General features: G+C 65.8%; 52 protein-coding genes and 1 riboswitch (2 of these 53 running past the window's edge). Of the genes, 37 read left to right on the top strand and 15 right to left on the bottom strand.

Annotated elements, in window-relative coordinates; all coding sequences use genetic code 11:
* Positions 1–863: the 3' portion of a 23S rRNA (adenine(2503)-C(2))-methyltransferase RlmN gene (gene rlmN, locus LOC56_RS05025; RefSeq protein WP_229951057.1), read on the top strand. Its footprint begins 394 nt before the window's first position; 863 of the gene's 1,257 nt are visible here — the last part of the coding sequence; the start codon falls outside the window, past its left edge; it ends in the stop codon at positions 861–863.
* 99 nt (positions 864–962) lie between these two features.
* Here rlmN and purB read toward each other — a convergent pair whose 3' ends face one another.
* Positions 963–2,378 carry an adenylosuccinate lyase gene (purB, locus tag LOC56_RS05020; RefSeq protein ID WP_229951056.1) on the bottom strand — a complete coding sequence of 472 codons (1,416 nt, stop codon included), beginning with the start codon at positions 2,376–2,378 and terminating at the stop codon, positions 963–965.
* A 298-nt stretch (positions 2,379–2,676) separates the two neighbouring features.
* On the opposite strand from purB, the gene LOC56_RS05015 reads away from it, so the two are divergent.
* Positions 2,677–2,928, top strand: a complete 252-nt coding sequence (locus tag LOC56_RS05015; RefSeq protein WP_229951055.1) for a hypothetical protein — start codon at positions 2,677–2,679, stop codon at positions 2,926–2,928.
* Positions 2,929–2,930: 2 nt separating this feature from the next.
* Positions 2,931–4,295, top strand: a complete 1,365-nt coding sequence (locus LOC56_RS05010) for a WXG100 family type VII secretion target (protein ID WP_229951053.1) — start codon at positions 2,931–2,933, stop codon at positions 4,293–4,295.
* Here LOC56_RS05010 and LOC56_RS05005 read toward each other — a convergent pair.
* The gene (locus LOC56_RS05005; RefSeq protein WP_229951051.1) at positions 4,292–4,717 is read right to left on the bottom strand and encodes a phage holin family protein; all 426 of its coding nucleotides are present in this window, start codon (positions 4,715–4,717) and stop codon (positions 4,292–4,294) included. The two genes, LOC56_RS05010 and LOC56_RS05005, sit on opposite strands and share 4 nt — an antisense overlap.
* A 41-nt stretch (positions 4,718–4,758) precedes the next feature.
* Here LOC56_RS05005 and LOC56_RS05000 point away from each other — a divergent pair, with 41 nt between their 5' ends.
* From LOC56_RS05000 to LOC56_RS04985, 4 genes are all read left to right on the top strand, one after another.
* Positions 4,759–5,898, top strand: a complete 1,140-nt coding sequence (locus tag LOC56_RS05000; protein WP_229951050.1) for a histidinol-phosphate transaminase — start codon at positions 4,759–4,761, stop codon at positions 5,896–5,898.
* Between the two features lie 143 nt (positions 5,899–6,041).
* On the top strand, positions 6,042–7,265 hold the full coding sequence (gene pdhA, locus LOC56_RS04995) for a pyruvate dehydrogenase (acetyl-transferring) E1 component subunit alpha (RefSeq protein ID WP_442860064.1): 1,224 nt from the start codon (positions 6,042–6,044) through the stop codon (positions 7,263–7,265).
* The gene (locus LOC56_RS04990; protein WP_229951049.1) at positions 7,262–8,239 is read left to right on the top strand and encodes an alpha-ketoacid dehydrogenase subunit beta; all 978 of its coding nucleotides are present in this window, start codon (positions 7,262–7,264) and stop codon (positions 8,237–8,239) included. The genes pdhA and LOC56_RS04990 overlap by 4 nt, the downstream gene beginning before the upstream one ends.
* A gap of 46 nt (positions 8,240–8,285) precedes the next feature.
* On the top strand, positions 8,286–9,743 hold the full coding sequence (locus LOC56_RS04985; RefSeq protein ID WP_229951047.1) for a dihydrolipoamide acetyltransferase family protein: 1,458 nt from the start codon (positions 8,286–8,288) through the stop codon (positions 9,741–9,743).
* Between the two features lie 23 nt (positions 9,744–9,766).
* Here LOC56_RS04985 and LOC56_RS04980 read toward each other — a convergent pair whose 3' ends face one another.
* Positions 9,767–11,062, bottom strand: coding sequence for an aminotransferase-like domain-containing protein (locus LOC56_RS04980; RefSeq protein WP_229951044.1), 1,296 nt, complete (start codon positions 11,060–11,062; stop codon positions 9,767–9,769).
* 74 nt (positions 11,063–11,136) lie between these two features.
* Positions 11,137–12,105, bottom strand: a complete 969-nt coding sequence (locus LOC56_RS04975; RefSeq protein WP_229951043.1) for a helix-turn-helix transcriptional regulator — start codon at positions 12,103–12,105, stop codon at positions 11,137–11,139.
* 475 nt (positions 12,106–12,580) lie between these two features.
* Here LOC56_RS04975 and LOC56_RS04970 point away from each other — a divergent pair, with 475 nt between their 5' ends.
* The gene (locus tag LOC56_RS04970; RefSeq protein ID WP_229951041.1) at positions 12,581–13,540 is read left to right on the top strand and encodes a lantibiotic dehydratase C-terminal domain-containing protein; all 960 of its coding nucleotides are present in this window, start codon (positions 12,581–12,583) and stop codon (positions 13,538–13,540) included.
* A 31-nt stretch (positions 13,541–13,571) separates the two neighbouring features.
* Complete coding sequence (locus LOC56_RS04965; RefSeq protein WP_229951040.1) at positions 13,572–13,760, top strand: hypothetical protein; 189 nt, start codon at positions 13,572–13,574, stop codon at positions 13,758–13,760.
* Positions 13,761–13,821: 61 nt separating this feature from the next.
* Here LOC56_RS04965 and LOC56_RS04960 read toward each other — a convergent pair whose 3' ends face one another.
* Entirely contained in the window at positions 13,822–14,382 is a 561-nt protein-coding gene (locus LOC56_RS04960) for an NAD(P)H-dependent oxidoreductase (protein ID WP_229951511.1), read from the bottom strand.
* A 112-nt stretch (positions 14,383–14,494) separates the two neighbouring features.
* Here LOC56_RS04960 and LOC56_RS04955 point away from each other — a divergent pair, with 112 nt between their 5' ends.
* Positions 14,495–15,142: a TetR/AcrR family transcriptional regulator gene (locus LOC56_RS04955; RefSeq protein ID WP_229951038.1), complete on the top strand. Its 648-nt coding sequence runs from the start codon at positions 14,495–14,497 to the stop codon at positions 15,140–15,142.
* Here the strand turns inward: LOC56_RS04955 and LOC56_RS04950 are convergent.
* Positions 15,087–15,578, bottom strand: a complete 492-nt coding sequence (locus LOC56_RS04950) for a hypothetical protein (protein ID WP_229951037.1) — start codon at positions 15,576–15,578, stop codon at positions 15,087–15,089. The two genes, LOC56_RS04955 and LOC56_RS04950, sit on opposite strands and share 56 nt — an antisense overlap.
* Before the next feature lie 317 nt (positions 15,579–15,895).
* Between LOC56_RS04950 and LOC56_RS04945 the strand changes: the two genes are divergently transcribed.
* Positions 15,896–17,233: an MFS transporter gene (locus tag LOC56_RS04945; RefSeq protein WP_229951035.1), complete on the top strand. Its 1,338-nt coding sequence runs from the start codon at positions 15,896–15,898 to the stop codon at positions 17,231–17,233.
* Positions 17,234–17,281: 48 nt separating this feature from the next.
* Here the strand turns inward: LOC56_RS04945 and ald are convergent, their stop codons facing one another.
* Complete coding sequence (gene ald, locus LOC56_RS04940) at positions 17,282–18,400, bottom strand: alanine dehydrogenase (protein ID WP_229951033.1); 1,119 nt, start codon at positions 18,398–18,400, stop codon at positions 17,282–17,284.
* Between the two features lie 128 nt (positions 18,401–18,528).
* Positions 18,529–18,984, bottom strand: a complete 456-nt coding sequence (locus LOC56_RS04935) for a helix-turn-helix domain-containing protein (RefSeq protein ID WP_229951031.1) — start codon at positions 18,982–18,984, stop codon at positions 18,529–18,531.
* A 166-nt stretch (positions 18,985–19,150) separates the two neighbouring features.
* On the opposite strand from LOC56_RS04935, the gene LOC56_RS04930 reads away from it, so the two are divergent.
* Both LOC56_RS04930 and LOC56_RS04925 read left to right on the top strand, forming a co-directional pair.
* A complete protein-coding gene (locus LOC56_RS04930; protein ID WP_229951029.1) occupies positions 19,151–20,290 on the top strand; it encodes an alcohol dehydrogenase catalytic domain-containing protein in 1,140 nt (379 codons plus the stop codon).
* A complete protein-coding gene (locus LOC56_RS04925; RefSeq protein ID WP_229951027.1) occupies positions 20,287–21,321 on the top strand; it encodes an alpha/beta hydrolase in 1,035 nt (344 codons plus the stop codon). The genes LOC56_RS04930 and LOC56_RS04925 overlap by 4 nt, the downstream gene beginning before the upstream one ends.
* Here the strand turns inward: LOC56_RS04925 and aceB are convergent.
* Together aceB and LOC56_RS04915 are read right to left on the bottom strand one after the other, a co-directional pair.
* Complete coding sequence (gene aceB / locus LOC56_RS04920; RefSeq protein ID WP_229951025.1) at positions 21,318–22,916, bottom strand: malate synthase A; 1,599 nt, start codon at positions 22,914–22,916, stop codon at positions 21,318–21,320. The two genes, LOC56_RS04925 and aceB, sit on opposite strands and share 4 nt — an antisense overlap.
* A gap of 102 nt (positions 22,917–23,018) precedes the next feature.
* A complete protein-coding gene (locus LOC56_RS04915; RefSeq protein WP_229951015.1) occupies positions 23,019–23,660 on the bottom strand; it encodes an RNA polymerase sigma factor in 642 nt (213 codons plus the stop codon).
* 201 nt (positions 23,661–23,861) lie between these two features.
* Between LOC56_RS04915 and LOC56_RS04910 the strand changes: the two genes are divergently transcribed.
* From LOC56_RS04910 to LOC56_RS04890, 5 genes are read left to right on the top strand one after another with little or no spacing between them, the layout of a single operon-like run.
* Positions 23,862–24,422 (top strand): Asp23/Gls24 family envelope stress response protein, encoded by a 561-nt coding sequence (locus tag LOC56_RS04910; protein ID WP_229951014.1) that lies wholly within the window; start codon positions 23,862–23,864, stop codon positions 24,420–24,422.
* A gap of 30 nt (positions 24,423–24,452) precedes the next feature.
* A complete protein-coding gene (locus LOC56_RS04905) occupies positions 24,453–24,632 on the top strand; it encodes a hypothetical protein (protein WP_227919989.1) in 180 nt (59 codons plus the stop codon).
* Positions 24,629–25,036, top strand: a complete 408-nt coding sequence (locus LOC56_RS04900; protein WP_229951013.1) for an Asp23/Gls24 family envelope stress response protein — start codon at positions 24,629–24,631, stop codon at positions 25,034–25,036. Before LOC56_RS04905 ends, LOC56_RS04900 begins: the two co-directional genes overlap by 4 nt.
* On the top strand, positions 25,033–25,647 hold the full coding sequence (locus LOC56_RS04895; RefSeq protein ID WP_229951011.1) for a DUF6286 domain-containing protein: 615 nt from the start codon (positions 25,033–25,035) through the stop codon (positions 25,645–25,647). Before LOC56_RS04900 ends, LOC56_RS04895 begins: the two co-directional genes overlap by 4 nt.
* A 30-nt stretch (positions 25,648–25,677) precedes the next feature.
* Positions 25,678–26,307, top strand: a complete 630-nt coding sequence (locus tag LOC56_RS04890; protein ID WP_229951009.1) for a hypothetical protein — start codon at positions 25,678–25,680, stop codon at positions 26,305–26,307.
* An 8-nt stretch (positions 26,308–26,315) separates the two neighbouring features.
* On the opposite strand, the gene cycA is transcribed toward LOC56_RS04890, so the two are convergent.
* On the bottom strand, positions 26,316–27,806 hold the full coding sequence (gene cycA / locus LOC56_RS04885) for a D-serine/D-alanine/glycine transporter (RefSeq protein WP_229951008.1): 1,491 nt from the start codon (positions 27,804–27,806) through the stop codon (positions 26,316–26,318).
* A gap of 290 nt (positions 27,807–28,096) precedes the next feature.
* Positions 28,097–28,202, top strand: a riboswitch (glycine riboswitch).
* A gap of 148 nt (positions 28,203–28,350) precedes the next feature.
* On the opposite strand from cycA, the gene gcvP reads away from it, so the two are divergent.
* The 8 genes from gcvP to LOC56_RS04845 all read left to right on the top strand — a co-directional run bounded on the left by gcvP (position 28,351) and on the right by LOC56_RS04845 (position 38,177).
* Entirely contained in the window at positions 28,351–31,200 is a 2,850-nt protein-coding gene (gene gcvP, locus LOC56_RS04880) for an aminomethyl-transferring glycine dehydrogenase (protein WP_229951007.1), read from the top strand.
* Positions 31,201–31,212: 12 nt separating this feature from the next.
* Positions 31,213–32,343, top strand: a complete 1,131-nt coding sequence (gene gcvT / locus LOC56_RS04875; RefSeq protein ID WP_229951006.1) for a glycine cleavage system aminomethyltransferase GcvT — start codon at positions 31,213–31,215, stop codon at positions 32,341–32,343.
* A 260-nt stretch (positions 32,344–32,603) separates the two neighbouring features.
* Positions 32,604–32,981 (top strand): glycine cleavage system protein GcvH, encoded by a 378-nt coding sequence (gcvH, locus tag LOC56_RS04870; protein ID WP_227919961.1) that lies wholly within the window; start codon positions 32,604–32,606, stop codon positions 32,979–32,981.
* On the top strand, positions 32,978–34,285 hold the full coding sequence (gene glyA, locus LOC56_RS04865; RefSeq protein ID WP_229951005.1) for a serine hydroxymethyltransferase: 1,308 nt from the start codon (positions 32,978–32,980) through the stop codon (positions 34,283–34,285). The genes gcvH and glyA overlap by 4 nt, the downstream gene beginning before the upstream one ends.
* Positions 34,286–34,296: 11 nt before the next feature.
* The gene (locus LOC56_RS04860; RefSeq protein ID WP_229951004.1) at positions 34,297–35,712 is read left to right on the top strand and encodes an L-serine ammonia-lyase; all 1,416 of its coding nucleotides are present in this window, start codon (positions 34,297–34,299) and stop codon (positions 35,710–35,712) included.
* A 130-nt stretch (positions 35,713–35,842) separates the two neighbouring features.
* Positions 35,843–37,393, top strand: coding sequence for an alanine/glycine:cation symporter family protein (locus LOC56_RS04855; protein ID WP_229951003.1), 1,551 nt, complete (start codon positions 35,843–35,845; stop codon positions 37,391–37,393).
* A 153-nt stretch (positions 37,394–37,546) separates the two neighbouring features.
* On the top strand, positions 37,547–37,762 hold the full coding sequence (locus LOC56_RS04850) for a hypothetical protein (RefSeq protein WP_229951002.1): 216 nt from the start codon (positions 37,547–37,549) through the stop codon (positions 37,760–37,762).
* Entirely contained in the window at positions 37,755–38,177 is a 423-nt protein-coding gene (locus LOC56_RS04845) for a ChaB family protein (RefSeq protein WP_229951001.1), read from the top strand. Before LOC56_RS04850 ends, LOC56_RS04845 begins: the two co-directional genes overlap by 8 nt.
* Before the next feature lie 10 nt (positions 38,178–38,187).
* Here LOC56_RS04845 and LOC56_RS04840 read toward each other — a convergent pair whose 3' ends face one another.
* Entirely contained in the window at positions 38,188–38,964 is a 777-nt protein-coding gene (locus tag LOC56_RS04840) for an SDR family oxidoreductase (RefSeq protein WP_229950999.1), read from the bottom strand.
* Positions 38,965–39,144: 180 nt separating this feature from the next.
* On the opposite strand from LOC56_RS04840, the gene ctaD reads away from it, so the two are divergent.
* The 7 genes from ctaD (at position 39,145) to LOC56_RS04805 (ending at position 49,692) form a co-directional block, all read left to right on the top strand.
* The gene (gene ctaD, locus LOC56_RS04835) at positions 39,145–40,899 is read left to right on the top strand and encodes an aa3-type cytochrome oxidase subunit I (RefSeq protein WP_229950997.1); all 1,755 of its coding nucleotides are present in this window, start codon (positions 39,145–39,147) and stop codon (positions 40,897–40,899) included.
* A gap of 215 nt (positions 40,900–41,114) precedes the next feature.
* Positions 41,115–42,950, top strand: coding sequence for an L-lactate permease (locus LOC56_RS04830; protein WP_229950995.1), 1,836 nt, complete (start codon positions 41,115–41,117; stop codon positions 42,948–42,950).
* Between the two features lie 41 nt (positions 42,951–42,991).
* Entirely contained in the window at positions 42,992–44,380 is a 1,389-nt protein-coding gene (locus tag LOC56_RS04825; protein WP_229950994.1) for an FAD-binding oxidoreductase, read from the top strand.
* A 139-nt stretch (positions 44,381–44,519) separates the two neighbouring features.
* Positions 44,520–45,398: a Rieske (2Fe-2S) protein gene (locus LOC56_RS04820; protein WP_229950993.1), complete on the top strand. Its 879-nt coding sequence runs from the start codon at positions 44,520–44,522 to the stop codon at positions 45,396–45,398.
* Positions 45,399–45,430: 32 nt separating this feature from the next.
* Complete coding sequence (locus LOC56_RS04815) at positions 45,431–46,408, top strand: aldo/keto reductase (RefSeq protein ID WP_229950991.1); 978 nt, start codon at positions 45,431–45,433, stop codon at positions 46,406–46,408.
* Positions 46,409–46,469: 61 nt separating this feature from the next.
* Positions 46,470–47,180 (top strand): TetR/AcrR family transcriptional regulator, encoded by a 711-nt coding sequence (locus tag LOC56_RS04810; protein ID WP_229950989.1) that lies wholly within the window; start codon positions 46,470–46,472, stop codon positions 47,178–47,180.
* The gene (locus LOC56_RS04805) at positions 47,173–49,692 is read left to right on the top strand and encodes an MMPL family transporter (RefSeq protein WP_229950987.1); all 2,520 of its coding nucleotides are present in this window, start codon (positions 47,173–47,175) and stop codon (positions 49,690–49,692) included. Before LOC56_RS04810 ends, LOC56_RS04805 begins: the two co-directional genes overlap by 8 nt.
* A gap of 82 nt (positions 49,693–49,774) precedes the next feature.
* On the opposite strand, the gene LOC56_RS04800 is transcribed toward LOC56_RS04805, so the two are convergent.
* Positions 49,775–51,022 carry a multidrug effflux MFS transporter gene (locus LOC56_RS04800; RefSeq protein WP_229950985.1) on the bottom strand — a complete coding sequence of 416 codons (1,248 nt, stop codon included), beginning with the start codon at positions 51,020–51,022 and terminating at the stop codon, positions 49,775–49,777.
* Positions 51,023–51,112: 90 nt separating this feature from the next.
* Here LOC56_RS04800 and LOC56_RS04795 point away from each other — a divergent pair, with 90 nt between their 5' ends.
* From LOC56_RS04795 to LOC56_RS04785, 3 genes are all read left to right on the top strand, one after another.
* On the top strand, positions 51,113–51,568 hold the full coding sequence (locus LOC56_RS04795) for a MarR family winged helix-turn-helix transcriptional regulator (protein WP_229950984.1): 456 nt from the start codon (positions 51,113–51,115) through the stop codon (positions 51,566–51,568).
* Positions 51,569–51,662: 94 nt separating this feature from the next.
* Positions 51,663–52,034, top strand: coding sequence for a VOC family protein (locus LOC56_RS04790; protein WP_229950983.1), 372 nt, complete (start codon positions 51,663–51,665; stop codon positions 52,032–52,034).
* A 76-nt stretch (positions 52,035–52,110) separates the two neighbouring features.
* Positions 52,111–52,476, top strand: coding sequence for a VOC family protein (locus LOC56_RS04785; protein ID WP_229950981.1), 366 nt, complete (start codon positions 52,111–52,113; stop codon positions 52,474–52,476).
* Between the two features lie 31 nt (positions 52,477–52,507).
* On the opposite strand, the gene LOC56_RS04780 is transcribed toward LOC56_RS04785, so the two are convergent.
* A complete protein-coding gene (locus tag LOC56_RS04780) occupies positions 52,508–54,370 on the bottom strand; it encodes an ABC transporter ATP-binding protein (RefSeq protein WP_229950980.1) in 1,863 nt (620 codons plus the stop codon).
* 93 nt (positions 54,371–54,463) lie between these two features.
* On the opposite strand from LOC56_RS04780, the gene LOC56_RS04775 reads away from it, so the two are divergent.
* Positions 54,464–54,967 carry a MarR family winged helix-turn-helix transcriptional regulator gene (locus LOC56_RS04775; protein ID WP_229950977.1) on the top strand — a complete coding sequence of 168 codons (504 nt, stop codon included), beginning with the start codon at positions 54,464–54,466 and terminating at the stop codon, positions 54,965–54,967.
* Between the two features lie 683 nt (positions 54,968–55,650).
* Here LOC56_RS04775 and LOC56_RS04770 read toward each other — a convergent pair.
* A protein-coding gene (locus tag LOC56_RS04770) for a hypothetical protein (protein WP_229950976.1) crosses the window boundary here: on the bottom strand, positions 55,651–56,238 show its 3' portion. Its footprint extends 387 nt past the window's final position; 588 of the gene's 975 nt are visible here — the last part of the coding sequence; its start codon lies off the right edge, out of view — the gene reads right to left on this strand; the stop codon is at positions 55,651–55,653.

Here is a 56,238-nt window from a genome sequence, read left to right as displayed (position 1 = left end):
ACAACGGCGACACAATCAAGTTCCTGTGGCGGCTCTTCGACGGCTCCCTAGTCGAGTCCGTGCTGATGCGCTACCCGGGCCGTATCACCCTGTGCGTCTCCAGCCAGTGCGGTTGCGGCATGAACTGCCCGTTCTGCGCCACCGGCCAGGCCGGCCTGACCCGCAACATGTCCACCGCGGAAATCCTGGACCAGATTGTCCAGGCCAACCGGGTGATCAAGGAAGGCGGGCTCGGCGGCAAGCGGCGCGACGGCGGCCACGACGCCGAGCGCGTGACCAACATTGTCTTTATGGGCATGGGTGAGCCGCTCGCTAACTACAAGCGCGTGATGAACGCCGTGCACCGGATGGCCGCCGAGGTTCCCGAAGGCCTGGGCATGAGTGCCCGCAACATCACCGTCTCCACCGTGGGCCTGGTGCCGGCTATCAAGAAGCTCGCCGAGGAGAACATCCCGGTCACCTTCGCGCTGAGCCTGCACGCGCCGGACGACGAGCTGCGCGACGAGCTGATCCCGGTCAACAGCCGGTGGAAGGTGGACGAGGCCCTGGACGCCGCGTACAACTACTACCGCGTCACCGGCCGCCGCGTCTCCATCGAATACGCGCTGATCAAGGACATGAACGACCACGCCTGGCGTGCGGACCTGCTGGCCAAGAAGCTCAACGCCCGCGGCCGCGGCTGGGTGCACGTGAACCCGATTCCGCTGAACCCCACGCCCGGTTCCATCTGGACGTCGCCGGAGCCCGACGTCATCCAGGAGTTCATCAACCACCTGATCGACGCCGGCATCCCCACCACCATCCGGGATACCCGCGGCAAGGAAATCGACGGCGCCTGCGGCCAGCTCGCCGCGGCGGACTAGCCGCGGGATTTCGGTAACTTAACTACTTAACGACGACGGCGGGAGGTCGGGCTGCGAGCCCGGCTCCCGCCGTCGTCGTTTTGGTTTTAAGCGGGCAGCCTACCTGAGGTGGTCCACCAGGGTGTCCGCAATACCCGTGTACTTTGCCGGGGTGAGGGCCTGCAGACGGGCTTCGGCCTCCGCGGGAAGGCCAAGGCCGGCAATGAATTCCTTCATCCGCTCGGCATCCACGCGGTGGCCGCGGGTGAGGTCCTTGAGCCGTTCGTAGGGGTTTTCCATGCCCTCAACGCCGGCTACGGCTTCGGCGCGCATCACCATCTGGATCGCTTCCCCGAGCACCTCCCAGTTGGAGTCCAGGTCTTCGGCCAGGACCTGCTCGGCGACGTGCAGCCGCTGGAGCCCCTTGGCGACGTTGGAAACGGCGAGCACCGAGTGTCCGAAGGCCACACCGATGTTGCGCTGCGAGGAGGAGTCGGTGAGGTCGCGCTGCCAGCGGGAGGTGACCAGGGTGGAAGCCAGGGTGTCCAGCAGGCCGTTGGAGATTTCGAGGTTTGCTTCGGCGTTCTCGAAGCGGATCGGATTGACCTTGTGCGGCATGGTGGAGGAGCCGGTGGCACCTTCCACCGGGACCTGCGCGAAGTAGCCAATGGAGATGTAGCTCCAGACGTCCGTGCAGAAGTTGTGCAGGATCCGGTTGAAGCGGGCGATGTCTGCGTAAAGCTCGGCCTGCCAGTCGTGGGATTCGATCTGCGTGGTCAGCGGATTCCAGGCCAGGCCCAGGCCTTCCACGAAGCTGCGCGCCACCTGCTGCCAGTCGGTCTGCGGAGCCGCGGCATAGTGTGCTGCGTAGGTGCCGGTGGCGCCGTTGATCTTGCCCAGGAACTCAGTGTTGCGGATCCGGCGCAGCTGGCGTGTGAGGCGGTGGACGGTGACGGCCAGTTCCTTGCCCAGGGTGGTGGGAGTGGCCGGCTGTCCGTGCGTCCGGGACAGCATGGGTACGGTGCGGGTGTCCTCCGCCATCGCGGCGATCTGGTCCACCAGGTCCTGCGCGGCCGGCAGCCAGACGTTCTCGACGGCGCCCTTGATGCCGAGCGCGTAGGAAAGGTTGTTGATGTCTTCGGACGTGCAGCCGAAATGCACGAGGCTCTTCAGGTTCTCGAGGCCGAGGGCCGGAAGCCGATCGGCGATGTAGTACTCGACGGCCTTGACGTCGTGGACGGTGCGCTTTTCAATTTCGCCCAGCTCGTCCACGGAGTTGCCGTCGAAGCTCGTGACGATTTCGCGCAGCCGGCTCTGCTGGTCTTCCGTAAGCGGCGCAGTGCCCGGCAGGACGGCGTTGGAAGTCAGGTGAATCAGCCATTCCACTTCCACATGGGTCCGGTCCCGGTTCAGGGCGGCTTCGGACAGGTAGTCCACCAGCGGCGCGGTGGCGCTGCGGTAGCGGCCGTCCAGCGGGCCCAAGGCGATAGCGGGAGTTACGGAAGCGAGGGAGACACGGGGTTCGGATTCGGCCATGCGGTAATTCTTTCATGCCGGTGCAGCGACGTTGGTGTGTGACTCATCGCTGCTCGGCATGTTCGCCTGGGCGGACCACTGTCCCTCAACAGCCAGGGGTCGAAGGGAACGGGTCCTCCGTGTTTCCACCGGGGGTGCCCGGGACGCATCGGTCAGGTGACAGGCCCGGCACCCTTGACGGACCGGCGTCGTTCTTGTGGGTTGCCGTCCGGACCCCTGCTGACCCGGCCCTGTATCCGGAAACCCCGGCCAGGGGCCACACCGGATGGAGACAATCCGTCACCCGAGGGAGGAATTGATGGACCAAATGGCTGCTGCAGCGTTCGCCGCGGAGACGCAGCGGTTGCTTCTGGCGTTTGCCGTGGAAACCGACGAGCTCGAGCGCGAGGTTGCTGACTCCGCAGTTGTCCAGTGGGAGTCCCCCGCGGCAGACGCGTTCCGGCATGAGCTCCTTGCAGTAGCGCAGGGGGTCCCCGACATTTCATTGCAGCTTCGGTCAGCTGCGGGCGAGCTGCAGCAGGACCCGCTCATGTTGGCTGTGGGGAGCTGACCATGGCGGAGATAGGAACCTGCGACGGGCGGATGTACGAGGTGCGGGGAGGGGCCGCAGGCCTTCTGGTCCAGTACGAGGACCTGGTCCGGATTGCCGGCAGGCTGGAATCGACGACGGATCGCCTGCGGCTGCTTGGGCAGAGGGTGACGGAGCTTTGGCTGGAGGTCGGGGCCGTAAGCGGCGGCTCGGCGTCGGCTGACCGGGTGCGGTTGCGGATGCAGGAGGCCGCGCACGCCTTGAGGAGTTCCGCTTCCGCCGTCGATGCCCTTACGGACGGGGTCCGGGAGAGCGCCCGTGCCTATGCTGAAGCCGAAGGGCAAATCAAGGCGCGGCTGCCTTATTTCTTACTTCTTCCCCCGTATCCCTGGGTCGAGGGGTTCCCTCCTCTGCGTCAGGCGGAAACGGTCCTTGCCGATCCTGCCGCCGAAAACTTGATGCGCGCTGCCCTGCTCCTGCTTTACGGCGCGGGGAGGGGGAAGCTGCGGCCAGTGGAGGTATCGGAGCTGCCAGGCGAACAAGGCCACGTACGCCTGGACGGAACTGCTGCCGGCCTGCTGGAGCGGTCGGAGGCACTGTTGCGGGAAAACAGGCCAGGCGTGATCGAAGTCCTGCCGATCACGGTGAGCGACGGAAAGAAGACATTCGTTGTCACTCTTCCCGGTACGCAGAGCCCCGGGATTTCCCCCGGAAGCGAGAATCCGTTCGATGCCATGGGCGTCTTCGAACCGACCCTGAAAGACAGTTCCTACGTTGCGGCGGGGGTGCAGGAAGCCCTGCGGCTGGCCGGGGCTGAAGCGGAGGACGCCGTCATTCTTTGCGGCTACAGTCAGGGCGGCGACCACGCCACCCGCGTTGCCGCGCACCTGGCGGAGGAAAGCGACTACAACGTGGCGTTCCTGCTGACCGCAGGCAGCCACACGGGAGCTGCCGATCTACCCCCGGGTATCCCCGCACTGCACCTGGAGCATGTGCAGGACTGGGTGCCCGCGATCGATGGCATCCCCAATCCTGATACACCGGACCGGGTCACCATGACCCTGACAAATCCGGTGGCCACGCCGGAGGGGGAGGACGCCGGTTTGGGTCCCGGGCACCGGCTGGACAATTACCGTCGGGGTGCCGCGCTCGCAGACGCCAGTGATGATGCTTCGCTGCGGGCGTCGGTGGCATCCCTCGGTGCCGCTGTTGCAGCCGGAACCGTTGCAACCAGGCACCTGTACCGTCTCTCCCGGGAAGAACTGCCGCAGCGGGAAGTGAGGGTTGTGCCGAGACCTTCGCCGGGTCCGAGGGAGGGCTACCGGCCCCCGGTCGGCCCTGGCTTCCAGCGGACCGAAGCCGATTCACGTCCTGTTTCGAGCGGCTAGTTATGGCTCCCGCTCCGGCTTCGCTTGCGGCTCCCGGTGACCGTGTCCAGAACCAGCGACACGAGGCTGATGACAACAGCGCCCAGAATGGCGGTCCAGAAGAAGGAATCAACCTCGAAGCGGATGGGTGTGTAGCTGCTGAGCCAGGAGGTGAGCTCGAGCATGGCGGCATTGATGACTATGCGGAACAACCCAAGGGTCAGGATGGCCAGCGGCAAGGTCAGCCCCTGTGCGATGGGGCGGACCAGGGCGTTCACCACGCCGAAAATCAGGCCCACGAAAAGATACGCGAGCACCGTATCGATAACCGGATCGCCGCTGAGGCTCCCCGTCGGCGCGCTCACTGTGAGGCCAGGCAAAAGCCAACCGGCCACCCAGAGGGCGACAGCGTTCAAGACTATCCGCAGCAACAGAGAGAACATGCCCCCATGCTGGCAGAAAATGGACCATTACTGTTAACGCCATGACCACTACCGAGAATGACACCGACGCAGCTGAAGTTCCCGCACCCGGCATCGCCCCACGGCCCGTTATCGGGAAGCTGCCCCAATACGCCGCGGGCAAGCCGCCGGTGGTTGTAGAAGGACTCCAGAGCTACAAACTTTCTTCCAATGAGAACCCGTTTCCGCCGCTGCCGGCCGTGCTGGATGCGATAAACGAGGCCGCAACGGTGAACCGCTATCCGGATCCGCTTTCCACTGCGCTGCGCAATGAACTCTCCACCTTCCTGGACGTTCCCGCGGAAGACATCGTTACCGGCGGCGGCAGCTTGGGAGCACTAAACCAGCTGCTCGCCACCTTTGCCGGACAGAACCCGGACGGAGCAGCGGACGAGGTTATCTACCCCTGGCGCTCCTTTGAGGCATACCCCATCAGCGTCGGCCTGGCCGGCGCCCGGAGCGTCCAGGTGCCGCTGAACCCCGACGGCACGCACAACCTGGCGGCCATGGCCGACGCAGTCACTGAACGGACCAAGGTGATTCTGCTGTGCACCCCCAACAACCCGACCGGTCCGGTCCTGACGACAGCACAGGTAGAGGACTTCCTCCGGCGGATCCCCACCCACATCATTGTGGTCATCGATGAAGCCTATGAGGATTTCGTGCGGGACGAGGATGCCGTCGACGGCGTCGAAATGTACCGCAGGCACCCCAACGTAGTGGTGCTGAGGACCTTCTCCAAGGGTGCAGGACTGGCCGGACTGCGCGTGGGCTACTCCATTGCGCACGCGCCGATCACTCAGCACCTCCGGGTGGCGGCTGTCCCGTTTGCGGTGTCCACCATCGCCGAACAGGCTGCCGTGGCCTCTCTCCGGCACCACGACCAAATTGTGGAGAGAATACAAGGACTCGTTGCCGAACGGACCCGTGTTGTGGAGGGGCTGGAAGCGCTGGGATGGTCCATTCCGGCTGCGCAGGGGAACTTCGTATGGCTGGCCCTGGGAGAGCACACCCCCGAGTTTGCAGCTCTGGCAGGGCAGCAGGCACTGGCGGTTAGGGCCTTCGGCAACGAAGGTGTGAGGGTGACCATCGGTGAAGAGGAAGCAAACACGCGGTTCCTGGCGTTATGTGCGACTTATACAAAAGGCCCACGCGTTTCCTAGCGTGTCTTAGGTAGGGACGGAAGCCGCGCCGTCGTTAGGCTTTGGAAGGTAACTTCCACTTATATGCGACGCCGGGAATGTATTCCCTGCGAAGTATATTTCCAGCGCGGTGCGGCTTTCGGCTGTCCAGGCAAGGAGAAGGCATGGACGTAGGACATTTGCCGGCCAGTGAGTTCGACTCGGCCGGACTCGAGCAATCCCTCATGGGCGCTCCGGAGGAAAACCCTGTCCCGGACATGGTCCAGCTGCTCAGCATCGACGGCGAGCTTCTGCAGGACGACACCTACGGCAGCTACATCCAGGGCCTGACTTCCGAGGAACTCCGCGGTTTCTACCGGGACATGTTCCTGGTCCGCCGGTTCGATGAAGAAGCCACTGCGCTTCAGCGCCAGGGCGAACTGGTGATGTGGGTTCCGCTCACCGGCCAGGAAGGCGCGCAGATCGGTTCCGGCAGGGCCCTGAAGCCGCAGGATTACGTATTCCCCACCTACCGGGAACACGGCGTCGCCTACACCCGGGGCCTGGAACTCGCCCAGCTGCTCCGGCGCTTCCGCGGCATCTCCCACGGAGGCTGGGACCCCCGCGAGGCCAACTTCCACCTCTACACGCTGGTGCTGGCCGCCCAGGTGCCGCACGCCGTCGGCTATGCGATGGGAATGGCCCGCGACCGGCTGGTCGACCCCAAGCTGCCCGAAGCAGCCACTGTGGCGTACTTCGGCGACGGGGCGAGCTCCGAAGGCGACGTGCATGAAGGCATGGTCTTTGCCGCGTCCTACAACGCACCGGTGGTCTTCTTCTGCCAGAACAACCACTGGGCCATCTCCGTGCCCACCGAAGTCCAGTCACGGATCCCCCTGGCCAACCGGGCACAGGGCTACGGCTTCCCGGGAGTGCGCGTTGACGGCAACGACGTCCTGGCCGTCCACGCGGTGACGCGCTGGGCGCTGGAACACGCCCGTTCGGGCGGCGGACCGGTGCTCATCGAGGCCTTCACCTACCGGATGAGTGCGCATACGACGGCGGACGATCCCACCAAATACCGTCTTAGCGCCGACGAAGAAGCCTGGCTGGACCGGGACCCGCTGCTGCGGATGGAAAAGTACCTGCGCGGCCAGGGCCTGGCCGATGATGCGTTCTTTGAGGAACTCCGCGAGGAAGGCCGCAACATGGCCGTCCGGCTCCGCGAGAACGTCCAGCAGATGGAGGCGCCGGGCTTTGAAGACGCCTTCGCCGACGTCTACGCAGAGGCCCATCCGTTGATCCGCGAAGAGCTGGATGAACATCGCCGGTACGAAGCCGGATTTGCCGGCGCCGACGACGCCGACCCCGCCACCACCAACCCCGCTGCCCGGGAGCACACCGCATGAGCACCACCATGACCATGGCCAAGGCCATCAACGCCGGTCTGCGCGCAGCCCTCGAAAACCACCCGAACTCCCTGCTGATGGGCGAGGACATCGGCTCCCTCGGCGGCGTCTACCGGGTCACCGAGGGCCTGAAGGCCGACTTCGGTGCGGACCGCGTTATGGACACGCCGCTGGCCGAATCCGGAATCATCGGCACCGCCATCGGCCTGGCCCTGCGCGGCTATCTGCCCGTCTGTGAAATCCAGTTCGACGGGTTCGTCTTCCCCGGCTTCAACCAGATCACCACCCAGCTGGCGAAAATGCATTCCCGCAGCGAGGGCGCGCTCAGCGCCCCCGTGGTCATCCGGATCCCGTACGGCGGCGGCATCGGCTCCATTGAGCACCATTCGGAATCACCCGAAGCGCTCTTTGCCCACACTGCAGGGCTGCGCATCATCACGCCGTCGAACCCGCAGGACGCCTACTGGATGATCCAGCAGGCCGTGGCCTGCAAGGACCCGGTCATCGTCTTTGAACCCAAGCGCCGTTACTGGCTCAAGGGCGACGTCGACACCACCGCACCGACGTCGGATCCGTTCTCTGCCCATATTGTCCGCGAAGGAACCGACGCGACCATCGTTGCCTACGGGCCGCTGGTCCCCGTCGCCCTGGCTGCAGCAGCGGCGGCCGAGGAGGACGGACGGTCCGTCGAGGTGGTGGACCTGCGGTCCATTTCGCCGATCGACTTCGACACCGTGACCGAGTCCGTGCGCAAGACGGGACGGCTGATTGTCACCCACGAGGCACCCACCTTCGGCGGGATCGGCGGCGAGATTGCCGCACGCGTGGCCGAACGCGCCTTCCTGTCCCTGGAAGCTCCGGTGCTTCGCGTAGGTGGCTTCCACATGCCCTACCCGGTAGCGAAGGTCGAGGAACATTACCTGCCGGACATCGACCGCCTGCTCGAGGCGCTGGACCGCTCCTTCGCCTACTGATGAGCCTGCCCGCCCGCCTACACCCCATGACGAAGAACGAGTTGCAATGACTGAAAAGACATTCCGCCTGCCGGACGTGGGCGAAGGCCTGACCGAAGCCGATATCGTGCAGTGGAAGGTTTCGCCGGGGGACACGGTTGCCGTCAATGACGTGATCGTGGAAATCGAAACTGCGAAGTCCCTGGTGGAACTTCCCTCCCCGTACGCCGGCACGGTTTCTTCCCTGATGGTTGCGGAAGGCGAAACGGTCGACGTCGGCACGCCCATCATCAGCGTGACGGTCGACGACGGCGCCGGGGCGAAGGTGCCGGCGTCGGCAGGCGGGCCTGCAGCCGCCGTGCCGGAAGAGGTTCCCGCGGCACCGGATTCCACACTGTCCGCAGCGGCAGGGGAAGCTCCGGCGGCCTCGCTGACCGGCACCGGTCCCAAGCCGGACGCGGTGCGGCGCCGCCCGCGTCGCCCCGTGTCGCCGGGTGCGGCAGCGGCCCCGGAACCAGCCGCAGCACCGGCGCCGGCAGCGCCGGCACCCGCTGCTCCACCGGCACCCGCTGCTCCCGCAGCACCGGCTCCGGCTCCTGCCCCGGCGTCGTCCGGAACCGCTGCAGTCCAGGACCGGGTCAACCGGCTGATCCAGCGCGTGCTGGCCAAACCGCCGGTACGCAAGGCGGCCAAGGACCTGGGCATCAACCTGGCGGACGTCACCGCCACCGGAGCGAGCGGCGAGGTGACCAAGCAGGACCTGATCAGCTACCAGGCCCAGCGTGAAGCAGAGCGCGAGTCGGCCGGGGATTTCTGGTCCCCGGGTGCCGCGGATGCGCGGATCGAGCGGATCCCCGTCAGGGGAGTGCGCCGTGCCACCGCAAAGGCCATGGTGGAAAGTGCCTTCAGTGCACCCCACGTCAGCATCTTCGTCGACGTGGATGCGTCCCGGACCATGGAGTTCGTGAAGCGGCTGAAGGCGGCCAAGGACTTTGAAGGCATCCGGGTTTCACCGCTGCTGATCCTGGCGAAGGCCGTGATCTGGGCGGCCGCACGGAACCCGTCCGTGAACGCCACCTGGGCCGGCGACGAGATCCTGGTGAAGCACTTCATGAATCTCGGTATTGCGGCGGCCACCCCGCGGGGCCTGATGGTGCCCAACATCAAGGATGCGCAGGAACTCTCCCTGAAAGAGCTCGCCATCGCCCTCAACACCCTGGCGTCGACGGCCCGCGAGGGCCGGACTCCGCCGGCCGATATGCGCGGCGGCACGCTGACCGTCACCAACATCGGTTCGCTGGGCATCGACACGGGCACCCCGATCATCAATCCCGGCGAGGTGGCGATCGTGGCATTCGGCACCATCAAGCAGAAGCCCTGGGTGGTCGACGGCGAGGTGGTACCGCGCTGGATCACCACCCTGGGCGGTTCCTTTGACCACCGCGTGGTCGACGGCGACCTGTCGGCCCGCTTCATGGCGGACGTCGCTTCAATCCTGGAAGAGCCGGCCCTGCTCCTGGATTAGGCTTTGCGCACTGACACGGGTGCTTAGCGGACCTTTACGGCGGCGACGGCGGCACTCAGGATCGGTGCGAGCCGACGCACGCCCTCGGCAATGTCCTCGGAGGAGACAGCGCTGAAGGCCAGCCGGAGCTTGTTCGAGGCGCCCTCGCCGGGCGTGAACGCGGCGCCCGGGATGAAGACCGTCCCGGCGTCGATCGCTTCATAGAGCAGGGGATAGGTGTCCACACCCTCGGGCAGCGTCACCCAGATGAAGAATCCGCCGTCCGGCCGGGTCCACGTGACGCCTTCGGGCATGTGTTCATCCAGTGCGGCCAGCATCGAGGAACAACGCTCGGCGTAGAGGCTGCGGGAACTGCGCACGTGGCCCATCCAGTCGTACTCGCGCAGGTATGCGGAGACCAGCATCTGGGTCAACGGCGAGGGGCAGAGGACCACTGCCTCGCAGGCGAGGTAGAACCGCCGGTAAAGGTGGCGGGGGACCAGCGCCCAGCCGAGCCGGACTCCGGGGGCGAAGATCTTGGAGAACGAGCCCAGATACAGCACGTCCTGGGCGTTCCCTGCCCGCATCGGGGCCAGGGGTTCGCCGTCGAACCGGAGAAGGCCGTAGGGGTTGTCCTCCAGGATCAGGATGTTGTTCCGCCGGCAGATTTCCACTACCGCCTGCCGGCGCCCGGCGGTCAGGGTGACGCCGCTGGGATTGTTGAAGCTCGGGATCGTGTAAAGCAGCTTGATGGTTTTACCTTCGGCGCGCACCTCGCGGATCCGCTGCTCGAGGGCCTCCGGGACGAGGCCGCCGTCGTCCATTGGAACGGTGCGTACGTCCACCTCGTAGGCCTCAAAGGCATTCAGCGCCCCTACGTAAGTGGGGTCCTCGCAGAGGATGACATCGCCCGGATCGCAGAAGACCTTGGCTGCAACGTCCTGCGCGGACTGCGAACCGGTGGTGATGACGATGTCCGCCGGATCGGCGTCGAGGATGCCCTCCGCGGCCATGACTTCGCATGCCTGCGTGCGCAGCTCTTCCATGCCCTGCCCGCCGCCGTACTGCAGCGCCTCCAGCCCGTGCTCGGCAATAATGCGCTGGGCGGTCCGGCCAAGTTCTTCCAGGGGGAGTGACCGCAGATAGGGACTCCCGCCTGCCAGGGAAATCAGGCCCGGACGGATGGAAATGTCGAAGACATCCCGTACCGCGGACTGCTTGATGTGGAAGGCGCGGTTGGAGAACAGCACCTCGTGGCGGTGGGAGCCGGCGGCACGTTCCAAAGCAGCCATGGTGTCAACGGGCAGTTCTACGGCATCGGAGAATTCCTCGCGGGTCATGCCTCTAATGCTAACCCCGATAGTTGACCGTCAGGCAACGGCTGTTTAGTACACCAAGCCCGCCCGCGGAGCCTTTAGATCCAGCCGGCCTTGTGGGCCTTGATCCCGGCCTGGAACCGGCTCTCGGCGCCCAACTCCTCCAGCATCCAGGCAATGTGGCGGCGGCAGGTCCGCACACTGATGCCAACCCGTCGGGCAATGGCTTCATCCGAGTAACCGGAGGCCAGCGCCGTGAGGACGGACCGCTGCGTGCTGGTGAGTCCCTCCCTGCCGGGATTGTCAGTCAGGAACGGCTCCGCCAGGCCCCACGCAAACTCGAAGAGCAACCCGAAAATGCGGATCAGGTTGGTATCCCGCACCACCAGCCCGGCAACGTCGCCGGGGTGCAGATCGCGGGCCACAACCGCCACTTTGTCATCGAAAATCAGGGTTCTCAGCGGCATGTAGGGAAGGGTGCGGAACTCCCCTCCTGCCTGGGTAATAACTTCCACGGCCTTGCGGGTGGGTACATGGTCCCGCGTGCTTGCGTGGTACAGCGTTTGCCTACGAACGCCGCCGCGCAGGAGATCCAGATCCTTCTGCACGCTTTCCTCATGGATGTCTGCGTTGGCGCCCTGCCCCGGCCGGGCGATCAGGACACGGTCGGTGGCGCTGCGCCCATACTCGATCAGTACCCGCTGGACTTTCTCCTGGTCCTCGACCACCTCCACCGACGAATCGGCGGCCAGCCGCTTGCGTGCCTCGACGTAGGCAGGGGTCAATGCGGCCATTTCCCGGCGGCGGTTGCTGATTCTTCCGCGCAGTTCCAGCAGCGCCCTTTCATCCGGGTCCACCAGTTCTGCGAGGGCAACATCAGGGGAAACCGCGGTGTAGCTTGGGCAGCCCGTGTTCTGCTGCAGCAGGAGGCAGCTTGCAGTCAGTTCGGATATGGCACCATCGATCACCTTGCTGGTGTACCCCAATGCCTCGGAAGCCTCCTTCGCCGTCCACCCCGGACGACTTACGGCAAAGCGGTAAACGTCGAGCGAAACCTGAGACAGCACGGCGAATCCTTTCAAAGCATCAGCTGTAGCCCCCACCGCTACCCTACCCAGCCGGCGCGGTTTCCGGGCCGCACGTGACAAAAGTGTTTTGTGTCCGCAACACACTTTGGAATTCAGGACATGGCCGGTTAATGCCAGCGACGGCGGCCCGGAGCTCCTGCCGCGGAAAACCCTCAGGTCGTGGCGCATTCCGAGGCGGCTGCAGCCGGGGGTCAGAAACCGGGAGGGTCCACATCCGGACATGTCAGGAACCGGGCATCGGAGGCTATTTACAGGCCGTGCAACGGCGGGGGAAGCTTTCGGAGTCAAATCAAGGCGCCGGCTGAGCATCAGCCCAAAGACCCAAGGGGGATAGCGATCATGAAGAGCTGGGATTGGTTCTAACTGAGGGCCCCCAAGGGGCCAAAGGCAAGTAACTAGAACACTGCAAAGGCCGCCCAGTGGCGGTAACCGCACCCCGAGGGGAAAGAAACATATGAGCCAGCTAGCTGCAGTTCGACCAGCCTCACGGACGCAACCGAGCACTCATTGGTGGTCGCTCTCCATTCATACCGGGGGCTTTGATGTAGCGGACGGCATCATCGGAGAACTGGTTACCCCGCTGGCGGCTCAGGCCCAGGTTCTGGGCTCGCAGCGCTGGTATTTCACGCGGTGCTCGGATCCGGCTAACGCACACGTAAAACTCCGGGTGCTCGCACCTACGAGTACATTGGACCGGCTGCAGTCTCTGTTGGTGGCCCTGCAGGACCAGTCAAGCGGTGTCATCGGGCACCTGGAAACCAGCCAGCAGTTCAGCGAGCCGGCTACGGACCGGCTCAGCCCGGGCGGCGGTGAGCCGCAGGACCCCCGTATTGAAGCGGACCTCGCGAAATACGGCGGCGTGGAGGGGCTTTCCCTCGCGGAAGAGGTTTTTGAGCTTTCTTCGGATCTGGCGAGTTGGGCCACGGCGCGCTTCCCCAAGGTCCAGAACCGCTGGGCGCTTGGATCGCTCCTGCTGTTCGATGCGGCCCGGAGCATGATGAAAGGTCCCCGGGCATCAGCGTGGCCGGACCGGCGCCGTCTCTCCTGGGACTACTACTGGGACAGCCACCTGCGCAGCTGCACGGCAGGGTTCGGTCCCCGGGCCGCCGGTGTGCGGCAGGCCATGATGGTCCAGGTTGGCGCGAAGGTCATGCCGACCCATCGGCTGATGGCAGCAACGGCAGCGGAATCCGCCGTCGAAAACTGGCGGCGGCGCTGGTTCCGGGGCATTGACACGTATTTGTACCGGGCGGACAAGGCCCGGCTGAGCCGAAGCGCCCAGCACCTGACGGTCTACCAGGCACACATGCTTCTGAACCGCCTGGGCCTGAGCCTCCGCGAGGAAGCGGCCATGGGATTGTACGCACGGACCTGGAGTCCGGAACGGGAATCAGTTCTGCTCGATAAGCGCTGAACCTGCGCACTATGGGAAGGGGGCCCATCCGGTGGCCGATCATGAAGAAGTAGTGGTAGCGGACGCGCAGGAACTCGGCTCGGTCCTTGGTTGCTCGGAAGACGTCTTGGCTGATCTGCAGAACAGCGGGGTCCTCGCGCCCTACGGTGAAGCCTGGAACGTCGGCCCGGCGCGTGAATACCTGAGGGACGCGGCCTGGGCGGACGAGGTCTGGTACTAGAAGGACACTGAACGCAGAAGAGGGACGGACCAGTGACGGTCCGTCCCTCTTTTCTGTCTGCCTAGGCTACGGAGACAGAGGCCTCCGCGAGAACGCGGACGGCCTCGCCGAGCTGGGCAACGGTGTCCGGATCATCCTGCGGGTGGATACCGTCGTAGCGCGTCACGGATCCGCCGATGGCGAGGCGAACTTCCTCGACCACGCGGGCGCCGGCGATGCCGACCGACTTGCGTGCGTCGTCCTGCGCCCAAACACCGCCGTACTGGCCGAAGGCAGAGCCGATGACGGCGGTGGGCATGCCGGAGATGGCGCCGGCGCCGAAGGGGCGGGACAGCCAGTCAATGGCGTTCTTCAGCACGGCGGGCATGGTGCCGTTGTATTCGGGGCTGATCAGCAGCAGGCCGTCGGAAGCAGCGGCCGCGTTACGCAGGGCCTGTGCTGCTTCGGGGACGAGCCCCTCTACATCGATGTCCTCGTTGTAGAACGGAATGTCGCCCAACCCCTCAAAGAGCTTCACCTCGACGCCTTCCGGAGCGCCGGCGGCGGCGGCTTCAGCGAGCTGGCGGTTGATGGAACCGGCGCGGAGGCTGCCGACGAGGGTCAGGATGGTGGTGCTCAAAATTGGAACTCCTGTCTTGGCCGTGCCGCTTATGGGGCACGGGCACGGATTCTTCTTCACGACTTTAAGCGGACTACAGTCCGATTTTATTCCCCACGGCGCTACACTGGCCCGCATGAGCGGGAGAGGACCATCACAAGCCGGTATCCGGGTGGATGCCGCCCGGAACCACCACCGCCTGCTCGAAGCAGCTTTGGAACTCGTTGCAGCCGGCGGTGCCGACGCCCTGACGATGGATGATCTTGCCGAGCGCGCACACGTGGGCAAGGGGACGGTATTCCGGCGATTCGGCTCCCGCGCCGGCTTGATGCAGGCGCTTCTGGACCATGCCGAGCAGGGTTTCCGGACCGCCTACCTGTTCGGTCCGCCCCCGTTGGGGCCAGGGGCGCCGCCCAGGGACCGGCTGCTTGCCTTCGGCCTGGCACGGTTGGCATCGCTGAACGTGACTGGCGAGCTGGCCCGGGCGGCCGACGTCGATCCCCGGACCCGCTACCAGCATCCGTCCCGGAGCTTTGCACGCCGGCACCTCGACGGGCTGCTCCGCCTGACCGGCACGGTTTCGGACCCGGAACTTGCCGCCTACCAGTTGATGGCCTTCCTGGATGCAGGCCTGCTTCTCCACCTGCGCGGTGAGGAAGGTATGGGCCTGCCCCGCCTGGAGAAGGGCTGGGAGGAGTTGGTGGGCGCGTTCGCCCCGCCCAGCAAGCTCAGGGTTTCTTCTGCGTCCCGCCCTCGGGCTGCTCGAGCCCAAGCGAGGAGATGAGGGAGCTCAGCGCCTGCCGGAGTTCCTGGCTGTCATCTACGTCCAGGGTCGCTTCCGCCTGGGCGAGATCTGCGCACTCCATGGCCTTGAGGCCTGCGTCGGTAACCGACCAGATCCCGGACTCGTCCCGGGCGGAGTATCCGGAGGACTGGAGCTGCAGCAGGTGGACTCTTGTAGCCGTTGAGGACTGGCCGGTCGCCTTGGCCAGCTCAGCTTCCGTAGCTGCCGCTGAGGCAAGGCATCCAAGCAGGTGAAAGCTGCCCTGGTTCAGGCCGAACCGGTCCAGTGCGCTGTCTGAGGCGATGTGTTTTACATGGGCAGCTGCCGAGAGGAGACGGGGGAAATAGCCCGGTGTCGTGGCGGCCTCGGAACCGGATGCCGGGGTGGGGCCGGCGGGGACGTGCGAAGCTGCTTCTTCGTCGCGGGCGGTAGTCACGCTGCCGCCCCCAATCCGCGGGAGCTGACGGAAAAGCCTGTAACCGTGGTCTTGGGGGCGCTTAGGAAAAAGGTGTCGCGGGGGCAGACGTGGCGAAACGGCACTGGTTCCTCGGAGGTGATAAAGGTTGGGTGCGGCTGGCAGACAGCCTGTGGCCACGTCTTGACCAATCGTCATCTTATTGTGAAGTATCCATGCCGGACAAACGGGATCGGGAGTTCACCGGGGGTTGTCCGGCCGGTGCCGGGTCCGTAACGATTTCGACGTCCCGCGACATGGAATCCTTTAGTGACGCAGTTCTCAGTTAGCTTTGTTTGGTGCAAATCAAGGAACGGATCGAAGATTCGCGGATGAGCCCGCGGCAGGTGGCTATTATCGCCATTTGCACCACCCTTTACATGATCGACGGCTTCGATGTCCTGGTCATGGCCTTCAGCGCCAGCCATGTGGCCGAAGAGTGGGGGTTGAACGGCGCGCAGCTGGGCTACCTGCTCAGCGCCGCACTGGTGGGCATGGCGGTCGGATCCATCTTCGTCTCGACGGTCTCGGACATTATCGGTCGGCAGAAGACGCTGCTGATCGGAGTCTGCATTGTCGCCGCAGGCATGCTGGCCTCCTACTTTGCCCCGAACTATGCGGTGCTGCTGATTCTCCGCCTCCTGACGGGCGTGGCCATTGGAACGCTCCAGTCCACCATCAGTGTCTTCGCCTCCGAGTTCTCCAATGCCAAGCGCCGATCCACCGCCCTGTCCCTCGTCAGCATCGGGCAGCCAATCGGCGGCGTCCTCGGCGGCCTGATCAGCGGCGTTTTGATCAGCCAATACGGCTGGCGTTCGGCCTTCCTGTTCGGCGCCGTCGTCACCATCCTGATGATTCCGCTGGTGATGAAGGTATTCCCGGAATCGGTCGACTACCTGTTGACCCGCCGGCCGGCAGGCGCACTGGAACGTGTCAACCGGAGCCTGCGGGCCATCCGGCAGCCCGCCGTGGATGTGCTGCCGGAATCCGTGTTCGCGGAGGAGCAGGCCAAATCCCGTTTTGCGGACGTCCTTACCGGCTACAACGCCCGCCGAACCATCCTGCTGGCCCTGGCCTACTTTGTCCTTATGGCGAGCTTCTACTTCGCGAACTCCTGGACCCCCCGGCTGATTGCGGAAAGCGGTTTCACCGCCCAGGACGGCATCAACGCAGGAGTGCTTTTCAGCGTCGGGGCAATTGTCGGCGGCGTCCTGCTGGGCCTGCTAGGCGCACGCTTCCCCATGCGCAAGGTCCTGGCCGTGTTCTTCGTGATCGGTGCCGCCACGTTCGTCGTGTTCGCCAACTCGACCAACGGTTCGCTTGGCTGGGCCCTGTTCGCGGCGGCGCTGGTAGGGTTCGGCTCCAATGCGCCCATCGCCGGCATGTTGGCGATCAGCCCCACCTACTACACGAGTGAGGTCCGCGGCACGGCACTGGGGCTGGTGATCGGCATGGGCCGCATCGGCGCCATCATCTCGCCGATCCTGGCCGGTACCCTGATGGACGGCGGCTGGACGCCCGGTGACCTGTACTTCCTGTTCGTTATCCCGATGGCACTGGGTGCCGTCATCATTTCCATGCTCGGCCAGCCGGTCCTTCGCGAACCCAGCCCCAAGGCTGCCGCACCGGTTCACTGACTGCCGCCGTCCGGTCCGCTGCCGCCGCGGACCGGACGGTCTGAAACGCTAGGAAGTCACCAGATCCGGCCATTCCGAGGCCAGCTCCAGCCCGTGGGCCGCAGAGACCGATGCGTGGGTGACCCGGCCTCCGGCGACATTGAGCCCGTGGGCGAGGTCCGGGTACTTCTCAAAGGCGCCGGCCACTCCGAGGCCGGCCAGCGCCACTGCGTACGGCAGCGTCACGTTGGTCAACGCGTAGGTGGACGTATTCGGAACCGCACCGGGCATGTTGGCCACGCAGTAAAACAGGGAGCCGTGCACGCGGAAGGTCGGATCTTCGTGCGTGGTGGGATGGCTGTCTTCAAAGCAGCCACCCTGGTCCACCGCGATGTCCACCAGCACGCTTCCCGGTTTCATCCGCGAAACCATGTCATTGGTGACCAGCTTCGGGGCGCGGGCCCCGGGGATCAGTACCGAGCCGATGACCAGATCCGCGTCCACGATGGCCCGTTCGATCTCGAAGGAATTGGAGGCCACGGTCTTGATCCGGCCTGCGTACAGCTCATCGAGTTCCCGCAGCCGGTCAATATTGATGTCCAGGACCGTGACGTCGGCATGGGCGCCGACGGCCGCCGCTGCCGCGTTGGTCCCGGCCACGCCGGCCCCCAACACCACTACCTTGGCCGGCCGGACGCCCGGCACGCCTCCGAGCAGCAGCCCGGGGCCGCCGGCGGGAGCCATCAGGGACTGCGCCCCCACCTGGACCGAAAGCCGTCCGGCCACTTCGGACATGGGGGCCAGCAGGGGGAGGGTGCGGCCGCGCTGCACGGTCTCGTAGGCAATGGCGGTGACGCCGCTGTCCAGCAGGGCGGCGGTCAGTTCCGGCTCCGCGGCCAGGTGCAGGTACGTGAAGAGAATCAGGCCAGGCCGGAAATGCCGGTATTCGGAGGCAACGGGCTCCTTGACCTTGAGGATCATAGCGGCCCGGGACCAGACGTCGTCGGCTGAGTCCAGGATCTGCGCTCCGGCAGCGGTATATTCCGCGTCGGTAATATTTGAGCCGGTGCCGGCACCGCTCTGTACCAGCACCTGGTGTCCGTGGGCGCGCAGTTCGTGCACGCCCGAAGCTGTAATTGCTACGCGGAATTCATTGTTCTTGATTTCCTTGGGGATACCGATGATCACAGTATTGCTCCGTCAGTAGGGTCAGCCGGCGGGGTGTCCGCCGACACATCCCCAGCATAGGTCCCCTGCCGCGCGGCCGGGCAGGGGGCACCGGGAGCCGGTTTTCCTCCGCCGGCTGGCTGCCGAAATCAGGAGCCGGTGTTGTCCGCGCCGCTCCCCGCTTCCCCCGCAGCTTTGGCTGCTCTCGCGGCCTGCTGCGATTCGAGCCAGGCCTGGACGTCTTCCATCCGGATCCGGCGGTGTGAGCCGCGGTATTGGACCGGGATAATCCCGGCATCCGTCAGGTTGCGCAGGTAGGTGTGGGAGATGCCCGCCGCGGCGGCCGCCTGGGAAGTGGTCAGCAGGGGCACCGGTCCGGCCGGAAGCGGTGGATCCACCGGCGCGGCAGGCTCCGAGGACACCGTCACGGGGGCGCCCGCGGCAAGTCGGGACAGCAGGTCCAGCACAGCGTCCCGGGCGGCGTCGGGCAGCCGCAGCGCCGTGCCGTCCACGAAGACGGTGACGTCGCCGGCAGCCAGCGCGCGCTTCAGCGCAAGGGTGTCTTTGTCCGGCAGCGCCGGTACGGTCCTGGAACTCTTACTCATGGCCCTAATCTTGCCAAAGGAATGGCGGCCGGGCGGGCACCGATGCCGTGTTGAAGCGGTTCGGGCGGCGGAAACAGCGGGACGGCCCGGGTTCGTCGTGGTGGAATAGGGCTGGCGTATCGAAAGGGACCGGAAGCCGGTTCGAAATTTACTCGAGGGAGAGTTCATGGGCACCGAAAGCACCAGGTCCATCCGGGGCGCGGTCCTGCAGACCATCGGCGCCCCGCGCCCCTACGCTCAGTCCCGGCCGGTGGTGGTCCAGGATCTCCAGCTGCAGCCGCCCGGGCCGGGTGAAATCATGGTGCGCATCGAGGCGGCGAGCCTGTGCCATTCGGACCTGTCGGTGGTGAACGGCAGCCGGGTTCGGCCGCTGCCCATGCTGCTCGGCCACGAGGCCGCGGGAAAGGTGGAGGAGCTGGGCGAGGGCGTGGAGGACCTAGCCGTCGGACAGCGCGTGGTGATGGCCTTCCTGCCCCGCTGCGGCGAATGTGCAGGCTGCCGGACCGAGGGCAAGATGCCCTGCATCCCGGGATCGGCAGCGAATAATGCCGGCACGCTGCTCGACGGCGGGATGCGCTTGACTGCCGCGGACGGCGGGGAGGTGCGCCACCATCTCGGCGTCTCCGGCTTCGCCACGCACGCCGTGGTCAACCGGAAATCGGTGGTACCCGTGGATGATGACATTCCGCCGCACGTGGCGGCCCTGCTGGGGTGCGCCGTCCTCACCGGAGGCGGCGCGGTGCTGAACCCGGCCCGTCCGGGCAAGGACGACGACGTCGCGATCGTCGGGCTCGGCGGCGTCGGCATGGCGGCGCTGCTGACGGCACTGTCGCTGGACGTGCACAGTGTGATCGGCATTGACTCGTTGCCGGAGAAACTGGCACGCGCCCGGGAGCTCGGCGCCGACGCGGTGTACACGCCGCAGGAGGCGCTCGACGCCGGCATCCGCCCCGCGCTGGTGATCGAGGCTGCCGGCCATCCCCGCGCCTTTGAAACGGCCGTACGGATCACCGCCCCCGGGGGTACCACCGTCACGGTAGGGCTGCCGGCCCCGGACCAGACCTCCGAAATCACGCCGCTCACGCTGACCGCCGAAGCCCGGACCATCATCGGCAGCTATCTCGGTTCCGCCGTTCCCGCCCGGGACATCCCGGTTTACGCGCAGCTGTGGCGGGAGGGAAAACTGCCGGTGGAGGAACTGGTTTCCTCCACCATTGCGCTGGAAGACATCAACTCGGCCATGGACACCCTGGCGGACGGCCTCGCCATCCGCCAGGTCATCCGCTTCGACGGCGGTTCTGCATGAGTAAACCGCACCCCCGGCGCGGGTGGGAGCCGGACTTCCTGGGCGAGGGATTCGACCAGCTGACCCTGGACCTGCCCGGCGGCAAGATCGCCACCCTGGTCCGCTACACGCCGCCGGATCCGCCGTCAGGCACGACGGCGGATGTTCCGACGGCGGATGTTCCGACGGCGGATGTTCTCTACGTGCACGGCTGGTCGGACTACTTCTTCCAGACCGAACTGGCGAGCTACTGGGCCGGGCAGGGAGCGCGGTTCTTCGCCGTTGACCTGCACAACTACGGGCGGAGCCTGCGCCCGGGGGAGGAGCCCGGATACGTCCAGGACCTCAGCGACTATGACGCGGATGTGGGAGCAGCCATGGAAGCCATGGGGCAGAACGCTGCAGACGCCAGGCCGCTGATCCTGCTCGGGCATTCCACCGGCGGCCTGACGCTGGCGCTCTGGGCGCAGCGCCACCCCGGCCGGGCCGCAGCCCTGATCCTGAACAGCCCCTGGCTGGAATTCCAGGCCACGGAACTGGCGCGCCGGGTTATTTCACCGCTGGTCAGCCTGGAGGCACAGCACCACCCGCGCCGGCCGTTGCCGCCGGTTGACCCCGGGATCTACACCCGGACGGTGTCCGCCGCGTTCGGCGGGGAATGGCATTACGACACCGAATGGCGTCCGGTGCGGGGGTTCCCGGTCACGGTCGCCTTCCTGCATGCAGTGTTCTCCGCCCAGGCAACGGTCGCCGCAGGCCTCCAACTGCAGCTGCCCGTGCTGGTGCTGCTGTCAGACAACAGCTACCTGCACCCGCGCTGGTCGGAAGATGCGGCACGCTCCGACGTCGTGCTGGACGTCAACGTAGTGGCCCACCGCGCGCTCTCCCTTGGCTCCACCGTGAGCGTGGACCGGATCCCCAATGCGATGCATGACGTGTTCCTGTCCGCACCGGCGGTCCGCGCACAGGCGTACAACGCAATCACCCGCTGGGGGAGCGGCTATCTGCGGGCCCTGCCGCCCTCCGGCAAGGCCCGCGTGCCGGAGGACTAGTCGATCAGCTCGTACGCCGGCAGGGTCAGGAAGTCCGTGTAGTCCTTGGACAGGCTGATCTCCCCGATGATCCGGCTGGCCGGCTCGAAATAACCCGTGAACATCTCATCCGATACTTCCCCGCGCAGCCGTTCCGTTTCTTCGGCCAGCAGCCGGCTGACCAGCTCCTCGGTGACGGTCTCGCCGGTATCCTCAAGCACCACGCTGTTGCGCACCTGCTGCCAGACCTGGGAGCGGGAAATCTCCGCGGTGGCCGCATCCTCCATCAGGTTCCGGATGGCGACGGCACCGTTGCCGGAAAGCCAGATGGCAACGTAGTTGATGGCCACATAGAGGTTGGACCGCAGCCCTGCCTCCGTGATGGAGCCGTCGGCGGTGCTGACATCGAGCAGGTCGGTGGCCGTCACGGACACGTCCTCGCGCTGGCGCTCCACCTGGTTCGGCTTCTCGCCCAGGACCTCGTCGAAGACGTCGCGGCAGACGGGCACCAGATCCGGATGGGCCACCCAGGAACCGTCAAAGCCGTCACCGGCCTCACGGGTTTTGTCCGCTTTCACTTTCTCCAGCGCGCTCGCCGTGATTTCCGGTTCGCGGCGGTTGGGAATGAAGGCGGCCATACCGCCCATGGCAAAGGCACCGCGGCGGTGGCAGGTCTTCACGAGCAGTTCGGTGTAGGCGCGCATAAAGGGTGCCGTCATGGAGACATCGGCGCGGTCCGGCAGCAGATAGGCCTTTCCGGCATCGCGGAAGACCTTGATCATGCTGAAAAGGTAATCCCAGCGTCCGGCGTTCAGCCCGGAGGCGTGATCACGCAGTTCGTAGAGGATCTCGTCCATTTCGAAGGCTGCCGGAATGGTTTCGATCAGGACGGTGGCGCGCACGGTGCCCTGCGGCACGCCGACATACTCCTCCGAGAAGGTGAAGATGTCGTTCCAGAGACGCGCCTCCAGATGGCTTTCCATCTTGGGAAGGTAGTAATACGGCCCCTGTCCGTTGTCCAGCAGGTGCCGGGCATTGGAGAAGAAGTGGAGTCCGAAATCCACCAGTGCGCCAACGGCGGGTTCGCTGTCGATCAGCACGTGCTTTTCGGGCAGGTGCCATCCGCGCGGGCGCATTACGACGACGGCGAGCGGCGCATCGGTGCGCAGTGCGTACTCCTTGCCCTCGGGCGAGGTGAAGGAGAGGTCGTTGCGCGCAGCACGGTAGAGGTTCACCTGCGAATCCACCACGTTGTGCCAGGTGGGGGTGCAGGCATCTTCAAGGTCGGCCAGCCACACCTTGGCACCTGAGTTCAGGGCGTTGATGGCCATTTTGGCGGGGGACGCGGGGCCGGTCATTTCCACCCGGCGGTCCTGCAGCGCGGCGGGTGCCTCTGCCACCTTCCAGTCCCCGCTGCGGATGTCCGCGGTCTCGGGCAGGAAGTCCAGCCGGCCGGTGGAGGCGGCTTCCTGGCGGCGGACCGAGCGGGCGGCAAGGCGCTCGTCGCGGGTGCTGCGGAAGCGGCGGTGGAGTTCCTCGATGAATTCCAGCGCTTCGGGGGTCAGGATGTGTTCCGCTCCTTCGGTGGGCGAGGAGTCGGTTACTTCAATGGCCATAATGATTCTCCCTGTGGCAATCCGGTGGACAGCAGTAAAGTGATGCCGGTTACTTCTTCCGTATCGTGGATATTATTGTCTGACAAGTGGAATTACAAGGGATTACCTCCACTGCGTCATGGCTGCTGACAGGTGTTCGCGGGCCCGGAACAACCGTCCGCGTACGGCCTGCGGGCTGATGCGCAGCGCAGCGCCGATCTCCGCATAGCTCTGCCCATGGACCTCGCGCAGCAGCCAGCAGGCCCGCTGATCCGCAGGAAGCAGGGAGAGGGCCCGCCGCAGGGACTCCAATTCCGCCGCCACCTCCGCCGTGCGGTGCGGATCCGCTTCCCGGTCCGAGTCGCGTGCGGTGGCAACGGCCGCCGCGTCAGCCAGCGGATCGGCGCCGGGCAGGTCCTGGGGGTGGGAGGTGCGGTGCCGAAGCACATCCAGGCAGCGGTTGGTCGCCGTCCGGTAGACCCAGCCGCCGAAGGCTTCCTCCCGGGTCAAGGTCGGGAGCATCCGCCAGCCGGCCGTCAGCGTGTCCTGGACGACGTCCTCTGCATCACCGCGGTCCCGAAGCATGCGGTAGGCGAGCCGGAACAACCTGCGCTGGTAAATGGCCACAAGGTACTCGAAGGCGGGCAGGTCTCCTCCGCGGGCCAGTGCGACCAGGGCCGCCTCGTCCGCGGGTCCGTTCCCTGGCCCGGCGCGCGGGGAACTCACACCGTTATACGCCGCATGCGGCAGCTCGGATCCTGCCATGGTGTCCCTGTCCCGTCCGGCAGCGGCCGGACGTCGGTTGAGTTTCCCAGAACGGGGGCCATAACGGAATAACCGCAGGACGGACTGGGCCAAAGGCAGTCGAAATTCCGGGTTTGCCGTGACGATCCCGGTCCGGGCACGTCATTAACTCTGTAAGGGACGCGCGCGGTGCATCCGCAATGAACGCAGGAGATGATTCTCATGGCAGATCCATCAAAGACAGCGGGGGCAACGTCCGCTACGGCCAATCCGCAGGGTGCCCAGAGTATGCAGACCGGGCAGGGCTCGCCCCAGGGTCAGGGCGGCTCCCCGGCGTCGTCGTCGGTTGACGCCGAGCGCCGGACGGGGCCGCTGCACACACCCCGGGGCGACACCACCATCGAGGAAACCGTGGTGCAGAAGCTGGCCGGCATGGCCACCCGCGAGGTGCCGGGCGTTTATGCCATGGGCAATGCCGCCCGGCGGGCTTTCAGTTCCATGACCGAAAGGATCCCGGGTTCGCAGACCAACGTCAGCAACGGCGTCACTGTGGAAAAGGGTGAACGCCAGGCGGCCATCGACGTCAGCATCGTGGTGGAGTACGGCTTTTCCGTGGTGGAGGTGAGCCAGGGCATCCGTCGCAACGTCATCCGGTCCGTGGAAAACGCCACCGGCCTGGAAGTGCTGGAGGTGAACGTGAATGTCACCGATGTCCACCTCCCGGACGAGAACGAGGACCAGGACGACCAGCAGCCCTCCAGCCAGTCCAAGAGCCTGGAGTAAGGGCCGTACAACAACCAGAAGGAGGACTCCATGTCCGCAACGCGGTGGTGTCTGTTAATCGGGCTGGTGCTGGGAATCGTGCTGGCCTTCGGCGGTTGGCTGGCCTTCCTCATTACGCTGCTGTTCGGCCTGATCGGGCTGCTGGTGGGGTTGGTGGCGGATGGGAAGGTGGACGTCGCGGGGATGCTCGGTAAAGCGTCAAGCCGATGAGCATTCCCACGGCGCCGCCATCGCTGCCTTCGGGGCGGGATGTCGATGACCGCGGGGAAACCGTTCTGGCCCGGCGGGTGCTGGAGAAAACGGCCAGCCAGGTAGCCCGGGATGAGACTTTTGCAGGCGGAAGTTCCGGGGGGTTCCTCGGTATCGGCAGCCGCGCGGATCTTTCCGCACGGCCGGATGCCAGCGTGGAGTTGGCCGGAAATGTCGCCAGCCTCAAGGTCACCGTGGGGCTGCCGTATCCGATGCCGCTGCGCCAGACAACCGAACAACTGCGCCGCCGGATCACGGAGCGGGTCACCGAGCTGACCGGAGTCCAGGTGCGGCAGGTGGACATTACGGTTTCCTGGCTGAAGCCGCCGCAGCGGGACACGCGCGGTCGAAGGAAACTGCAATGAACGCGAAGATCCCGCCGCCGGTGTCCATGCGGCGCAGGCCCAGCCGTTCCGTCCCCGCAACAATTTCGGCCATCGTGATGCTGGCGCTCGGTGTGGGCCTGGTTTGGGCCGCCGTCGCGCGCCTCATCCAGGGGAGTTGGCCGGCGTTCGTGACGGAACCGCTGCGTTGGCTTTCTGAGACCGGATGGGACAGCACCAGGGGTTGGACCGGTGCCGTAGTGCTGCTCCTGATCGGATTGATCCTGTTGCTGTGCGGGATGGTCCCCGGAGACTTCTCCGCACTGCCGCTGCAGGCAAAGCCGGTGAATATGCCCGGTCTGCCCGGAGCCGTGGAATCGGGAGGCGTTCCGTCGGTCCGGGGCGGGGAAACCGCGGTGATGAGCCGGCGCGCAGTCGCGCGATTGGCGGCATCCACCTGCGACCACATTGACGGGGTCGCCTCCGCCTCCGCGACGGCGTCCTCACGCAAAGTCCATCTGGACGTGACGACGGCGCTGCACGGCACCACCGATTTGCAGCACTGGGTGGTGGACGGGGTGCGCTCACGCCTAGCCGCCACCGGCCTGGATCCGGTGCCGGAAGTTACGGCAACTATCCGGACGCGGGACTGACAGCCGGGACCGGCAGAGGAAGGCAGCGCAATGAGGCACCATTCAGGAAAAGCCAACCGGACGTGGCTGATAATCCTTGGGGTCCTTTTCCTTGCTGCCGGAGTGCTGGCAGCACTTATTGCCGGCGGAGGCCTGGAGCGCTTCGTCGGCGGCAGTCCGGGCCGTTCGGACCGGGTGCTGTCCGAAACCGACGGCCAGGGGTTCCTGGCCGGGGAGTACGTGCCGTGGGGCATGCTGCTTGCCGGAGTGATCCTCGGCGTCCTGGGTCTGTGGTGGCTTCTGGCCCAGATTCCCCGGTCCCGGCCGGCAGGGACATTTCGGCTGCAGGAAGACCCGGCGCACGGCGTCACCGTGTGTGATCCGCAGGTGCTGGCCGCCGCCGTCAGCCACGAGACGGAACAGCTGCCCGGAGTGGTGGGCTCAACCGTCCGCCTGCGGGGCAGTGCTGACGAGCCGGACCTGGCCATGAAGGTGACGGTGAATTCCGATGCGGACGTGCAGGGCGTGATCGCACGGATCCAGCAGGAAGTGGTGCCGCACCTGGTCTCAGCACTGGAGGTGCCGCTGAATACCTTCGGACTGGAGATAGACGCCAGCAGCAAAGCCGGTGCCCCGGGAGGCGGCGCAACGGTCAGCTCCCGGGGGACGGTGGTGTACTAGGAGCCCGGTTACGGCTTCGCGGCCGTGAGCGCCGCGCGTTCGCGGGCGACGTCGTCGTGGTGTGCCGCTACCCGCGCCTGATGCACGGGGGTCCGGCGCAGCACGGCGTAGGCGAGGCCCAGCAGGACGAACCACACGGGGGTCACGAGGAGCGCCTGCAGGGTGTCTGTCTGGGTGGTGAGCGTCCACAGGATAAACGCGAAGAACGCCAGCACCAGGTAGGCCATCACGACGCCGCCGGGCATCTTGAACTTCGACGCCTCATGCAGCTGCGGCCGGCGCTTCCGGTACACCAGGTAGCTGATCAGGATGATGGACCAGACGAACATAAAGCACAGGGCCGAAATGGTGCTCACCAGGGTGAACGCGGCGCTGACGGATTCTCCCGCGTACAGCAGGGCGACGCCGGCCAGCAGGAAGGTGCAGGAGAAGAACAGGGCGTTCTGGGGCACCTTCCGCCGGGAGAGGCGGCCGAACTGCCGGGGGGCATCGCCTTCCTGCGCCAGGCCGAAAACCATACGTGAAGTGGAATATATCCCGGAATTCGCTGAAGATGCCGCGGATGTCAGCACTACGAAGTTCACGATAGCCGCGGCGGTGCCGAGCCCGGCCAAGGTGAACATACCCACGAACGGGCTTTCATCGGCGCTGAATTCGTCCCACGGGATCACGGCCATCAGCACCACCAGGGCGCCTACGTAGAAGAGCAGGATGCGGATCGGAATGGAGTTTACGGCCCGGGGCAGGTTCTTTTCCGGATCCTTGGTTTCCGCCGCGGTGGTGCCCACCAGTTCAATGCCGACAAACGCGAATACCGCAATCTGGAAGCCGGCGACAAAGCCCATGGGGCCGGTGGGGAAGAAGCCGCCGTGTTCCCAGAGGTTGCCGAAGCCGGCGGTAACCCCGTCGCCGTGCGTGAAGCCGGTAAGGATCATGACCAGTCCCACCACGATGAGCGTCAGGATGGCGACGATCTTGATCAGTGCAAACCAGAATTCGGTTTCACCGAACGCCTTGACGGTCGGCAGGTTCAAGGCCAGCAGCAGCAGGATGCAGGCCAGGGCCGGTATCCACAGGGGAGCGTTGCCCCACCAGAAGGTGACGTAATGGGCAATCGCCACCACGTCTGCAATGCCGGTGACCACCCAGCAGAACCAGTAGGTCCAGCCGGTGAAGAAGCCGGCCCAGGGGCCCAGCAGGTCCGCCGAGAAGTCGGTGAAGGACTTGTAATGAAGGTTGGAGAGCAGCAGTTCGCCCATGGCCCGCATAACGAAGAAAAGCATGAAGCCGATGATCGCGTAGACGAAGATCACTGACGGGCCGGCCGCGGAGATGGTCTTGCCCGATCCCATAAACAAACCGGTACCGATGGCACCGCCGATGGCCAGCAGCTGGATGTGCCGGCTGGACAGGGAACGCGCTAGATGGGGTTCCTCTGCCCTGTTTTGCGGCGCGGGAACAGCGCTGTCGCTTGGTGGGCGGGTTCTGTGCTCAGACATTGAAATCTCTCTTTTAGGCACCCGCCGGCAGCTCATCCGCCGTAATCGCCTATGCCGCCCAAAAAGGCAAACCTGGATGTTGGCGCTGCCGCCGACATTTCAGTTTGGAAGCCGTAAACATGCCCCGTCAAATTCAGGCAGCTGTGACGTTGCAGGTCACACGGGGGTTGGGGGCCTTCCCGGACGGCATCGGGCACCCGCGCCCGGGCGTGTCTGAGGGTTGAGGCGGTGCCGGGGGCAGGCTAAAGTTGGCCCTGTCACATCAGCAGTTCCAACTGAATATGCCTTTATCAGCCGTGGCGGGAGAGCCCCGCCGGATGCGCATCAGCATCGGCGGGCGCCGTAGGAGCAAACCCTCCCCGGGAATCTCTCAGGCCCCCGTACCGCCACAGCGAGGCAACTCTGGAAAGCAGTTCCCGGCCGTGCCGGAAACTCACCGACGGTGCAAGCGGAAGTACACCCGCGGAATCTCTCAGGTCCAATACAGAGCGGGGAGGAGCCGTCGCCGTCGACGTACCCCCGTCTGCCTTTCCTGGAGCCTCAAATGCCTGTAGAACCGTCATCCTCGACTCTTGCCGCCGCGTTCGTGGACCGGCACATCGGCGCCCGTGCCGACGCCGTTGAAACCATGCTCAAGGCTGTCGGCTACGACTCCCTTGACGGTCTGGTGGACATGGCCGTCCCCGCCGCGATCCGGCAGAATTTCCCGTTGGTCCTGGACCCGGCGAAGAGCGAAGAGGAAACCCTCGCGGCCCTGCGGAGGATTGCAGGGAAGAACAAGACGGCCGTCCAGATGATCGGCCAGGGCTACTATGGCACCCATACCCCGCCGGTGATCCTGCGCAACGTGGTGGAGGACCCGGCCTGGTACACGGCCTACACCCCTTACCAGCCCGAAATCTCCCAGGGCAGGCTCGAAGCGCTGCTGAACTTCCAGACCATGGTCCAGGATCTCACCGCCCTGCCCATCGCGAACGCGTCCCTGCTGGACGAAGCCACTGCCGTGGCTGAGGCGGTGCTGCTGATGCGCCGGTCCAACAAGGCCCACAGCAACGGCGCCATTGTCCTGGACTCGGAGCTCTTCCCGCAGACCGTCGCCGTGGTGAAGGGCCGGGCCAAGGCGCTCGGCTTCGACGTTATTGTTGCGGACCTTGCCGACGGACTGCCCGAAGGCGAGCTGGCCGGCGTCGTGCTCCAGCAGCCCGGCGCATCCGGCGTGGTGGGCGACTCCTCAGCCCTGATCGCCGAGGCGAAGGAGCGCGGCGCGCTCGTCACCGTGGCCGCTGACCTGCTGGCCCTGACCCTCATCACCCCTCCCGGCGAGCAGGGCGCGGACATTGCCGTCGGCTCCGTGCAGCGCTTCGGCGTTCCGCTGTTCTACGGCGGCCCGCACGCCGCCTACATGGCCGTCCGCAAGGGCTTGGAGCGGTCCCTGCCCGGCCGCCTGGTGGGCGTCTCCAAGGATTCGGCGGGCACCCCCGCCTACCGCCTCGCGCTGCAGACCCGCGAGCAGCACATCCGCCGGGAGAAGGCGACCTCCAATATCTGCACGGCGCAGGCGCTGCTGGCCATTGTTGCCTCCATGTACGCCGTCTACCACGGCCCCGAGGGCCTGACCGCGATCGCCCGCCGCGCCCACGACTCCGCCCGGACGCTGGCCACGGCGCTGAAGGCCGCCGGCGTCGAACTGCTGCACGAGTCCTTCTTCGACACCGTCACTGCCCGCGTCCCCGGCCGCGCTGCCGAGGTTATTGCCGCCGCGGAAGCGAAGGGCATCAACCTGCGCCGGATCGATGCGGACACCGTGGGTATCTCCGCCGATGAAACGACGACGCCGGCCGTGATTGCCGACGTCGCCGCCGCCTTCGGTGCCGCACCCGTGGAATCCGCGGAAGGCTTCGACCTGCCGGCGGGGCTGCTGCGCGCCTCGGAGTTCATGACGCACCCGGTGTTCTCCTCCTACCGCTCCGAAACCCAGATGCTGCGCTACCTGCGCCGCCTCTCGGACCGCGACCTGGCCCTGGACCGCACCATGATCCCGCTGGGCTCCTGCACCATGAAGCTCAACGCCACCGCGGAAATGCAGGCCATGACCTGGCCGGAGTTCGCCTCCATCCACCCGTTCGCGCCGGACTCCCAGACCGAGGGTTGGCGCGAACTGATCGCGGACCTGGAAGAGAAGCTCGCGGTCATCACCGGCTACGACACCGTTTCCATCCAGCCCAACGCCGGCTCCCAGGGTGAACTGGCCGGCCTGCTTGCCATCCGCGGCTACCACCACTCCCGCGGCGACGAACAGCGCAACGTCTGCCTCATTCCGGCGTCCGCCCACGGCACCAACGCCGCCTCTGCGGTCCTGGCCGGCATGAAGGTGGTGGTCGTGGCCACCGCCGACGACGGCGCCATCGACCACGCGGACCTGCGCGCCAAGATCGACGCGAACCGCGAAAACCTTGCCGCCATCATGATCACCTACCCCTCCACCCACGGTGTGTTCGACGACGACGTCCGCGACGTCTGCGAAGCGGTCCACGAGGCCGGCGGCCAGGTCTACATTGACGGCGCCAACCTCAACGCGCTGGTCGGCCTGGCGCAGCCGGGCGAATTCGGCGGCGACGTGTCCCACCTGAACCTGCACAAGACTTTCTGCATCCCGCACGGCGGCGGCGGTCCCGGCGTCGGCCCCGTGGCGGCCAAGGCGCACCTCGCGCCCTTTATGCCCGGCGACGCCGCCACCTGGACCGGCGGCGAGGACATCCCCGTCTCGGCGTCCCGCTTCGGCTCCGCCGGCGTGCTGCCTATCTCCTGGGCGTACGTCAGCCTGATGGGCGGCGAAGGCCTGACCAGCGCCACCAAGCACGCCCTGCTCGCGGCGAACTACGTCGCCGCCCGCCTGAACGAGTACTACCCCGTGCTTTACACGGGCAAGGGTGGACTGGTGGCGCACGAGTGCATCCTGGACCTGCGTGAACTGACCGCCAAGACCGGCGTCACCGCCGAGGATGTGGCCAAGCGGCTGGTGGACTACGGCTTCCATGCCCCCACGCTGTCCTTCCCAGTGGCAGGCACCCTGATGGTGGAACCCACCGAGTCCGAGGACCTGGGCGAGATGGACCGCTTCATCGACGCCATGATCGCCATCCGTGCCGAAATCGACCAGGTGGCCGCCGGGGACTTCACCCTCGAGGGAAGCCCGCTGCGCAATGCCCCGCACACCGCCGTCGTCGTGGCCGCCAACGAATGGGACCGTGCCTACCCGCGCGAACAGGCCGCATTCCCGCTGCGCAGCCTGCGCATGGACAAGTACTTCCCGCCGGTGGGCCGGATTGACGGCGCCGCAGGGGACCGGAACCTGATCTGCTCCTGCCCGCCCATCGAAGACTTCGAAAACTAAAAGGAACATTCCATGACTGAGAAGTACACGGCGCTGTATGAAGCGCACAAACAGCTGGGCGCTTCCTTCACCGACTTCGGCGGCTGGCAGATGCCCCTCAAATACAGCTCCGAGCTGGCCGAACATAAGGCAGTGCGCAGCGCAGCCGGATTGTTCGACCTCTCCCACATGGGCGAAGTGGAGGTCTCCGGGCCCGACGCCGGGGCGTTCCTGGACTACGCACTGGCCGGCAGGCTCTCCGCAGTGAAGGTGGGACGCGCCAAGTACTCGCTGATCACCACCAACGACGGCGGGATCATCGATGACCTGATCAGCTACCGCCTCGCCGACGACTCCTATCTGGTGGTGCCCAACGCCGGCAACGCGGACACCGTGGCCGCCGAACTGGCGTCGCGCGCCGAGGGCTTCGACGTCGCGGTGAACAATGTCTCGGCGGAAACTTCGCTGGTGGCCGTGCAGGGGCCGGTTGCCGAAGCCATCCTGCTGGACCTGGTCCCCGCCGATCAGGCTGAAGCTGTCACCGGGATGAAGTACTACGCAGCGGCCACCGTGGGTATCCGGGCGGGGGAGCGGACCCTGGACCTGCTCGTGGCCCGCACCGGGTACACCGGCGAAGACGGGTTCGAGATCTACGTCCCCAACGACGACGCCGCGGACCTCTGGTCTGCGCTGCTGGCCGCTGGTGAGGGCCGGGGACTGATTCCGGCGGGTCTGGCCTGCCGCGATTCGCTCCGCCTGGAGGCCGGGATGCCGCTCTACGGCAACGAACTCACCCTGGACACGGACCCGTACGCCGCCGGCCTGGGACCCGTCGTCGCCCTCTCCAAGGAGGGGAACTTTGTGGGCCGTTCAGCCCTCGAAGCCCGTAAAGCCGCCGGACCTGCCCGCCGCCTCGTGGGCCTGAAGGGCTCCGGCCGTCGGTCGGCCCGCTCCCACTACCCGGTGCTCAGCAGCGACGGTGAAACGGTCATCGGTGAAGTCACCTCCGGTGCTCCCAGCCCGACCCTCGGCTTCCCTATCGCCCTGGCCTACGTGGATGCGGCATTCACGGAGCCCGGCACGGAACTTAAGGTCGACCTCCGCGGCAAGCCTGAATCCTTCACGGTTGTCGAGCTTCCGTTCTATAAGCGCAGCAAGCAGTAACGCCAAAGACAAAGAGATTCTTCTGACGGCGGCGCGAGGGTGATGCGGTGTGGCAGTGCCCAGCGCCGCTCACGTAAGCAGGTGGAGGCGTTGGCGAGGCGAAGGAACGCGTCGGACGCGGGGCATTCTGTGTAGCCCGCATCGCCGAGCGAGGAACGAGCGAGGTGTCTAAGGGCGGCAGAATGCCGCGCTTCCGGCGCCCCGACCTAGACTTTGGACTAGAGAACGACACGATCAAGCTTCTTCCGAAAGGCAAACAGATGAGCAAAGTAAACGCAGGACTCCGTTATTCCGCCGAGCACGAGTGGGTGGACTCCTCGAGCCCCGTCCGCGTCGGCATTTCCGCCGTCGCAGCGGACGCACTCGGCGACGTCGTCTATGTTGACCTTCCCGCCGTCGGCGACACGGTGACCGCCGGCGAGACCTGCGGCGAGGTTGAGTCCACCAAGTCCGTCTCGGACCTCTACGCCCCCGTTTCCGGCGAGATCGTGGAGATCAATCAGGAGGCCATCGACAATCCGGCCCTGTTGAACGAGGACCCGTACGGCGCCGGCTGGCTGTTCACCGTGAACGCCACGAGTGAGGGCGCGCTCCTCTCCGCCGAGGAATACGCGGAAAAGAACGGCGGCGACCTGTGAGCGATTACCTCAACGATTCCCTCGCGGTAGTCGACCCCGAGGTCGCAGCGCAGATCGACAACGAGCTCCGCCGGCAGCAGCAGGGCCTGGAGATGATCGCCTCGGAGAACCACACCGCCGTTTCCGTCATGGAAGCCCAGGGTTCGGTGCTCACCAACAAGTACGCCGAAGGCTACCCGGGACGCCGCTACTACGGCGGCTGCGAATTCGTGGATGTCATTGAGCAGCTGGCCATCGACCGCGCCAAGTCCCTCTTCGGAGCGAACTTCGCCAACGTGCAGCCGCACTCCGGCGCGCAGGCCAACGCCTCCGTCATGCACGCCCTGATCCGGCCCGGAGACACCATCCTGGGCCTGTCCCTGGCACACGGCGGGCACCTGACCCACGGCATGAAGATCAACTTCTCCGGCCGGCTCTACAACGTGGTGCCCTACAACGTGTCCGAAGAGGACCACCGCGTGGACATGGCCGAAGTAGAGGCCCTTGCCAAGGAACACCAGCCCAAGCTGATCGTGGCCGGCTGGTCCGCCTACGCACGCCAGCTGGACTTCGCCGAATTCCGCCGCATCGCGGACGAGGTGGGTGCCTACCTGATGGTGGACATGGCCCACTTCGCCGGTCTGGTGGCTGCAGGACTGCACCCCAGCCCCGTCCCCCACGCCCACGTGGTCACCACCACCACGCACAAGACCCTTGCCGGTCCCCGCGGCGGCATTATCCTGTCCAACGACGCCGATATTGCCAAGAAGATCAACTCCGCGGTCTTCCCCGGACAGCAGGGCGGCCCGCTGGAACACGTGATTGCCGGCAAGGCGACCGCCTTCAAGATTGCCGCCACCCCCGAGTTCAAGGAGCGGCAGGAGCGCACGCTCGCCGGGGCACGTATCCTTGCCGATCGCCTGCTGGCCGACGACGTCGCTGCCGCCGGCATCTCCGTGGTGTCCGGCGGAACGGACGTGCACCTGGTGCTGGTGGACCTGCGCAATGCGGCCCTCAACGGCCAGGAGGCCGAAGACCGGCTCGCGCAGATCGACATCACCGTGAACCGCAACGCCGTACCGTTCGATCCACGGCCGCCCATGGTGACCTCGGGCCTGCGCATCGGCACCCCGGCCCTGGCCACTCGCGGCTTCGGCGAAGATGCGTTCCGGGAAGTCGCGGACATCATTGCCCAGGCTCTCATCGCCGGTTCGGACACCGACCTGGCACCCCTGCGCGAACGCGTTACCGCTCTCGCGCAGGCCCACCCGCTGTACCCGGAGGTGGCGGATCTCGCCGCTGCCCCCGCTGCGGCAAACCGTTAGGAAGCACTACCTTGGCTGTCGGCGTTTTTGACCTGTTTACCGTGGGCATCGGCCCATCGAGCTCCCACACGGTGGGCCCGATGCGTGCCGCTGCCGTATTCGCGGCGGAGCTGGTCGACGCCGGCAGCCTGGCCGCCGTCGCCGGCCTGAGGGTGGACCTGTACGGTTCCCTCGCGGCAACCGGCCGGGGCCACGGCACCATGACTGCAGTACTGCTGGGGCTGGAAGGCTTCGCCCCCGAACTGATCCTGCCCGAGCAGGTGGAGCAGCGGCTGGCCGACATTGAGGCGACCCGGAAACTGCAGCTGTGCGCTCAGGTTCCCGGCGCCGTGGCCTGCCCGCTGGAATACGGCGAGGCGGACATTGTGCTGCACCCGCTCACGGTGCTGCCGCGGCACACCAACGGCATGAAGTTCGCCGCCCTGGCCGCCGACGGCTCGGCAATACACGAGGCCACGTTCTTCTCCGTAGGCGGCGGCTTCATTGTCCGCGAGGGTGAAGAACGGGCGGATGCCCTGGAACTGGAGGCCAGCAAGTCCGACCTCCCCTACCCCTTCCGCACCGCCGTCGAGCTGCTGCAGCACTGCACCGGCAGCGGACTGAGCATCAGCGAAGTGATGCTGGCCAACGAAAAAGCCTCCCGTACCGAAGCGGACATCCGCTCCGGCCTGCTGCACATCCGCGACGTGATGGAGGAGTGCAAAAACTCCGCCATCCGCCGCACCGGGCTGCTGCCCGGCGGGTTGAAGGTCCGCCGTCGTGCTCCGGCCTGGCACACCCGGCTGCGCGCCGAGGACCCGAACCGGGACCCGAAATTCTGGCAGGAATGGGTGAACCTCGTGGCCCTGGCCGTCAATGAGGAAAACGCGTCCGGCGGACGGGTGGTCACTGCGCCCACCAACGGCGCCGCGGGCATCATCCCCGCGGTGATGTTCTACGCCACCCATTACGGCCCCGGGATGGAGAACGCGACACCGGAGCAGCGCGACGACGTCGTGGTCCGCTTCCTCCTTGCCGCCGCCGCCGTGGGGGTGCTCTACAAGGAACAGGCCTCCATCTCGGGCGCAGAGGTGGGCTGCCAGGGCGAGGTCGGTTCGGCGTCGTCCATGGCCGCCGCCGGTCTGGCCGAGATCCTGGGCGGCACCCCGGAGCAGGTGGAAAACGCTGCCGAGATCGCCATGGAACACAATCTGGGCCTGACCTGCGATCCGATCGGCGGGCTGGTGCAGGTGCCCTGTATCGAACGCAATGCCATCGGTGCCGCGAAGGCCGTCAATGCCGCGAAAATGGCGCTCTGGGGCGACGGCGAGCACCGGGTCTCGCTGGATGAAGTCATTGTGACGATGCGGGAAACCGGGCGCGATATGAGCTCCAAGTACAAGGAAACCGCGCTCGGCGGCCTGGCCGTCAACGTGGTGGAGTGCTGACACCCCGTCTCACGTACAGAGTGTGATTTGTGCAATACCACTGGGTTAAGCGAGGCTATGTTGTCGCATTTGACAGCACGCTTACAGAAAACAGGGGTTCAATCCAGTGAACGCAGCACGGGCAGTTTCCATGGCACCGGCATCGGAGGACGGTGGGCTGCTCGGCACCATTGACGCCGCCGTCAACTCCTTCTTTGAACCGATTACAGCTGTGTTCTCCGGGATCGTGTTCTTCCCGATCACCATCGGGGACTTCAGCTTCCCCGCGGTCGTCGCCTGGCTGATCATCGCCGGCATCGTCTTTACGTTCTACTTCGGTTTCATCCAGTTCCGCGGACTGAAGGTGGCCACCCAGGTGGTCCGCGGCAAATTCTCCTCCAAGGATGATCCGGGCGAGGTGCCGCACTTCCAGGCCCTCACCTCCGCTCTTTCCGGCACCGTCGGCCTGGGCAACATTGCCGGTGTCGGCGCGGCCATGGCCCTCGGCGGCCCCGGTGCGACCTTCTGGATGATCCTGGCCGGGCTGCTCGGCATGGCCTCGAAGTTCGCCGAATGCACGCTCGGCGTGAAGTACCGCGAGGTCCATGCGGACGGCTCGATCAGCGGCGGTCCGTTCAAGTACCTGCCGGTGGCCTTCCGGCGCCTGGGCCGCTGGCCGGCGAAGATCCTCACCGGAATCTTCGCGGTCGCGATCCTGATCTTCGGCGTGGCCGGCGGCAACATGTTCCAGGCCAACCAGACCTTCGCGCAGATCCAGAACGTCACCGGCGGCGAGGACGGCTTCCTCGGCAGCGCTGGAGCGGCCCTGATCTTCGGCCTGGTCCTGGCAGCCCTGGTCGCCGTGGTGATCCTCGGCGGCATCAAGTCGATCGGTGCCACCACCTCCAAGCTGGTGCCCGCCATGGCCGGCATCTACATTCTGGCCTGCCTGTTCGTCATCATCGTCAACTTCGAGAACGTACCGGCAGCCTTCGGCGCCATCATCGAAGGCGCCTTCCGTCCCGAGGGCTTCGCCGGCGGCATCATCGGCGTGATGATCGTCGGCTTCCAGCGGGCCTCCTTCTCGAACGAGGCCGGCGTTGGCTCCGCGGCCATCGCGCACTCCGCAGTCAAGACCCGCCGGCCGGTCAGCGAAGGCTTCGTGGCGCTCTTCGAACCGCTGGTGGACACCGTGCTCATCTGCACCATGACCGCCCTGGCCATCATCATGGCCTCCACCCCCAGCCTGCAGGCAGGGATTGACCAGGTCCAGGCCGGAGGCGACGCGCCCGACGGCGTCATCCTCACCTCCGACGCCTTCGCCACCGTCCTGCCGTGGTTCCCGATCGTGCTGTCCATTGCCGTGGCGCTCTTCGCCTACTCCACCCTGATCACCTGGTCCTACTACGGCCTGAAGTCCTGGGAATACCTCTTCGGCCGCGGCAAGCGCCGCGAGATCGCCTACAAGGTCATCTTCCTGCTCTTCACCGTGGCCGGCTGCGTCCTGTCCTTCAGCCAGGTCATCAGCTTCGCCGACGCCGCGCTCTTTGTCTGCGCGTTCGTGAACCTGCTCGGCGTGTACCTGCTGCTGCCCGTGATCAAGAAGGAAATGAAGCTGTACCTGGCGGACCGCAAGAGCGGAAAGCTGGAGATGCTCGGCATTGACGACGACGACATCGAGGCCGCCGCCGCCACCGCGTAACCGCGCGTCGGGCACGTGCCCTTGCCGCCAAACTCCTCCGCCGCTTTCCGGGTATCGCCCGGAATCGGCGGGGGAGTTTTTGGTTGATCCCGTGCCGTGAAGGGTGGTACACCGTAAGGACGCTCGCTGCCGACGGACCGGAAGGAACGCATCATGGCTGAACGCGGAAACAGCACCCACGGGCGCCGCCTCGATGAGGAACTGAAGCTCGAGACCGAGGACCTGACCAAGACCACGCGCCCGGGCCATCTCGAGGAATGGCGCCAACCGGAACCACTGCCGGACGACACCGATTCTGACGAGGTGCTGGAGGCAATGGACCCGAACGGAGTCGACGCGGACGCCAGGGACAGGGAAAACGATGCCTAAGACCGGCAAGAACGACCGCGCAGTGAAGAGCGAACTGCCTTCGACCCTGCAGCGCTCGGATTCCAAGGCGCAGGACACCTTCGCCAAAACCTACGATTCAGCGGTGGAGGAATACGGCGACGGCGAGCGGGCCGCCCGGACGGCGTACGCCTCCCTCAAGCACACCCACGAAAAAGTGGGTGACCACTGGGAGGAAAAGGCGCAGAAGGGCCCCTCCGATGCCCGTGCCGCCGAAGGGCGCAACTCCTCCAGGGACACCGCCGGGGGAGTCGACGCCAACGCCTCCAAGGACCACTTGTATGAACTCGCGTCCCGACTGGACGTTCCCGGCCGCTCGAAGATGACCAAGGACGAGCTGGTGGAGGCGCTGCAGAAGGCCAGTGAGAAGGAGACCCGGAAGGCCCGGGAAAGCTAGCGACGAGGATCTAGCCGCGGCCGCCGAAAGGCATCCCCGTCGCGGTGACCAGCAGTGAGCGGACATTGGCCGCCGCCGGGGCGGAAGCCATAAACAGCACGGCGGCAGCGGCCTCTTCCACGGGGAACGAGGGTTCCACCGCCCGGGTGCCGTTGGCCTGCAGCGCGCCCTGCCCGCCGCTGATCCCCGCAAGCAGGTCGGTGGCGGCGTTGCCGATGTCGATCTGCCCGCAGGTGATGCCGAAGGGGCGCCCGTCCAGATCTATGGCCTTGGTCAGGCCGGTAACCGCGTGCTTCGTCGCGGTATACGCTGCCGAAAGCGGACGGGGCGTGTGCGCCGAGACCGAGCCGTTGTTGATGATCCGGCCGCCCTGCGGGGACTGGGCCTTCATGTGCCGCACGGCAGCAGCGGCACACAGCATGGTGCCGGTGACGTTCACCGCCAGGGTCCGGTCCCAGTCCTCGATGCTCAGCTCGTCAACGCTGCCCGTGGGGCCGAACGTCCCGGCATTGTTGAACAACACGTCTATCCGCCCGAATGCGCCGACGGCCGCGGCGAAAAGCCGCTCGACGTCGTCGGGCACCGTTATGTCGGCGGGCACCACGAGTGCCGCGTCGGATCCGGCTGCGGTTTCCTGCAGTTCCGCCTCCCGGCGTCCGGCCAGGACCACCCGGAAGCCGGCGGACAGGAAAGCCCGGGCCGTGGCACGGCCGATCCCCGTACCTGCCCCGGTAATGACTGCGGTCCGGGGCGGAGGTGTTTCGGTCGAACGGGTCTGGTTGTCCATCATTGCATTGTGCCTTGCCCTTCCTCCGGACGGCACCGGTTCCGGAACGGAGCCGCCGCATCGCGTGCCCCTGTCTGCGGATTCTCCCAGGGGTCTGGCGGGCCGTCCGCCGCCGCCATACGATACCAACCACAGTCTTTCCTGACAGGGCAGTACCCTTCGGCGGATCGGGATAGTTCCATGTCGACAGTGAAATACACCGCGGAACCGGATGGAACTTTTGTAGCGCCCCGGGTGGTGCCGGTGTCCAGGGGGCGGATCGTCGTCAACTGGCTCACCTCCACGGACCACAAGACCATCGGTTTTATGTACCTGATCGCGTCTTTTGTCTTTTTCTCGCTGTCCGGTGTGATGGCACTGCTCATCCGGGCCGAACTGTTTGAGCCGGGGATGCAGATCCTGCAGACGCGGGAGCAGTACAACCAGCTCTTCACCATGCACGGCACCGCCATGCTGCTGATGTTCGCCACTCCGCTGTTTGCCGGCTTCGCGAACGTGATCATGCCGTTGCAGATCGGGGCGCCCGACGTCGCGTTCCCGCGCCTGAATGCGCTGGCGTTCTGGTTCTTCCTGTTTGGCTCGCTGATTGCACTGTCCGGGTTCATCACGCCGCAGGGCACCGCGTCGTTCGGCTGGACTGCCTATACGCCGCTGTCCAACGTTGCGTTCAGCCCCGGTCTCGGCGGTGACTTGTGGGTCTTCGGGCTGGCGTTATCCGGTTTCGGCACGATCCTGGGTTCGGTCAACTTTGTCACCACCATCATCTGCCTGCGCGCTCCGGGCATGACCATGTGGCGGATGCCGATCTTCACGTGGAACACCCTGGTTACGGCCATCCTGGTGCTGATGGCGTTTCCGCCGCTGGCAGCCGCGCTGTTTGCTCTGGGGGCGGACCGGCGCTTCGGTGCGGACATCTTCAACCCGGAACGGGGCGGGTCCATCCTGTGGCAGCACCTGTTCTGGTTCTTCGGCCATCCCGAGGTGTACATCATCGCCCTGCCGTTCTTCGGCATCGTCTCGGAAATCTTCCCGGTCTTCAGCCGTAAATCCATTTTCGGTTACAAGGGCCTGGTGTTCGCCACGATTGCCATCGCAGCCTTGTCGATGACCGTCTGGGCGCACCATATGTACGTGACCGGCGCGGTCATGCTGCCCTTCTTCTCCTTCATGACCATGCTGATCGCGGTGCCTACAGGCGTGAAGTTCTTCAACTGGATCGGCACCCTGTGGCGGGGGTCCATCACCTTCGAGACCCCCATGCTGTGGAGCATCGGCTTCCTGATCACCTTCCTCTTCGGCGGTCTGACCGGCATCATCCTGTCCTCTCCGCCGCTGGACTTCCATGTTTCGGACACCTATTTCGTGGTGGCGCACTTCCACTACGTGGTGTTCGGAACCGTGGTGTTCGCAATGTTCGCGGGATTCTATTTCTGGTGGCCCAAATTCACCGGGAAAATGCTGAACGAACGGCTCGGCAAAATCCATTTCTGGCTGCTTTTCCTGGGTTTCCACACCACGTTCCTGATCCAGCACTGGCTGGGAGTGCTGGGGATGCCCCGGCGGTATGCGGATTACCTGGTGGAGGACAACTTCACCGGAATGAACCAGCTCTCCACCATCGGGGCGGGAATTCTGGCGCTGTCCATGATTCCCTTCCTCTGGAATGTCTACGCCACCTGGCGGCACGGCAAGAAGGTCGAGGTGGATGATCCGTGGGGCTTCGGCGGATCCCTGGAGTGGGCCACTTCCTGCCCGCCGCCGCGGCACAACTTCACCTCGCTGCCGAAGATCCGCTCGGAACGCCCCGCACTGGACCTGCATCATCCCGAGCTGATGGCGCGCGCGAACTCCGAGGCCGATTCGCCGGCTGAGAAACTTTTCGGTGCTGCGGATATGGGCAGCGAGCAGCCGCGTAACCCCGATCCGCGGCAATAGGTAACCACTGCACCGCCGCCGCGGTTCCTGGCCCTTATCGGCAGGGAACCGCGGCGGCGATTCTGTTTTAACGCGGTTCCGTTTGACTGAACCCGATCTGATTGACTGGGCCGATTTGAAGCGGGTGGGCACCAACCGTTGACCCTGCCAAGGGGCGGGCCTAGGGTCGAACGCATCATCACCGTGGATGTGGAAACAAAAACAAAGGAGTTTTTGTGACGACTGCTGCTGCGTTCCAACAGCCCCTCGATCCGATTGCCGGTTCCCTGGCCCTGTCCGCCATCCTGGCCGCCCTGCCGCTGCTGATTCTGTTTGTCCTGCTGGGCGTATTCCGGATGAAGGCTTACCAGGCGGCCCTGATCAGCCTGGCACTGTCCATCATCCTGGCCATCGTGGGCTGGAAGATGCCGGTGGGACAGGTTCTTTCCGCTACGGGGCTTGGCGCCTTCTATGCCATCTTCCCCATCCTCTGGATCCTGATCAACGCCCTGTGGATTTACAAGCTGACCGTGGCAACGCCGTGGTTTGAGGTCCTGGGACGCACCATCCGCTCGATCTCGGACGATCTGCGCATCCTGTCCATCCTGATTGCCTTCTGCTTCGGTGCCTTGCTGGAATCCCTGGCCGGCTTCGGAGCGCCGGTGGCCATCGCGGCCGCCATGCTGATGGCCGCAGGCATGCAGCCGTTGAAATCCGCCGTTGTTGCCCTGTTGGCAAACACGGCGCCGGTGGCCTTCGGCGCCATGGCGGCGCCGATCATCGCGCTGAACGGCGTCACGGGCATCCCGCTGCAGGAGCTGTCCTCCATGACCGGACGGCAGACGCCCTTCATTGCGCTGGTGGTTCCGCTGATCCTGGTCTTCCTGGTGGACGGTAAACGCGGTCTGCGGCAGACATGGCCGGTTGCGCTCGTTGCCGGAGCGGCCTTCGGGCTGGCACAGTTCGCGGCCTCGAACTTCTTCATTGTGGAGCTGACCGACGTCGTTGCCGCCGTCGTGACAGTAGCGGCAGTACTCCTGATGCTTCGGGTCTGGCAGCCGTCCGAGATCATCGGCATGACAGGGGAAACCCGCGAGGCCGAGAAGGCAGGGGAAACCGCGTCGGTTTCTGAAACGGAATCCGTCGGAACGGACACCCTCACCGGATCTGGCCGCGGTTCAGCACCAGGGGCCGGAGCCGGTGCCGGAACCGGAGGGGGTGCGGGAGGAGCAACCGCCGTGGGTGCCGGCGCCGACGGCGGCCGCGCAGGAGAGGGCGGGGAGGGAGATCGGGCCCCCAGCGGCACCACATCCTCCACCGGCCGGCCCTCCGGGCACGACGTCTGGATGGCCATCGCTCCCTACCTGGTGATCATCGTGGTGTTCTCCATTGCCCAGATTCCCGTGGTCAAGACCTGGCTGACCTCCATCGGCAGCACCACCTTCCTGTGGCCGGGACTCGACGTCACCGGAAACAACGGCAAACCGGCTGCTGCCCAGACACTGCGTTTTGACCACATCCGGGCGACCGGCACCCTGCTGCTTTTCTCCGGCATCATCACCATGGTGCTGTACCGGATCGCGGCGAGCCGCGGAGTGCGCGTCTACGGAGAAACGCTGAAGCAGCTGCGCTGGACCATCCTGACCGTCTGCTCCGTGCTGGCCCTGTCCTTCGTAATGAACCTTTCAGGCCAAACCACCACCCTCGGGGTCGCCCTGGCCTCCGCCGGCGGCTTCTTCGCCCTGCTTTCCCCGCTGCTGGGCTGGATCGGCGTGGCCCTGACCGGTTCCGACACCTCCTCGAACTCCCTGTTCGGCGCCCTGCAGGTGGCCGCAGCCAACGAAACCGGGCTGTCACCCACGCTGATGGCCGCAGCCAACTCCTCCGCCGGCGTTATGGGCAAGATGCTTTCGCTGCAGAACCTGGCCATCGCCTCGGCCGCCGTCGGCCTGGAAGGAGCGGAAGGAACGCTGCTGCGCAAACTCATCGGCTGGAGCCTTGGCCTGCTGGCATTCATCACCGTGCTGATCTGGCTGCAGTCCACCTCGGTTCTTGGCTGGATGGTCCCCTGATCTCTGCCCGACTTACCTCCCGAACTACAAGGAGAAATCCCGTGAGCACGCACTCCCTCGACCCGGTTCCCGCTAACGCCGCCGGCTCCGGCAGCACCGTCCTAAGCGGCTTCCCCTCCGTTTCCGTCCTGGAGGCGGATCGGCAACGGGTGAGTACCGACAGGTCCGGCTTCGTCCCGGACTCGCTGCCGGACGGCGTGGTGTTTGCCCGCACCGCGGACGACGTCGTCGCCACCCTCCGGCTGGCCACCGAACACCGCATGCCCGTGGTTCCCCGCGGAGCCGGCACCGGGCTCGCCGCGGCGGCGTCCTCCCGGGCCGGGGAACTGGTGCTCGATGTTTCGGGCATGAACCGGATCCTTCGCATCGACCCCGTGGAGCAGCTGGCCGTGGTGGAGCCCGGAGTCCTCAACGCCGACCTCAATGCGGCCGCCGCGGAGTATGGGCTCTTCTATGCACCGGATCCGGCCAGCACCGCTATCTGCAGCATCGGCGGCAACATCGCTACGAACGCCGGCGGCATGCGCTGCGCCAAGTACGGTGTCACCCGGGAATCCGTGCTGGCCCTGCGCGTGATCCTGGCGGACGGACGGGAACTGCGGACCGGTCGCGAAACCATCAAGGGCGTCAGCGGCTACGACCTCAACGCCCTGATGATCGGTTCGGAGGGCACGCTGGGGGTGGTGGTTGAAGCCACGCTGCGGCTGCGCCCGCTACCGGTGCATACCGCCACCGTGGCTGCATTCTTCCCGGATGTCACCGCCGCTGCCCAGGCCGCGTCCGCCGTCGTAGCCGCCCGGATCCAGCCGTCCGTGATGGAGCTGATGGACGGCCAGACGCTGGAGGCGGTGGATATGGCCATGGGGACGGATTACCGCTCAAAGGGCGGAGCGTTCCTGCTGGTGCAGACGGACGGGTACGGTGCGTTCCTTGAGCAGGACGTGGTGATGGACGTCCTGACAACGCTGGGCAGCTGCGAAAGGGCCGTCGACGACGAGCATGCCGCCGCGCTGATCACCGCCCGCCGGGAAGCCATCCCCTCGCTGGAGAAGCTGGGCCGGGTGTCGATCGGCGATATCGGCGTTCCCCGGGGACGGCTGGCCGAAGTGGTGAGCGGGCTCGAAGAAATCTCCGCCCGCACCGGGGTCCGCATCTTCACCATCGCGCATGCCTCGGACGGGAACCTGCATCCCATGATCGTGCTGGATCCGGAGGACTCGGTGACCACGGGCCCGGCGAAAGCGGCCCTGGGCGAGATGTTCTACCTCGCCCACCGGCTGGGCGGCACCCTGACCGGCGAACACGGCATCGGGCTGCTCAAGCGGGACTGGCTGGAGGAGGAGCTGGGCGGGGTGTCCCTGGAGGTCATGCACACCATCCGCACCGCCCTGGATCCGCTGGGCATCCTCAATCCGGGGAAGGCGCTGTAGGCCGGTTTGCTCCCCGAACCGGGGGGGGCGGCGCAACAGTGCCCGGCGGCGGCGTGGTGCCGCGGTTTCGGTGGCGTACGACCCCGGCGGGGCCTACCCTGTGCAGTCCACCAGCTGATTATCCCCATGAGGAGAGGCCATGCGCCGACTGCCCGTAGTTACTGTTGCCGACAAACTGGAAAACGCGGGCTGGCTGGATCCTGCAGCCGGATGGGTGGCAAGGGCCGTGAAGGCGGTACTGCCCTGGCCTGCCGTGAGGGATGTCCTGCACGGCGTCCCCCTTGGACATCCCCTGCACCCGCTGATGATCGTGGTGCCGCTGGGAGCGTGGGTGTCCGCAGCCGTGCTGGATGTACTGCCGGGCAACGAGCGGGCCGCCCGGACGTTGGTGGGCGTGGGCGTAGCTGCGGCTGTACCCACCGCGCTCACGGGCTCCGTGGACTTCTCCCGGCTGGGTACCGAGCAACAGCGCACCGGCATTGTGCACCAGGGCGCCAATGCGCTCGCCGTCGGGCTCTATTCCGCCTCCTGGCTGCTGCGCGGACGGGGCCGTGCCGGGCTGGGCCGGGCCCTCGCGTTCACCGGACTCGCCGTCACCGGCGTAGGCGGATTTCTGGGCGGCCACCTGTCCTACCGGCAGGGTGCGGGGGTCAACCGCAACGATGACTTCCAGGTTCCCAAGGGCTGGCACTCGCTGGGGCCCGTGGGTGCGTTCACGTCAGGAGTTCCACAGTCGGCCCGGCTCGGAGCGGTGCGCCTCATGGTGCTCAAACGGACCGACGGCGCCGCGGACGGAGCGGTCTCGGTCCTGGCTGACACCTGCAGCCACCTCGGCGGACCCCTGCACGAGGGTGAACTGCGGGAGGTTAAAAACGAGCTGTGTATCGTCTGCCCCTGGCACGGCAGCACCTTCTCCGTCGATTCGGGGGAGGTGGTTCATGGTCCGGCAACTGCCCCGCAGCCGTCCTTTTCCACCCGCATCCGGGACGGTCTGCTGGAAGTAAGCGTTAAGCCTTAAACCTGTCCGCTCCGCCATGCAAGGAGACTGCAATGCGTACAACTTCCCTTGGAACCAACGGACCCGAGGTCGGCGTCATCGGCCTGGGCTGCATGGGTATGAGCTACGCCTATGACATGAACGCGGAACGCGACGAAGAAACCTCCATCTCCGTAATCCGCGGAGCGGTCGAACTGGGCACCACCCTGATTGACACCGCCGACGTGTACGGCCCCTACACCAACGAGGAACTTGTGGGCCGGGCCCTGAAGGACGGCTACCGGGAACGGGTGGTCCTGTCCACCAAGGTCGGGCTGGAGGTCAGCAACGAGGCCCCGGCCGCCGGGACCATGCCCGGACTGAAGAAGGACGGCCGCCCGGAGCACATCCGCGCCTCCATTGATGCGAGCCTGCGCAGGCTCGGCACCGACCACGTGGACTTGTACATCCTGCACCGGGTGGATCCGCAGGTGCCGCTGGAGGAATCCTGGGGCGCCATGGCCCAGGTGGTCCGTGACGGCAAGGCCCGGGCCATCGGCCTGTCCGAGGCCAGCGTGGACCAGATCCGGCTGGCACAGACGGTGCATCCGGTAACCGCCGTCCAGTCCGAGCTCTCGCTCTGGACCCGGGACCGGCTTGCCGACGTCGTACCCTACTGCGAGGAACAAGGCCTGGCGTTCCTGCCCTTCTCGCCGCTGGGCCGCGGGTTCCTCACCGGCCGCTTCACCTCTTTTGACCAGCTGCCGGCCGATGACATGCGCCGCCGGCTGCCGCGGTTCCAGCAGGAGAACATCAAGGCAAACCTGGTTATTGTGCAACGGGTGCACGACGTCGCGGAACGGGTGGGGGCGACGCCCGCCCAGGTGGCGCTGGCGTGGGTGGTGGCCCAGGGCCGGTGGGTAATTCCGATCCCGGGCACCAAAACCCCTAAATATCTGCGTGAAAACGTGGCTGCCGGGGACTTGATGCTCAGTGACGAGGACCTGGCGATGCTCAATAACGCACCGCAGCCGGAGGGTGCCCGTTACTGACCCGTTTCCTGCCTTCCGGAACCATTTGCACCGAGTGCAATGATGCACGTAGTGTAGAAACGTGCTGACCACCCTCCCGGTTGAAGACCGCCGCAAAGCGCTGAAGAGCCGCCACCGGCAGGAAATTGTGGCTGCCGCCGCCGCGCTGATGGACGAGCGCCAGGCCACGGACTTCACCGTGGACGAGTTGGCGCAGCGCGCAGATGTTTCCCGCCGTACGGTGTTCAACCACTTCGCCTCCGTCAACGACATTGTCTCGGAGGTGTGCAGCGACGTACTCAGCGCCGCCGTAGCGAGCCTGACGGCCGTTCCGACGTCCGACGTCGGCCGCCCGGCCGTGCTTGATGAGATTGCCGAGGCGTTCCGCAACGCGGACCTGGTGGCGCCCATGGCCTACCTGAACCGCGTGCTCGGCGACGGCGGACCGGCAGTGACTGCGCATCCCATGGCCCTGCGGGCCTTCACCGAGCTCAGCGAACGACTGTCAGCCGTGATGCTCAGCCGCCACCCCGAAGCCGACAAGCTCAGCGTGCACCTCCTGGTGGGCGCCCTGACCAGCGGGCTAGGGGTGCTCTACCACCATTGGCATTGCGCCACCGGCGCCGTCGACACCCCGCAGTCCCGGCGCAGCTGGGCGCAGATGCTGGACCAGCTCCTTGATACCGTCCGTACCGGCCATGCCGCCGGACCGGCCGGCCAAGCCTGCAAACCCTGCTCTAGTTCCGTAGTTTCCTCCAACCATCCCTCTAAAGGACAGACTCTCAATGGCTGAATTCCTCTACCGCCTCGGGGCAGCGGCAGCACGCCGTGCACGCTCCGTGCTGGCGGCGTGGTTCGCAGTGCTCGTGGTGGCCGGCGTGGCCTTCACGCTCTTCAGCGGTACCCTCACCACCGCGTTCTCCATTCCCAACACGCCCACCACCCAGGTCACTGAACGCCTGCAGGAGAAGCTCCCGCAGGCATCGGGCGGCTCCGGGTCCGTGATGGTCCAGACGGAGGACGGCTCCCCCTTCACCGATGCCCAGCAGCAGGAAATCACCGCTCTGGTCAACAAGGCCGCTGAGATCGACGGCGTGGAAAATGTCATCGATCCGTTCGCCACCGAGGCGGAGCGTGCCAAGCAGGGGCAGGAGCTCGAGGCAGGCCTGGCACAGGTTGAGGCGGGCCGCGCCCAGATCGAGGACGGCCGCGCCCAGCTGGAGGCCGGGCAGGCCCAGCTCGACGCCGCCCGGCAGCAGGCCGAAGCGGCCGGCGCACCCGCCGAAATGATGGCCGCACTGGACGCGCAGCAGGCCGAGCTGGATACCAAGCGTGCGGAACTGGACGCCGGCAGCGAAGAGCTGGAAGCCGGAGCCGTACAGGCCGAAGAGGGGGCGGCCCTGCTGGAAATGGCCGAGGAGATCCGCATGGTTTCCGAGGACGGCAGCGCCGCGATCCTGAACGTGACCTTCACGGAGTCACAGATGGAAATCCTGCAGGAAACCAAGGATGACCTGGTCGCCGCCTTTGAGGACGAGCCAATTGACGGGGTAAAGGTGGATTACTCCGCTGAAATCTCCGCCGCGGCTCCTGCCCTCTTCGGTATCGGCGAAGTTGTTGGCCTCGTGATCGCAGGAATTGTCCTGTTCGTGATGCTTGGGACCCTGATCGGGGCCGGCCTGCCGCTGCTGACCGCCCTGATCGGCGTCGGCATCGGTGCCCTGGGCGCGCTGGCCTTCTCCGGCGTCGTCGAAATGGCATCCGTAACCCCCGTGCTGGGCCTGATGCTTGGCCTGGCCGTGGGCATCGACTACGCCCTGTTCATCGTCAACCGGCACCGCCGCCAGCTCAAGACCGGCCTCACCCTGCAGGAGTCCATTGCGCTGGCCAACGGTACCTCGGGCAACGCCGTGGTGTTCGCCGGTGCCACCGTCTTCATCGCACTCCTGGCGCTCAACGTCACGGGAATCCCGTTCCTGGGCCTGATGGGTACCGTGGGCGCGGCCTGCGTGGCCATCGCCGTCCTGGTTGCCGTCACGCTGACCCCGGCCCTGCTGAAGCTCGTCGGCATGCGCATCCTCAGCCGCAAGGAACGCGAGGCTATCACTCCTGCCGACGGCGCCGACGCCAAGGAGGGCCGCCCGCAGCTCGCTGCGGCCAAGCCCATGTCATCCGGCCGTGCAGTGGTGACGGTTATCGGCTCCATCGCCGCATTGCTGCTGCTGGCGGTGCCGTCCATGGACCTGCGGCTGAACCTGCCCGACGGTTCCGCCGAAGCCCATGACACCACCCAGTACCGGGCCTATGCGGCCGTCTCCGAGAAGTTCGGCGAGGGGCAGAACGGCCCGCTGCTGCTGGTGGCTGAATTGCCCGGCGAGCCCAGCGAAGAAGAAGCGCTGGTGGCCCAGAACGAGATTGCCCGCGCCATCTTCGACCAGGACGATGTGGCGGCAGTAGCCCCCATCGGGACCTCCGAAGACCGCAGCGTGGCTGCCTTCCAGGTCATTCCGGAAGAAGGCCCCACGAGCGAATCCACGGAGAACCTCGTGAACTCGCTGCGCGGCATGTCCCCGGTTGAGGGCGAAAACGGCGACTACGAGATCGGCGTGGCCGGCTCCGCCAGCGGCAACATCGACATTTCCGAGAAGCTGGGTTCCGCCCTGCCGCTCTACCTCGGCGTGGTGGTGGGACTGTCCCTGCTGATCCTGGTCCTGGTATTCCGGTCCATCTTCGTTCCGGTGATCGCCACGCTCGGGTTCATCCTGTCCTACTTCGCGGCCCTCGGCGGCGTGGTGGCCATCTACCAGTGGGGCTGGCTGTCCGGGATCTTCGGCGTGGAGACCCCCGGCCCGATCCTGAGCTTCCTGCCGACCATCCTGGCGGGCATCCTCTTCGGCCTCGCCATGGACTACATGCTCTTCCTCGGCTCCGGCATGCGGGAGGCCTTCGTCCACGGAGCTCCTGCACGCCTGGCCGTGGCCCAGGGCTTCCGTGCAGGCCGCTCGGTGGTTGCCGCGGCAGCCATCATCATGGCGTCCGTGTTCGGCGGCTTCATCTTCTCGCACAGCACGATGATCCGGCCGATCGGCTTCGCACTGGCATTCGGCGTCCTCGTTGACGCCTTCGTGGTGCGGATGCTGCTGATCCCGGCCCTGATGCACCTGGCCGGCGACAAGGCCTGGTGGCTGCCGAAGTGGCTGGACAAGATCCTGCCGGACGTCGACGTCGAGGGCGCTTCCCTGGAGCGCCGCCACCCGCACGTCGATGAGACGCACTCAGAGGTGCAGGAGCCGGTCCGGAGCTAGCCTCCGCCGCTCCCTGAGAATAAAGAACGTGCCGCCTTTCCTTCGGGAAGGGCGGCACGTTTTTGTTCCGGGAAGAGCGTGCCTATACGGCTGCGGCCTCTTCGGCCGGAGCTTCCACGGACGCGTTCCGCCGCGTCAGCAGCAGGAAGGACGCGGCGGCCAGGACCAGGAAGCCGAGCATGGCGACGCCCATCGGCACGCCGGTTTCTTCGCCCCACAGGCCAACCAGCGGGGACACGAGGGCTGCCAGCAGGAACTGCAGGGAGCCCAGGAAAGCGGAGCCGGTGCCGGCGTGGTGCCCGGCCTCTTCGAGGGCCAGCGCCGTGGCGTTTCCGAAGATCAGGCCCAGGGAACTCTGGAAGACGGCGAACAGCACCAGGGTGGGGACCAGCGGGGTGCCGTTGGACACCGCAATCAGCATGCCGGCGGCCGCCAGGACAGCCACGGCCAGGCCGATGCCGATCATCAGGCGGTAGGGGGCCTTGCCCGCAAGGGCGGCGGCAACGGCACTGACGATGGTGATGGCGACGGCGTTCATGGCGAACACCAGCGAGAACCGGGTTTCGGACATCCCGAGGACATTCTGGATAACGAACGGGGAGGCCGCGATGTACGCGAAGAGACCGGCAAACGAGAAGCAGAAAGTCAGCAGGTAGCCGGTGTAGTGGCGGTTGCGCAGCACTTCGCCCGCCACGCGGAAGGTGGTCTTGAGGCCGCCGCGGTTACGGTCGGCGTGGGGCAGGGTTTCCTTCACGCCGAACAGCGCGCCCAGGAACATCAGCAGGACCAGGACCGCGAGGACCCAGAACACCATCCGCCAGCCGCCCGCGGCAATGATGGCGCCGCCGGCCAGCGGGCCGACCACGGGGGCAATGACGCTGATCATGGTCAGCACGCCCAGGAGTTTGGCGGCTGCTGCTCCGCGGGAGGTGTCGGAGACAATGGCGCGGGCCAGCACAATGCCGGCGGCGCCGCCCAGGCCCTGCAGGAAGCGGGCGGTGGCCAGGATTTCAACGTTCGGGGCAACGGCGCAGAGCACGGTGGCCAGCAGGGCAACAAAGGAGCCGATCAGCAGCGGCTTGCGGCGGCCGACGCCGTCGGAGAGCGGGCCGATGACCAGCTGACCGAGGGCCAGGCCCACCAGGAACGCCGTCATGGTCAGCTGGATGCCGGTGGCGCTGGTGTTCAGGTCCTCAGCCATGTGCGGGAAGGCCGGCAGGTACATGTCGATGGACAGCGGGGCCACTGCGGTGAGCAGGGCCAGGATGCCTGTCAGCATGCCGGCGTTGGGCCGCTTGGAGGGCGGTGCAGGGAGCGGGGTGCGCGTCATGAAAAACCTTCTTCTAAAACCGTTTAAGTGCCGAGCGAGCCTAGCATATGTAGACATATATATACTAAGATATGCGCTAAGATCGGTGGCATGATGAACGACGGCGCACCGGCGGCAACGCGCGAAATTGCGGACCTGCTGCGCGATCTTTCCTGGAACATCCACCGGAAGGCGCCCGAGATCACCGGGATCGAACCGCTGCCGAACACCGAGCTGGCCGTGCTCAAGCACGTGCTGGACAACCCGGGCCTGACGGTTACGGAACTGGCCCGGCTGATGGGGCTCAAGCAGAGCAATGCCAGCGCCGCCGTCCGCACGTTGGCCGAGCGCGGGCTGGTGACGCGGTCGAGCAGCCCGACGGACCGGCGGGTCAGCCTCCTGTTGCCCACCGAAGAGGCGCGGGCGCAGAACGAGGTCATTGCCCACGCCTGGGCGGGTCCTATCCGCGCCGGCATCGAGCGGCTGAATGCCGAACAGCGGGAAGCGCTGGAGGCGGCGTCGGGGGCGCTGGCTACCCTGAACCGCGCCATGCAGTCCCGGGGCTAGGCGACGGCTGCCACCTGAACCGGCAGTAGAACTGTAAAACCGGCAGCGGAAATTCCCGTGACAGCCGGCGGCAGGGGGCCCTAAGCTTCCCGCCATGGCTATCGCACGAGTTCCCAACACTGTTATCGACTGCCCGGATCCCGAGGCACTCGCCACCTTCTACGGCGCCCTCCTGGACTGGAAGGTGAGCGTGGACGACGACGGCTGGGCCGACATCACCGACGTCACCGGCCAGCGCTTCGCCTTCCAGCGGGTGGAGAACTACACGCCGCCGGACTGGCCGGGGCAGGACGTTCCCCAGCAGATGCATCTCGACGTCGATGTGGACGATCTGGATGAGGGGGAAGCCGCGGTCCTCGCACTCGGCGCCACCAAGCATGGCTATCAGCCGGGGGATACCTTCCGGGTGTTCCTGGACCCGGCCGGCCACCCGTTCTGCCTCTGCGTCGGCTGGCAGACTGACTGAATCCCGGCGCCCCGCCGGCACCGGGCGGGCAGAAATTCCGTGACAGTCGGCGGCAGGGTGCTCTAAGGTTCCACCCATGGCTATTGCACGAGTACCCAGCACAGTTATCGACTGCCCGGACCCCGAGGCGCTCGCCATCTTCTACGGCGCCCTCCTGGACTGGAAGGTGGACCTGGATGGGTACGACGGCGACTGGACCGAAATCTCCGACGTCACCGGCCAGCGCTTCGCTTTCCAGCGGGTGGAAAACTACACTCCGCCGGTCTGGCCGGGCCAGGATGTTCCCCAGCAGATGCATATCGATGTCGATGTGGACGATCTGGACGAAGGGGAAGCCGCGGTCCTCGCGCTTGGGGCAACCAAACACGAGCAGCAACTGGGGAGGACCTTCCGCGTGTTCCTGGATCCGGCAGGTCACCCGTTCTGCCTCTGCCAGGCCTAGCGGGTTGCCGGCGCGGCCGGCGCCGCGCAGATTAGCGGCTGAGATTGTCCTCCAGCGTGGCGGTGTGCGCGGCAAGCCGGGCGAACGCGCCGTCCGCCGCCCGCAGCTCGGCCGGCGTGCCCGCTTCGATGACCCGGCCGGCGTCGAGCACCACCACCTGATCCGCATTCTCCACGGTGGAGAGCCGGTGCGCGATGGTCAGCGTGGTGCGCCCGGCGGACAGCCGCTCCAGGGCCATCTGCACCTGCGCTTCGGTGGTGTTGTCGAGTGCCGAGGTGGCCTCGTCCAGGACCAGCACCGGCGGATTGCGCAGGATGGTCCGGGCAATGGCGAGCCGCTGCTGCTCCCCGCCGGAGAAGCGGTGGCCGCGCGCACCCACCATGGTGTCCAGGCCGTCCGGCAGAGCGCCGACTGTGTCGGCCATCTGTGCGGCGGCAAGCGCGGACCAGAGCTGCTCATCAGTGGCATCCGGATCCGCCAGCAGCAGGTTCTCGCGGATGGAGGCGTGGATCAGGTAGGTCTCCTGCGAGACGACGCCGACAATCCGGGCGAGGTCTTCAGGTGCCAGCTCGCGCACGTCCACGCCGTCGATGGTGACGCGGCCGGAGCCGGTCTCGTTCAGGCGCGGCAGCAGGGACGCCAGGGTGCTCTTGCCGGAGCCGGTGGGTCCGACGACGGCGGTGGCGGTCCCTGCGGGCAGCGTCAGGTCGATGCCGTGCAGGACTTCGGTGCCGTCGTCGTACGCAAAGTGCACGTCCTCGAACCGCACGTCGCCGCGCACGGTTGCCGGGTCCAGTCGGACCGGGTTTTCCGCCGGGCGGATCTGCGGTTCGAGGTCCAGGTATTCGAAGATCCGGCTGAAGAACGCCAGGGCGGTCACCCACTGCACGCCGATATTCAGCAGGCCCATGACCGGCCGGAAAATGCCTGCCTGCAGTCCGGTGAACGCCACCAGGGTGCCGATGGTCATGCCGCCGCTGGTGGCGGGGAAACCTGCCGCGAGGTAGATAACGGCCGGAATGGCCGCGAAGACAATCTGCATGGTGGCCATCCGCCAGCGCCCGGCGAGCTGGCTGCGCAGCTCCAGCCCCACCAGGGTTTCGGAGCGGGCGCGGAACCTGTCGGCGTCGCGCGGAACGGTGCCCAGCGTTTTGGCCAGGCGGACGCCCGAGACGGAGAGCCCTTCCTCCACCTGGGTGTGCAGGGCGGCGAGCTCGCGCTGGCGTTCGTCGGTGACGTCGCGGCGGATCATAGCCACCCGCCGGGAGAGCCAGATGGCCGGCGGAAGCACCACCAGCGAGATCAGGCTCAGCCCGGGGGAGAGGGCGACCATGGCGACGGCAGTGGCGACCGCCGTCGTGAGGTTGGAAGCCACGCCCGTTGCGGTGGTGGTGACCACGGACTGCATGCCGGAGATATCGTGCGTGAGCCGGGACTGCACCTCCCCGCCGCGGGTGCGGGTGAAGAAGCCGAGCGACTGGGCCTGCAGATGGGTGAAAAGATTAACGCGCAGGGTGTGCATAACGCGCTGGCCCATGCTGGTGGCCAGCCAGGTCTGGATGACGCCGATGGCGGCGGTCAGTGCCGCCACGCCCACCATGGAGGCGGTGAGGAACAGCAGCAGGCGGGTGTTGCCGTGCGGCAGGGCGTCGTCAATCACGGCGCGGACCAGGAACGGCTGCGCAAGGCCGACCACCGACGAGGCGGTGATCAGCAGAACGACGACGGCGATGGTCCCCTTGTGCGGGGCGAACAGTGCGGCGATGCGCCGCAGGTGAACCGGATACCGGTTCAGTTGCTTTTGGTCGGCGGGATTCAGCTTTGCGGGGCCGCGGCCGCCGCCTGGTCCTCTGCCGCTTCCGGGGCCTTCGGGGGCCGCTTCGGGAATTGCCATGGTTCCTCCTGTCGCTGCCGGGAGATGCGATTCGGCAGCTAATGCAGAGGTTACCTCATTATGTGGTTACCGCGAAATGGGTAGACTGTTTCCATGACTGATGCTTTTGCCGATCCGGCCGCCCTGGGGGAACTGATGCATACGGCGTTCCGCGGACTGCGGAAGCGCTGGATGCAGCAGCTGGCGCCGTACGACCTGACACCGCACCAGTTCCGGGCGCTGAGCGCCGTGGCCCGGGCGGGGCATGGAGCCGGCGCCCGGGGCGGGGCGCACGACGGCGCGCAGGACTCCGCCGGGGCAGGCCGTGATCCCGGGCTGCGGCTGAAGGAACTGGCGGAGCGGCTGCGCATTGCCCCCCGCTCGGCCACGGAGGTGGTGGACCAGCTGACCGCCAAGGGGCTGGTGGAGCGCCGGGCGCATCCCTCAGACCGTCGGGCTACCCTGCTCACGCTCACCGAAGCGGGGGAGCGGCTGCGGAAAACCGTGCTGGCGGACCGGAAGCGCGAGGCAGACGAGTTCTTTTCCGTTCTGGAACCGGGGGACCGGGCGGAGTTGGCGCGGATTCTGGGGGAACTCGGCGGAGGTGGGAATGGTTGAGTCTGCTGCACCAGTAGCGCAGCTGGGTGGCAACCAGCCATTAGCCTAAATGAACGCCCGAACGTCCTCTAAAACTCTTCTTGCTTCACGAGTGTCGAGGCACTCTCGTTTGGGAGTTCCCTCTGGGCTGCGGGATGATCGAGACAATATAAGGGGCCCATTAGTTGCGGCGTCTGCATCCGGTAGTCCGACCACTAAGGTGACGGTCGGGTGATTCACGGGCTCTGACTCGTGAACAATGCGGCTCCGAATATTGTATACATCGCCCTTTGAGTATGTTGCATCTGTCAATTTCGAAAGCTCATACTTCCCAGCGGGGAAGAAATTATTTGTTACGCCGTAATTCACGCGAACCGCAGACAAGCTTCCGTTAGGCGTAGGCACTGGCATGAAAGTTCTATCCCTCAGCGCTCCTGCCAGGATCGCGCTAGTCAAGTCCCACGAATGGTCGTGAATATTACCGGCAGGATCTGGCGGGGCAAGCGTCTTATCCCAAACGTGAAGGCGTGCGAAACCTGACGGCGGTAAGGCAACCAATTTGGTGAGATCGAAGTGAACAAAGCCGAGGGGATGTCGAGTTGCGGGCACATACTCAATGTTGTCCAGCACCTCACCGACAACAGTTGGGCCGAATGCGATATCGAAACGCGACTCCGAAACCAGAATATCGATTAGGTCGGAAATCATTTCCTGCGCCCCTCGAACACTAGTGAACAGATTTCGGAAAGGTCATCATCGCTCAATTCGAATAAGCGATTAAGTGTTTCCACTACTCCGTCCTTCTTTAGTGAAGTCGATTCCAGTGCCAGTTGAACATCCAGGGAGGTCAACCGTCTCCAATCATCTGTGTACCTTGAGCCTGCTTTGAATGTTAGCTGGGGTGAGCGAAGGCAGTGCTGCTCAAACTCGTCCACGAGGGAGTCGTAGTACCAAGAGGATGCTGGTATAAAGAGCCCCTCTTTGGTTTGATCCGCTACTGTCACTGCTACCTTGCCGTCACTCATATCCTGTCGTAGGGGGCTGTAGGTCTGACTCAGGTAGATTACTGGCTGAATGCGAGTATTTCGTTCGTACCAAGCGCAAGCAACGATGCAGGCTAGTAGGTCATTTCGCACTGAGGAAGCGCTGTTTTGTTTCTGATCCCGTCGATGCTTATTCCGGTAATCGGCATATTGGCCACATAGGCGTTCCTCGGTCGGATCTAGGATAAGCATCCGATAGGCAATGTCTCGATTTCTCTCACGCCCGAGATGAGGAAGGACTGCTTCGCG

It is taken from the genome of Arthrobacter sp. zg-Y179 (assembly GCF_020907345.1).
Classification (GTDB): Bacteria; Actinomycetota; Actinomycetes; order Actinomycetales; family Micrococcaceae; genus Arthrobacter_B; species Arthrobacter_B jinronghuae.
This window is presented reverse-complemented; position numbering and strand designations above follow the sequence as displayed.

Excerpts from the sequence above, each read along its gene's own strand:
- LOC56_RS04795 (WP_229950984.1), top strand. The coding sequence starts at position 51,113 with ATGATGAACGACGGCGCACCGGCGGCAACGCGCGAAATTGCGGACCTG.
- LOC56_RS04925 (WP_229951027.1), top strand. The coding sequence starts at position 20,287 with ATGAGTAAACCGCACCCCCGGCGCGGGTGGGAGCCGGACTTCCTGGGC.
- pdhA (WP_442860064.1), top strand. The coding sequence starts at position 6,042 with ATGGACGTAGGACATTTGCCGGCCAGTGAGTTCGACTCGGCCGGACTC.
- gcvT (WP_229951006.1), top strand. The coding sequence starts at position 31,213 with ATGACTGAGAAGTACACGGCGCTGTATGAAGCGCACAAACAGCTGGGC.
- LOC56_RS05010 (WP_229951053.1), top strand. The coding sequence starts at position 2,931 with ATGGCGGAGATAGGAACCTGCGACGGGCGGATGTACGAGGTGCGGGGA.
- LOC56_RS04970 (WP_229951041.1), top strand. The coding sequence starts at position 12,581 with ATGAGCCAGCTAGCTGCAGTTCGACCAGCCTCACGGACGCAACCGAGC.
- LOC56_RS04915 (WP_229951015.1), bottom strand. The coding sequence starts at position 23,660 with ATGGCAGGATCCGAGCTGCCGCATGCGGCGTATAACGGTGTGAGTTCC.
- LOC56_RS04910 (WP_229951014.1), top strand. The coding sequence starts at position 23,862 with ATGGCAGATCCATCAAAGACAGCGGGGGCAACGTCCGCTACGGCCAAT.
- LOC56_RS04815 (WP_229950991.1), top strand. The coding sequence starts at position 45,431 with ATGCGTACAACTTCCCTTGGAACCAACGGACCCGAGGTCGGCGTCATC.
- LOC56_RS04895 (WP_229951011.1), top strand. The coding sequence starts at position 25,033 with ATGAACGCGAAGATCCCGCCGCCGGTGTCCATGCGGCGCAGGCCCAGC.
- ctaD (WP_229950997.1), top strand. The coding sequence starts at position 39,145 with ATGTCGACAGTGAAATACACCGCGGAACCGGATGGAACTTTTGTAGCG.
- LOC56_RS05005 (WP_229951051.1), bottom strand. The coding sequence starts at position 4,717 with ATGTTCTCTCTGTTGCTGCGGATAGTCTTGAACGCTGTCGCCCTCTGG.
- LOC56_RS04790 (WP_229950983.1), top strand. The coding sequence starts at position 51,663 with ATGGCTATCGCACGAGTTCCCAACACTGTTATCGACTGCCCGGATCCC.
- LOC56_RS04985 (WP_229951047.1), top strand. The coding sequence starts at position 8,286 with ATGACTGAAAAGACATTCCGCCTGCCGGACGTGGGCGAAGGCCTGACC.
- LOC56_RS04890 (WP_229951009.1), top strand. The coding sequence starts at position 25,678 with ATGAGGCACCATTCAGGAAAAGCCAACCGGACGTGGCTGATAATCCTT.
- LOC56_RS04800 (WP_229950985.1), bottom strand. The coding sequence starts at position 51,022 with ATGACGCGCACCCCGCTCCCTGCACCGCCCTCCAAGCGGCCCAACGCC.
- LOC56_RS04905 (WP_227919989.1), top strand. The coding sequence starts at position 24,453 with ATGTCCGCAACGCGGTGGTGTCTGTTAATCGGGCTGGTGCTGGGAATC.
- LOC56_RS04805 (WP_229950987.1), top strand. The coding sequence starts at position 47,173 with ATGGCTGAATTCCTCTACCGCCTCGGGGCAGCGGCAGCACGCCGTGCA.
- LOC56_RS04930 (WP_229951029.1), top strand. The coding sequence starts at position 19,151 with ATGGGCACCGAAAGCACCAGGTCCATCCGGGGCGCGGTCCTGCAGACC.
- LOC56_RS04820 (WP_229950993.1), top strand. The coding sequence starts at position 44,520 with ATGCGCCGACTGCCCGTAGTTACTGTTGCCGACAAACTGGAAAACGCG.
- LOC56_RS04855 (WP_229951003.1), top strand. The coding sequence starts at position 35,843 with ATGGCACCGGCATCGGAGGACGGTGGGCTGCTCGGCACCATTGACGCC.
- LOC56_RS04780 (WP_229950980.1), bottom strand. The coding sequence starts at position 54,370 with ATGGCAATTCCCGAAGCGGCCCCCGAAGGCCCCGGAAGCGGCAGAGGA.
- LOC56_RS04935 (WP_229951031.1), bottom strand. The coding sequence starts at position 18,984 with ATGAGTAAGAGTTCCAGGACCGTACCGGCGCTGCCGGACAAAGACACC.
- LOC56_RS04990 (WP_229951049.1), top strand. The coding sequence starts at position 7,262 with ATGAGCACCACCATGACCATGGCCAAGGCCATCAACGCCGGTCTGCGC.
- LOC56_RS04955 (WP_229951038.1), top strand. The coding sequence starts at position 14,495 with ATGAGCGGGAGAGGACCATCACAAGCCGGTATCCGGGTGGATGCCGCC.
- LOC56_RS04775 (WP_229950977.1), top strand. The coding sequence starts at position 54,464 with ATGACTGATGCTTTTGCCGATCCGGCCGCCCTGGGGGAACTGATGCAT.
- LOC56_RS04850 (WP_229951002.1), top strand. The coding sequence starts at position 37,547 with ATGGCTGAACGCGGAAACAGCACCCACGGGCGCCGCCTCGATGAGGAA.
- LOC56_RS04785 (WP_229950981.1), top strand. The coding sequence starts at position 52,111 with ATGGCTATTGCACGAGTACCCAGCACAGTTATCGACTGCCCGGACCCC.
- LOC56_RS04900 (WP_229951013.1), top strand. The coding sequence starts at position 24,629 with ATGAGCATTCCCACGGCGCCGCCATCGCTGCCTTCGGGGCGGGATGTC.
- LOC56_RS04840 (WP_229950999.1), bottom strand. The coding sequence starts at position 38,964 with ATGGACAACCAGACCCGTTCGACCGAAACACCTCCGCCCCGGACCGCA.
- LOC56_RS04980 (WP_229951044.1), bottom strand. The coding sequence starts at position 11,062 with ATGACCCGCGAGGAATTCTCCGATGCCGTAGAACTGCCCGTTGACACC.
- LOC56_RS05015 (WP_229951055.1), top strand. The coding sequence starts at position 2,677 with ATGGACCAAATGGCTGCTGCAGCGTTCGCCGCGGAGACGCAGCGGTTG.
- cycA (WP_229951008.1), bottom strand. The coding sequence starts at position 27,806 with ATGTCTGAGCACAGAACCCGCCCACCAAGCGACAGCGCTGTTCCCGCG.
- LOC56_RS04845 (WP_229951001.1), top strand. The coding sequence starts at position 37,755 with ATGCCTAAGACCGGCAAGAACGACCGCGCAGTGAAGAGCGAACTGCCT.
- gcvP (WP_229951007.1), top strand. The coding sequence starts at position 28,351 with ATGCCTGTAGAACCGTCATCCTCGACTCTTGCCGCCGCGTTCGTGGAC.
- gcvH (WP_227919961.1), top strand. The coding sequence starts at position 32,604 with ATGAGCAAAGTAAACGCAGGACTCCGTTATTCCGCCGAGCACGAGTGG.
- purB (WP_229951056.1), bottom strand. The coding sequence starts at position 2,378 with ATGGCCGAATCCGAACCCCGTGTCTCCCTCGCTTCCGTAACTCCCGCT.
- LOC56_RS05000 (WP_229951050.1), top strand. The coding sequence starts at position 4,759 with ATGACCACTACCGAGAATGACACCGACGCAGCTGAAGTTCCCGCACCC.
- aceB (WP_229951025.1), bottom strand. The coding sequence starts at position 22,916 with ATGGCCATTGAAGTAACCGACTCCTCGCCCACCGAAGGAGCGGAACAC.